The 53,958-nt window shown below is 72.0% G+C and carries 60 protein-coding genes, 5 tRNA genes, 1 other RNA gene and 2 pseudogenes (1 of these 68 only partly in view); 33 read left to right on the forward strand and 35 right to left on the reverse strand.

What is annotated here, in order from left to right:
* Window positions 1-184: 184 nt before the first annotated feature.
* The 10 genes from AB0I68_RS31695 to AB0I68_RS31740 all read right to left on the reverse strand — a co-directional run bounded on the left by AB0I68_RS31695 (window position 185) and on the right by AB0I68_RS31740 (window position 7,205).
* Window positions 185-883 carry a hypothetical protein gene (locus AB0I68_RS31695; protein WP_363180819.1) on the reverse strand — a complete coding sequence of 233 codons (699 nt, stop codon included), beginning with the start codon at window positions 881-883 and terminating at the stop codon, window positions 185-187.
* Window positions 884-932: 49 nt separating this feature from the next.
* Entirely contained in the window at window positions 933-1,781 is an 849-nt protein-coding gene (locus AB0I68_RS31700; RefSeq protein WP_363180820.1) for an RNA polymerase sigma factor SigF, read from the reverse strand.
* A 219-nt stretch (window positions 1,782-2,000) separates the two neighbouring features.
* The gene (locus AB0I68_RS31705; protein ID WP_363180821.1) at window positions 2,001-3,023 is read right to left on the reverse strand and encodes an RNA polymerase sigma factor SigF; all 1,023 of its coding nucleotides are present in this window, start codon (window positions 3,021-3,023) and stop codon (window positions 2,001-2,003) included.
* A 247-nt stretch (window positions 3,024-3,270) separates the two neighbouring features.
* The gene (locus AB0I68_RS31710; protein ID WP_159046037.1) at window positions 3,271-3,432 is read right to left on the reverse strand and encodes a hypothetical protein; all 162 of its coding nucleotides are present in this window, start codon (window positions 3,430-3,432) and stop codon (window positions 3,271-3,273) included.
* 429 nt (window positions 3,433-3,861) lie between these two features.
* Window positions 3,862-4,149: a hypothetical protein gene (locus AB0I68_RS31715; protein ID WP_363180822.1), complete on the reverse strand. Its 288-nt coding sequence runs from the start codon at window positions 4,147-4,149 to the stop codon at window positions 3,862-3,864.
* Between the two features lie 109 nt (window positions 4,150-4,258).
* Window positions 4,259-4,343: transfer RNA gene (locus tag AB0I68_RS31720), tRNA-Ser, on the reverse strand.
* Between the two features lie 56 nt (window positions 4,344-4,399).
* A complete protein-coding gene (gene tadA, locus AB0I68_RS31725; protein WP_363180823.1) occupies window positions 4,400-4,891 on the reverse strand; it encodes a tRNA adenosine(34) deaminase TadA in 492 nt (163 codons plus the stop codon).
* A complete protein-coding gene (locus tag AB0I68_RS31730; protein WP_363180824.1) occupies window positions 4,891-5,439 on the reverse strand; it encodes a hypothetical protein in 549 nt (182 codons plus the stop codon). The genes tadA and AB0I68_RS31730 overlap by 1 nt, the downstream gene beginning before the upstream one ends.
* Window positions 5,440-5,918: 479 nt before the next feature.
* The gene (locus AB0I68_RS31735; protein ID WP_363180825.1) at window positions 5,919-6,113 is read right to left on the reverse strand and encodes a hypothetical protein; all 195 of its coding nucleotides are present in this window, start codon (window positions 6,111-6,113) and stop codon (window positions 5,919-5,921) included.
* Window positions 6,114-6,239: 126 nt separating this feature from the next.
* Window positions 6,240-7,205 (reverse strand): universal stress protein, encoded by a 966-nt coding sequence (locus AB0I68_RS31740; protein ID WP_363180826.1) that lies wholly within the window; start codon window positions 7,203-7,205, stop codon window positions 6,240-6,242.
* 215 nt (window positions 7,206-7,420) lie between these two features.
* Here AB0I68_RS31740 and upp point away from each other — a divergent pair, with 215 nt between their 5' ends.
* Window positions 7,421-8,056, forward strand: a complete 636-nt coding sequence (gene upp, locus AB0I68_RS31745) for a uracil phosphoribosyltransferase (RefSeq protein ID WP_363180827.1) — start codon at window positions 7,421-7,423, stop codon at window positions 8,054-8,056.
* 112 nt (window positions 8,057-8,168) lie between these two features.
* On the opposite strand, the gene AB0I68_RS31750 is transcribed toward upp, so the two are convergent.
* From AB0I68_RS31750 to AB0I68_RS31760, 3 genes are all read right to left on the reverse strand, one after another.
* On the reverse strand, window positions 8,169-8,825 hold the full coding sequence (locus tag AB0I68_RS31750) for a LytR C-terminal domain-containing protein (protein WP_363180828.1): 657 nt from the start codon (window positions 8,823-8,825) through the stop codon (window positions 8,169-8,171).
* Between the two features lie 175 nt (window positions 8,826-9,000).
* On the reverse strand, window positions 9,001-9,300 hold the full coding sequence (locus AB0I68_RS31755; RefSeq protein WP_030160221.1) for a type II toxin-antitoxin system VapB family antitoxin: 300 nt from the start codon (window positions 9,298-9,300) through the stop codon (window positions 9,001-9,003).
* A 163-nt stretch (window positions 9,301-9,463) separates the two neighbouring features.
* Window positions 9,464-9,628 carry a hypothetical protein gene (locus tag AB0I68_RS31760; RefSeq protein ID WP_363180829.1) on the reverse strand — a complete coding sequence of 55 codons (165 nt, stop codon included), beginning with the start codon at window positions 9,626-9,628 and terminating at the stop codon, window positions 9,464-9,466.
* Between the two features lie 80 nt (window positions 9,629-9,708).
* Between AB0I68_RS31760 and opcA the strand changes: the two genes are divergently transcribed.
* Window positions 9,709-10,641 (forward strand): glucose-6-phosphate dehydrogenase assembly protein OpcA, encoded by a 933-nt coding sequence (gene opcA / locus AB0I68_RS31765; protein ID WP_363180830.1) that lies wholly within the window; start codon window positions 9,709-9,711, stop codon window positions 10,639-10,641.
* On the opposite strand, the gene AB0I68_RS31770 is transcribed toward opcA, so the two are convergent.
* Window positions 10,590-11,066 (reverse strand): cupin domain-containing protein, encoded by a 477-nt coding sequence (locus AB0I68_RS31770; RefSeq protein ID WP_363180831.1) that lies wholly within the window; start codon window positions 11,064-11,066, stop codon window positions 10,590-10,592. The genes opcA and AB0I68_RS31770 overlap by 52 nt on opposite strands.
* A 63-nt stretch (window positions 11,067-11,129) precedes the next feature.
* The gene (locus AB0I68_RS31775; protein ID WP_363180832.1) at window positions 11,130-11,720 is read right to left on the reverse strand and encodes an HhH-GPD-type base excision DNA repair protein; all 591 of its coding nucleotides are present in this window, start codon (window positions 11,718-11,720) and stop codon (window positions 11,130-11,132) included.
* A gap of 119 nt (window positions 11,721-11,839) precedes the next feature.
* Here AB0I68_RS31775 and AB0I68_RS31780 point away from each other — a divergent pair, with 119 nt between their 5' ends.
* Window positions 11,840-12,658 (forward strand): VOC family protein, encoded by an 819-nt coding sequence (locus AB0I68_RS31780; RefSeq protein WP_363180833.1) that lies wholly within the window; start codon window positions 11,840-11,842, stop codon window positions 12,656-12,658.
* Between the two features lie 66 nt (window positions 12,659-12,724).
* Here AB0I68_RS31780 and AB0I68_RS31785 read toward each other — a convergent pair whose 3' ends face one another.
* Entirely contained in the window at window positions 12,725-13,312 is a 588-nt protein-coding gene (locus tag AB0I68_RS31785) for a Uma2 family endonuclease (RefSeq protein WP_363180834.1), read from the reverse strand.
* Between the two features lie 55 nt (window positions 13,313-13,367).
* The gene (locus tag AB0I68_RS31790; RefSeq protein ID WP_363180835.1) at window positions 13,368-14,330 is read right to left on the reverse strand and encodes a helix-turn-helix domain-containing protein; all 963 of its coding nucleotides are present in this window, start codon (window positions 14,328-14,330) and stop codon (window positions 13,368-13,370) included.
* A 355-nt stretch (window positions 14,331-14,685) separates the two neighbouring features.
* On the opposite strand from AB0I68_RS31790, the gene AB0I68_RS31795 reads away from it, so the two are divergent.
* The 4 genes from AB0I68_RS31795 (at window position 14,686) to AB0I68_RS31810 (ending at window position 16,696) form a co-directional block, all read left to right on the forward strand.
* The gene (locus AB0I68_RS31795) at window positions 14,686-15,543 is read left to right on the forward strand and encodes a helix-turn-helix transcriptional regulator (RefSeq protein ID WP_363180836.1); all 858 of its coding nucleotides are present in this window, start codon (window positions 14,686-14,688) and stop codon (window positions 15,541-15,543) included.
* The gene (locus tag AB0I68_RS31800) at window positions 15,540-15,788 is read left to right on the forward strand and encodes a DUF397 domain-containing protein (protein ID WP_363180837.1); all 249 of its coding nucleotides are present in this window, start codon (window positions 15,540-15,542) and stop codon (window positions 15,786-15,788) included. The genes AB0I68_RS31795 and AB0I68_RS31800 overlap by 4 nt, the downstream gene beginning before the upstream one ends.
* A 141-nt stretch (window positions 15,789-15,929) precedes the next feature.
* Window positions 15,930-16,121, forward strand: coding sequence for a DUF1059 domain-containing protein (locus AB0I68_RS31805; protein WP_363180838.1), 192 nt, complete (start codon window positions 15,930-15,932; stop codon window positions 16,119-16,121).
* Between the two features lie 155 nt (window positions 16,122-16,276).
* Complete coding sequence (locus AB0I68_RS31810) at window positions 16,277-16,696, forward strand: TOBE domain-containing protein (RefSeq protein WP_363180839.1); 420 nt, start codon at window positions 16,277-16,279, stop codon at window positions 16,694-16,696.
* Between the two features lie 4 nt (window positions 16,697-16,700).
* Here the strand turns inward: AB0I68_RS31810 and AB0I68_RS31815 are convergent, their stop codons facing one another.
* From AB0I68_RS31815 to AB0I68_RS31830, 4 genes and pseudogenes are all read right to left on the reverse strand, one after another.
* A complete protein-coding gene (locus tag AB0I68_RS31815) occupies window positions 16,701-17,147 on the reverse strand; it encodes a molybdopterin-dependent oxidoreductase (protein WP_363180840.1) in 447 nt (148 codons plus the stop codon).
* Between the two features lie 80 nt (window positions 17,148-17,227).
* A pseudogene (locus AB0I68_RS31820) lies at window positions 17,228-17,482 on the reverse strand (hypoxanthine oxidase); the annotation flags it as partial.
* Window positions 17,483-17,509: 27 nt separating this feature from the next.
* Complete coding sequence (locus tag AB0I68_RS31825) at window positions 17,510-17,914, reverse strand: helix-turn-helix transcriptional regulator (protein ID WP_363180841.1); 405 nt, start codon at window positions 17,912-17,914, stop codon at window positions 17,510-17,512.
* A 144-nt stretch (window positions 17,915-18,058) separates the two neighbouring features.
* Entirely contained in the window at window positions 18,059-18,769 is a 711-nt protein-coding gene (locus AB0I68_RS31830; protein ID WP_363180842.1) for a TetR/AcrR family transcriptional regulator, read from the reverse strand.
* Between the two features lie 128 nt (window positions 18,770-18,897).
* Here AB0I68_RS31830 and AB0I68_RS31835 point away from each other — a divergent pair, with 128 nt between their 5' ends.
* Window positions 18,898-19,392 carry an SRPBCC family protein gene (locus AB0I68_RS31835; protein ID WP_363180843.1) on the forward strand — a complete coding sequence of 165 codons (495 nt, stop codon included), beginning with the start codon at window positions 18,898-18,900 and terminating at the stop codon, window positions 19,390-19,392.
* A gap of 80 nt (window positions 19,393-19,472) precedes the next feature.
* Here the strand turns inward: AB0I68_RS31835 and AB0I68_RS31840 are convergent, their stop codons facing one another.
* Entirely contained in the window at window positions 19,473-20,528 is a 1,056-nt protein-coding gene (locus AB0I68_RS31840) for an RNA polymerase subunit sigma-70 (protein WP_363180844.1), read from the reverse strand.
* Between the two features lie 145 nt (window positions 20,529-20,673).
* On the opposite strand from AB0I68_RS31840, the gene AB0I68_RS31845 reads away from it, so the two are divergent.
* Window positions 20,674-21,186 carry a hypothetical protein gene (locus tag AB0I68_RS31845; RefSeq protein WP_363180845.1) on the forward strand — a complete coding sequence of 171 codons (513 nt, stop codon included), beginning with the start codon at window positions 20,674-20,676 and terminating at the stop codon, window positions 21,184-21,186.
* Window positions 21,187-21,220: 34 nt separating this feature from the next.
* Here the strand turns inward: AB0I68_RS31845 and AB0I68_RS31850 are convergent, their stop codons facing one another.
* Window positions 21,221-21,808 carry a helix-turn-helix domain-containing protein gene (locus AB0I68_RS31850; protein ID WP_363180846.1) on the reverse strand — a complete coding sequence of 196 codons (588 nt, stop codon included), beginning with the start codon at window positions 21,806-21,808 and terminating at the stop codon, window positions 21,221-21,223.
* 115 nt (window positions 21,809-21,923) lie between these two features.
* Between AB0I68_RS31850 and AB0I68_RS31855 the strand changes: the two genes are divergently transcribed.
* From AB0I68_RS31855 to AB0I68_RS31875, 5 genes and pseudogenes are all read left to right on the forward strand, one after another.
* A complete protein-coding gene (locus AB0I68_RS31855; RefSeq protein WP_363180847.1) occupies window positions 21,924-22,313 on the forward strand; it encodes an NmrA family NAD(P)-binding protein in 390 nt (129 codons plus the stop codon).
* A complete protein-coding gene (locus AB0I68_RS31860; protein WP_363180848.1) occupies window positions 22,310-23,191 on the forward strand; it encodes a TIGR03620 family F420-dependent LLM class oxidoreductase in 882 nt (293 codons plus the stop codon). Before AB0I68_RS31855 ends, AB0I68_RS31860 begins: the two co-directional genes overlap by 4 nt.
* A 94-nt stretch (window positions 23,192-23,285) precedes the next feature.
* Window positions 23,286-23,870, forward strand: a complete 585-nt coding sequence (locus tag AB0I68_RS31865) for a TetR/AcrR family transcriptional regulator (protein ID WP_363180849.1) — start codon at window positions 23,286-23,288, stop codon at window positions 23,868-23,870.
* 396 nt (window positions 23,871-24,266) lie between these two features.
* A pseudogene (locus tag AB0I68_RS31870) lies at window positions 24,267-24,638 on the forward strand (alcohol dehydrogenase); the annotation flags it as partial.
* A 67-nt stretch (window positions 24,639-24,705) separates the two neighbouring features.
* On the forward strand, window positions 24,706-24,984 hold the full coding sequence (locus AB0I68_RS31875; RefSeq protein ID WP_363180891.1) for a zinc-binding dehydrogenase: 279 nt from the start codon (window positions 24,706-24,708) through the stop codon (window positions 24,982-24,984).
* A gap of 112 nt (window positions 24,985-25,096) precedes the next feature.
* On the opposite strand, the gene AB0I68_RS31880 is transcribed toward AB0I68_RS31875, so the two are convergent.
* Window positions 25,097-25,696 carry a cysteine hydrolase gene (locus AB0I68_RS31880; protein WP_363180850.1) on the reverse strand — a complete coding sequence of 200 codons (600 nt, stop codon included), beginning with the start codon at window positions 25,694-25,696 and terminating at the stop codon, window positions 25,097-25,099.
* A gap of 90 nt (window positions 25,697-25,786) precedes the next feature.
* Window positions 25,787-27,049 (reverse strand): MFS transporter, encoded by a 1,263-nt coding sequence (locus AB0I68_RS31885; protein ID WP_363180851.1) that lies wholly within the window; start codon window positions 27,047-27,049, stop codon window positions 25,787-25,789.
* 142 nt (window positions 27,050-27,191) lie between these two features.
* On the opposite strand from AB0I68_RS31885, the gene AB0I68_RS31890 reads away from it, so the two are divergent.
* The 3 genes from AB0I68_RS31890 to AB0I68_RS31900 all read left to right on the forward strand — a co-directional run bounded on the left by AB0I68_RS31890 (window position 27,192) and on the right by AB0I68_RS31900 (window position 30,152).
* Entirely contained in the window at window positions 27,192-28,127 is a 936-nt protein-coding gene (locus AB0I68_RS31890) for a LysR family transcriptional regulator (RefSeq protein ID WP_363180852.1), read from the forward strand.
* Between the two features lie 190 nt (window positions 28,128-28,317).
* Window positions 28,318-29,499 (forward strand): histidine kinase, encoded by a 1,182-nt coding sequence (locus AB0I68_RS31895; protein WP_363180854.1) that lies wholly within the window; start codon window positions 28,318-28,320, stop codon window positions 29,497-29,499.
* Window positions 29,496-30,152, forward strand: a complete 657-nt coding sequence (locus AB0I68_RS31900) for a response regulator transcription factor (RefSeq protein WP_363180855.1) — start codon at window positions 29,496-29,498, stop codon at window positions 30,150-30,152. The genes AB0I68_RS31895 and AB0I68_RS31900 overlap by 4 nt, the downstream gene beginning before the upstream one ends.
* Window positions 30,153-30,168: 16 nt before the next feature.
* Here AB0I68_RS31900 and AB0I68_RS31905 read toward each other — a convergent pair whose 3' ends face one another.
* Both AB0I68_RS31905 and AB0I68_RS31910 read right to left on the reverse strand, forming a co-directional pair.
* Window positions 30,169-31,365, reverse strand: a complete 1,197-nt coding sequence (locus tag AB0I68_RS31905; RefSeq protein WP_363180856.1) for an alpha/beta hydrolase — start codon at window positions 31,363-31,365, stop codon at window positions 30,169-30,171.
* Between the two features lie 369 nt (window positions 31,366-31,734).
* Window positions 31,735-32,361 (reverse strand): TetR/AcrR family transcriptional regulator, encoded by a 627-nt coding sequence (locus tag AB0I68_RS31910; protein ID WP_363180857.1) that lies wholly within the window; start codon window positions 32,359-32,361, stop codon window positions 31,735-31,737.
* A gap of 111 nt (window positions 32,362-32,472) precedes the next feature.
* Here AB0I68_RS31910 and AB0I68_RS31915 point away from each other — a divergent pair, with 111 nt between their 5' ends.
* Both AB0I68_RS31915 and AB0I68_RS31920 read left to right on the forward strand, forming a co-directional pair.
* Window positions 32,473-33,141, forward strand: a complete 669-nt coding sequence (locus tag AB0I68_RS31915) for a hypothetical protein (protein ID WP_363180858.1) — start codon at window positions 32,473-32,475, stop codon at window positions 33,139-33,141.
* Between the two features lie 322 nt (window positions 33,142-33,463).
* Window positions 33,464-33,604 carry a hypothetical protein gene (locus AB0I68_RS31920; RefSeq protein ID WP_363180859.1) on the forward strand — a complete coding sequence of 47 codons (141 nt, stop codon included), beginning with the start codon at window positions 33,464-33,466 and terminating at the stop codon, window positions 33,602-33,604.
* A gap of 130 nt (window positions 33,605-33,734) precedes the next feature.
* On the opposite strand, the gene AB0I68_RS31925 is transcribed toward AB0I68_RS31920, so the two are convergent.
* Window positions 33,735-33,822, reverse strand: a tRNA-Ser gene (locus tag AB0I68_RS31925).
* A 131-nt stretch (window positions 33,823-33,953) separates the two neighbouring features.
* Here AB0I68_RS31925 and ffs point away from each other — a divergent pair.
* The 6 genes from ffs (at window position 33,954) to AB0I68_RS31955 (ending at window position 42,366) form a co-directional block, all read left to right on the forward strand.
* An RNA gene (ffs, locus tag AB0I68_RS31930) (signal recognition particle sRNA small type) lies at window positions 33,954-34,052 on the forward strand.
* A gap of 78 nt (window positions 34,053-34,130) precedes the next feature.
* Entirely contained in the window at window positions 34,131-36,386 is a 2,256-nt protein-coding gene (locus tag AB0I68_RS31935; RefSeq protein ID WP_363180861.1) for a DNA polymerase III subunit gamma and tau, read from the forward strand.
* Between the two features lie 60 nt (window positions 36,387-36,446).
* A complete protein-coding gene (gene purD / locus AB0I68_RS31940; protein WP_363180862.1) occupies window positions 36,447-37,700 on the forward strand; it encodes a phosphoribosylamine--glycine ligase in 1,254 nt (417 codons plus the stop codon).
* A 287-nt stretch (window positions 37,701-37,987) separates the two neighbouring features.
* Window positions 37,988-39,607, forward strand: coding sequence for a hypothetical protein (locus tag AB0I68_RS31945; RefSeq protein ID WP_363180863.1), 1,620 nt, complete (start codon window positions 37,988-37,990; stop codon window positions 39,605-39,607).
* 291 nt (window positions 39,608-39,898) lie between these two features.
* Window positions 39,899-41,377: a N,N-dimethylformamidase beta subunit family domain-containing protein gene (locus AB0I68_RS31950; protein WP_363180864.1), complete on the forward strand. Its 1,479-nt coding sequence runs from the start codon at window positions 39,899-39,901 to the stop codon at window positions 41,375-41,377.
* Window positions 41,378-41,463: 86 nt separating this feature from the next.
* Window positions 41,464-42,366: a phosphoribosylaminoimidazolesuccinocarboxamide synthase gene (locus tag AB0I68_RS31955; RefSeq protein ID WP_363180865.1), complete on the forward strand. Its 903-nt coding sequence runs from the start codon at window positions 41,464-41,466 to the stop codon at window positions 42,364-42,366.
* Between the two features lie 43 nt (window positions 42,367-42,409).
* On the opposite strand, the gene AB0I68_RS31960 is transcribed toward AB0I68_RS31955, so the two are convergent.
* The 6 genes from AB0I68_RS31960 to AB0I68_RS31985 form a co-directional block, all read right to left on the reverse strand.
* Window positions 42,410-42,485 (reverse strand) — tRNA-Gly (locus tag AB0I68_RS31960).
* A 22-nt stretch (window positions 42,486-42,507) separates the two neighbouring features.
* Window positions 42,508-43,119 carry a response regulator transcription factor gene (locus tag AB0I68_RS31965; RefSeq protein WP_363180866.1) on the reverse strand — a complete coding sequence of 204 codons (612 nt, stop codon included), beginning with the start codon at window positions 43,117-43,119 and terminating at the stop codon, window positions 42,508-42,510.
* Complete coding sequence (locus tag AB0I68_RS31970) at window positions 43,116-44,354, reverse strand: histidine kinase (RefSeq protein WP_363180867.1); 1,239 nt, start codon at window positions 44,352-44,354, stop codon at window positions 43,116-43,118. The genes AB0I68_RS31965 and AB0I68_RS31970 overlap by 4 nt, the downstream gene beginning before the upstream one ends.
* Before the next feature lie 172 nt (window positions 44,355-44,526).
* Window positions 44,527-44,599: transfer RNA gene (locus AB0I68_RS31975), tRNA-Gly, on the reverse strand.
* 79 nt (window positions 44,600-44,678) lie between these two features.
* Window positions 44,679-44,750 (reverse strand) — tRNA-Gly (locus AB0I68_RS31980).
* A gap of 89 nt (window positions 44,751-44,839) precedes the next feature.
* Window positions 44,840-45,157, reverse strand: coding sequence for an Lsr2 family protein (locus AB0I68_RS31985; protein ID WP_363180868.1), 318 nt, complete (start codon window positions 45,155-45,157; stop codon window positions 44,840-44,842).
* A gap of 346 nt (window positions 45,158-45,503) precedes the next feature.
* Between AB0I68_RS31985 and purS the strand changes: the two genes are divergently transcribed.
* The 6 genes from purS (at window position 45,504) to AB0I68_RS32015 (ending at window position 51,123) form a co-directional block, all read left to right on the forward strand.
* A complete protein-coding gene (purS, locus tag AB0I68_RS31990) occupies window positions 45,504-45,755 on the forward strand; it encodes a phosphoribosylformylglycinamidine synthase subunit PurS (protein WP_008740952.1) in 252 nt (83 codons plus the stop codon).
* Window positions 45,756-45,757: 2 nt separating this feature from the next.
* On the forward strand, window positions 45,758-46,438 hold the full coding sequence (purQ, locus tag AB0I68_RS31995) for a phosphoribosylformylglycinamidine synthase subunit PurQ (protein WP_363180869.1): 681 nt from the start codon (window positions 45,758-45,760) through the stop codon (window positions 46,436-46,438).
* The gene (gene purL / locus AB0I68_RS32000; RefSeq protein WP_363180870.1) at window positions 46,435-48,684 is read left to right on the forward strand and encodes a phosphoribosylformylglycinamidine synthase subunit PurL; all 2,250 of its coding nucleotides are present in this window, start codon (window positions 46,435-46,437) and stop codon (window positions 48,682-48,684) included. Before purQ ends, purL begins: the two co-directional genes overlap by 4 nt.
* A 115-nt stretch (window positions 48,685-48,799) precedes the next feature.
* Window positions 48,800-49,348 carry a winged helix-turn-helix domain-containing protein gene (locus AB0I68_RS32005; RefSeq protein WP_363180871.1) on the forward strand — a complete coding sequence of 183 codons (549 nt, stop codon included), beginning with the start codon at window positions 48,800-48,802 and terminating at the stop codon, window positions 49,346-49,348.
* 127 nt (window positions 49,349-49,475) lie between these two features.
* Window positions 49,476-50,264, forward strand: a complete 789-nt coding sequence (locus AB0I68_RS32010; RefSeq protein WP_363180872.1) for a sterol carrier family protein — start codon at window positions 49,476-49,478, stop codon at window positions 50,262-50,264.
* A 13-nt stretch (window positions 50,265-50,277) separates the two neighbouring features.
* On the forward strand, window positions 50,278-51,123 hold the full coding sequence (locus tag AB0I68_RS32015; RefSeq protein WP_363180874.1) for an META domain-containing protein: 846 nt from the start codon (window positions 50,278-50,280) through the stop codon (window positions 51,121-51,123).
* A gap of 356 nt (window positions 51,124-51,479) precedes the next feature.
* On the opposite strand, the gene AB0I68_RS32020 is transcribed toward AB0I68_RS32015, so the two are convergent.
* On the reverse strand, window positions 51,480-51,575 hold the full coding sequence (locus AB0I68_RS32020; RefSeq protein WP_363180875.1) for a putative leader peptide: 96 nt from the start codon (window positions 51,573-51,575) through the stop codon (window positions 51,480-51,482).
* 147 nt (window positions 51,576-51,722) lie between these two features.
* Between AB0I68_RS32020 and purF the strand changes: the two genes are divergently transcribed.
* Together purF and purM are read left to right on the forward strand one after the other, a co-directional pair.
* A complete protein-coding gene (gene purF / locus AB0I68_RS32025; protein ID WP_363180876.1) occupies window positions 51,723-53,240 on the forward strand; it encodes an amidophosphoribosyltransferase in 1,518 nt (505 codons plus the stop codon).
* 105 nt (window positions 53,241-53,345) lie between these two features.
* Window positions 53,346-53,958, forward strand: partial view of a phosphoribosylformylglycinamidine cyclo-ligase gene (purM, locus tag AB0I68_RS32030; protein ID WP_363180877.1) — the 5' portion only. It continues 458 nt past the right edge of the window; the window shows 613 of its 1,071 coding nt (coding positions 1-613); the start codon lies at window positions 53,346-53,348; its stop codon lies beyond the right edge, outside the window.

Below are 53,958 nucleotides of genomic sequence, written 5' to 3' on the forward strand. Positions count from 1 at the left end.
TCCGATCGGCCCCGCGGCTCAAGCGGCGGCGGGGCTGGAAGGCCTGGGGCTCCGCCCCGGACCCCGGACCTGGGGCTGCGCCCCGGGCCCCGCGCCTCAAACGCCGGCGGGGCTGGGTTGGGCCGGCGGGCTGGGGGTGGTCCCGGCCGGGCGTGGCTCCGGCGGTGGCTGGGGTGTGGGGGTGTCAGGTCCAGGTGGCTGTGGTGGTCCGGGTCTCTATGCGCATGCCCAGGGGGACTCGCCAGGATTCGACGCAGACCGTGTAGGTCTGCGTCTTCGTCGCGCCCCCGGGGACGGGGGCCGGGAGGGGCTGGGCCGTCGTGATCGTCGCCCAGTCGATGCCGAGGGCGCCGATGATGTGCGTCGCGAACGTGACCGTGCCCGAACGGGCCGCCGTGATCCCCGTGTTGGTGAACCCCACCGTGACCTTCTCGCACCAGCGGTCCGCCGCCGGGGCGCGGGTCGGGGTGCTCAGCGTCAGGCTCGCCGGGGTGGCCGGGGGTGTCGTCCCCGGCTTCGGTGCGGGGGGTGCCGGGGTGGGGGCGGACGGGCCGGCCTCGGGCGGGGCCTGGGGTGACGGGCCGGTCCCGGGCGGGGTGCTGGTGGCTCCGCTTCGGGCGGAGGCGGCAGCGCTCTGCGCACCCGGGGCGCTGGGCGACGTACTCGTGGTGGCGGAAGGGGCTCCGCCCAGCCGCTGGAACTCCACCGGGCCCCGGGGCGCGACGTTGTCGCCCGCACGGCGCTCCGGGCCCGGGGCCACGGCGCCCGCGGCCGCGTAGCCGTCACGTGCCGGGCCGCCGCACCCGGTCAGGCATGCGGCGGCCATGCAGCACGACAGCGTGAGCAGGGTCGGCGGGGTGAGGGCGCTACGTTCCCTTCGCATCGCGGCAGTTTTGCTGACTTCACGTCAGATGGGAACCCGGCTCCGGCGATTACTCGCCGATCAGGCCCACCCGGAGCTGCGCCAGCGTGCGCGTGAGCAGCCGGGAGACGTGCATCTGGGAGATGCCGACCTCCTCGCCGATCTGCGACTGCGTCATGTTCGCGAAGAACCGCAGCATGATGATCTGCCGCTCCCGGGGCGGGAGTTTGGCGAGCAGCGGCTTCAGCGACTCGCGGTACTCGACGCCCTCGAGCGCGGTGTCCTCGTAGCCGAGGCGGTCCGCGAGCGAGCCCTCGCCGCCCTCGTCCTCGGGGGAGGGCGAGTCGAGTGAGGAGGCGGTGTACGCGTTGCCCACGGCGAGGCCGTCGACGACGTCCTCCTCCGACACCCCGAGCACCGCGGCCAGTTCCGGCACGGTCGGCGAGCGGTCGAGCTTCTGGGCGAGCTCGTCGCTGGCCTTGGTGAGGGCGAGGCGCAGCTCCTGGAGGCGGCGCGGGACGCGCACGGACCAGGAGGTGTCCCTAAAGAATCGTTTGATCTCGCCCACGACGGTCGGCATCGCGAACGTCGGGAACTCCACTCCGCGTTCGCAGTCGAACCGGTCGATCGCCTTGATCAGGCCGATCGTGCCGACCTGGACGATGTCCTCCATCGGCTCGTTCCGGCTGCGGAAGCGAGCGGCGGCGTACCGCACCAGGGGCAGGTTCAGCTCGATCAGGGTGTCGCGTACGTACGCCCGTTCGGGGCTGTCCGCGTCCAGGGCGGCAAGTCGCTGGAAGAGGGAGCGGGAGAGGGTGCGGGTGTCGATGGCTTCCGAGCGGTCAGACGCTGCAGGTGCTGTCGGTTCCGCGCTCTTGACGAGCGTGAGCACCTTGGAGCTGCCCTGGTCTACGGACATGCCACCCCCTTGAGGTCGCGGACGGTCGCGTACGGCGCGCCCGTCGGAGGAACGCAGCCTCCACCTGAATACCGGAGGCGGGGCTGCGGCAAACGCGGTTCCAGCAGAATGTCACATGTCGGCAACGCGCTGTAGCGCCAAGTCGACATATATCTCCAGCGACAGAGCGGAATGAGCCCATTCTGTGGGAAACGGGGGAACGATCTCCACCCGTTCCAGCTACGCCTCGATCCTGTTTGCGGACCGGAGCCGGGCGAAGCTGCGGGCGAGCAGCCGGGACACGTGCATCTGGGACACACCGAGCTCGGCACTGATCTGGGACTGCGTCAGATTGTTGTAGTACCGCAGGAGCAGGATCCTTTGTTCACGCTCGGGCAGCTGGACGAGCAGGTGCCGTACGAGGTCGCGGTGTTCGACCCCGGCCAGCTCGGGGTCCTCGTAGCCGAGGCGGTCCAGCAGCCCCGGCAGCCCGTCGCCCTCCTGGGCGGCCTCCAGCGAGGTGGCGTGGTAGCTGCGGCCCGCCTCGATGCAGGACAGCACCTCGTCCTCGGTGATCCGCAGCCGTTCGGCGATCTCGGGCGTGGTCGGCGTGCGCCCGTGCAGGGTGGTGAGGTCCTCGCTGGCGGCGTTCACCTGGACCCACAGCTCGTGGAGCCGGCGCGGCACGTGGACGGTGCGGACGTTGTCGCGGAAGTACCGCTTGATCTCGCCCACGACGGTCGGCATCGCGAAGGTCGGGAACTGCACCCCGCGGTCCGGGTCGAACCGGTCGATCGCGTTGATGAGGCCGATCGTGCCGACCTGGACCACGTCCTCCATCGGCTCGTTGCGGCTGCGGAAGCGGGCGGCCGCGTACCGGACGAGCGGAAGGTTCGCCTCGATGAGGGCCCCGCGCACCCGGTGGTGCTCGCTCGTACCCGGCTGAAGGCCCTTCAGCTGCCCGAACAGGACCTGGGTGAGGGCCCGGGTGTCCGCGCCCCGGCTCTGCGGCCTGGGGGCCGCTGGAGGCCCCTCCGGGGGGTCCTGCTGGGGCGGAACCTGGGAGTCCTGCTGGGCGTCGGGCGGGGCGTCGCGCTGAGCGCCGCTCTGGGCGTCGGTCGGGGCGTCAGGCGGGGCGTCAGGCGGGGCGTCGCGCTCGGCGTGCTGCTGCGGGCCGTGCGCGGCGGGGTGCGCGGCGGGGTGGGCGCTGCGGGGGGTCGCTTCGCGTTCCGGGCCGTGCTGGGGGTCCTGCTGGGGTGGCACCTGAGGCGCAGTACTGGCCGGCACGGTCACGCCACCCCTTCATGTATCAACTCATCCGTCAAAAGCGGTCATAGCATCACAAGACATGTGCACTGTGTGCAAGCACCGTATATCGCCGTGTTGAGGGCAAGTTGGGCATAATGGGGTGTTTTGGGATGGAGGTATTGCGGGGGCGCGGGAATGCGAAAGCCCCCCACCCGTCGGAGTAGGGGGCCGGTAAGTCCGGAAGCCGCGTCAGCGTACGGGTTCAGCGCACCAATTCGGTCATGAACGCGCCGATGCCGTGGGCCGCGTCCGATATGCCCTGGAAGCCTATTTTCACGATGTCGGCCGCCTTCACCGGCTGGGTGATGATCACGAAGAGCACGAACACGACGAGGCCCCCCATGATCATCTTCTTGGTGTCCATGAGCGGTGTCGGCCTCCCCAACCGGTCCTGCAAAGTCGGGTGAGTCTATCCGGTCGCGTGCGGCCACTCACCAGGCCTTTATGGACCAATGGCCCGGTGGTCCGGGTCTTTTGCCGCCTGGCGGGCAGGTGCGGGTGGCGCAGTATGGAAGACGAGCCCACCGGTTCTGGCAGGAAGCCGGTGGGTGAGGGACAGGACCTCACTGCGGGGTCCGAGCCGCAGGCTTCCCCCTGAATGCGGTTCGGACCGGCAGGTCCCGTCTTCGTCGGGGGAAGTGGCTTGTCCCCCCGATGCCGCTTCCCCCGTCCCGTACGTCGAAGGCCCCGACCCCGGTCGGGGCCTTCTTCGGGTTGCGGTGCGGGGCTGGTGCCACGCGGTGCCGGGCTGCTGCCGAGCTGCTGCCGAGCTGGTGTCCGGGCTGGTGCCGGGCTATTGGACGGCGCCGAGCAGGCCCAGGACGGGCTCCGCGGGGGCGATCAAGGGCGTCAGCTGGTTCGGCAGGTCCATCAGCTGGCCGAGCTGGTTAACCTCCTTGAGCTTTCCGCCGATCTCCTGGACGGAGCCGAGCGTGGCCCCCTCCGGCATGCCCGGGGCCGCCTGCGGCAGGTCCGGAAGGGTGATCGGGGCCATGGGAGCGGCGGAGGCGGCCGGTGCGGCGAGGCCCGCGGCGGCCCCCGCGAGGGCGAAGGCGGCGAGCATGCGCTGGGTCTTGGTCATGCCGTGACAACGGCAGAGCGGGCGCCCGGTCACGCGGCCGTCATCCGTAAAGACGCGTCGGGATACGCCGAGAGCCCCGTCCCTTGCGGGGCGGGGCTCTCGATCGAAGCGGTAGTGGAGGGATTTGAACCCCCGATGGGTTGCCCCATACTCGCTTTCGAGGCGAGCTCCTTCGGCCACTCGGACACACTACCGAGATGGATCCTAGCCTACGGAGTCGCATCCACTGAAATCGGTATCCCGAGCCGCCTCAGAGGTCGCGGAAGAAGTCCGTCAGCTGCCGCGCGCACTCCTCTGCGAGTACGCCGCGGATCACCTCCGGACGGTGGTTGAGCCTGCGGTCCCGCACGAGGTCCCAGAGCGACCCCGCGGCTCCCGCCTTCTCGTCCTGCGCGCCGTAGACGACCCGGGCCACCCGTGACTGCACGAGCGCGCCCGCGCACATCACGCACGGCTCCAGGGTCACCACGAGGGTGCACCCCGGAAGCCGCCATTCCCCGAGCCGGGCGGCCGCCCGGCGCAGTGCCAGTACTTCGGCGTGCGCCGTGGGGTCGCCGCTGGCCTCGCGCTCGTTGTACCCGGTGGCGAGTAGCTCCCCGCCCGGGCCCAGCACGACGGCGCCGACCGGCACATCGCCGGCCGGCACCGCCCGGGCGGCCTCCTGGAGCGCCAGGCGCATGGAGTCCCGCCACGGGTCCCGTACGGGATCGGGGCCGTGCAGGGGGTGGTGCGTGGTGATCACTAGCGGACGGCCTCCAGCACCTCGGTGGCGCCGAGGGAATCGGCGATCTCCGAGAGGGCGTCCCCGTCGAGGGTCATCAGTTGTTTGTGGCTGACCCCGAGGTCGTCGAGCAGCCGGGGGTCGCCGAGCGGGCCGGCCGGTACCGGTTCCGCGCCGGGCGAGTCCTCCTCGTCCTCGTCGTCGTCGGCGCCGGTGAACGCGGCGATCGTGTCCTCCTCGCCGTCCTCGGTGCCGTCCAGGTCCAGTTCGTCGAGTTCGTCGTCCTCCTCGTCGCTGCCGAGCAGCTCGTCGGTCAGCATCGAGCCGTAGGAGCTGCGGGAGGCCGCGGAGGCGTTCGACACGAAATACCGCGGGTCCTCCTCGCCGTCCACGCGGACGACGCCGAACCAGGCGTCCTCCTGCTCGATGAGGGCGACCACCGTGTCGTCGTCGACAGCGGCGGCACGGGCGAGATCGATCAGATCACTGAGGGACTCGACGTCGTCGAGTTCCATGTCGCTCGCTTCCCACCCGTCTTCGGTGCGCGCGAGCAGTGCGGCGAAATACACCGTGACTCTCCCACTGGTCATAGGCGTGCCGGTTGGAGGTCCCCCCGGCCGGAGGTGGGAAGGGTTGGAACGGCTGTCCTGCTCGCCGCTTCGTGCCCCGCCCAATCGGCATCGTGGCAGAAACGGCGGCTTTGCGAGAGGTCTTCCGCGCTTGCGTCGTGCCGTGCCGTGCGCTTCGCGGGTGGTACGGGGGGCCTCGGCGCTCTCGGAGCGTCCGCCGATCCGCCTTCCCCGCCTCGGCGATGCGGGCCTTCGGCAGCCCGTACGGGCGGTCCGCGCGGCGGCCCGCGACGGCCGCCGCCGATTGCCTCGACACCCCGGCCGTGTCGCCCGGCGCGCCGTTACGCCCCGCGGGGTGGCAGGGGGCGGCCGGACTGGCGCCGGGTGCGCGTGACCGGCCCTCGGCGGGTCCGTCCGCGGGGCCTGCGGTCGCGGGCGGTACGGGGTGCGCCGGACCGGGGCGGTGGCTGCGGCGGCGGTCACCAGCGGAAGGTGCGCATGCGCATCTGCTGGCGCATGCGGGCCGCGCGGGCGCGGCGGGGCTGGACGCGGTCGCGCAGGGCCCGCGCCTCCATCAGGTCGCGCAGGAACTGCGCGCGGCGTGCTCTGCGCTGCGCCGCCGTCTCCGGCGGTTCCGGCGCGTCGTTCTGCCGGCTCGGCTGCGTGTCGGGCATCGGCCACCACCCCAGGCTGGTCCGGTCGTCCTCCTCCGCCGGCGCGAAGCAGACCCCCCGCACCCCACCTTCCCTCGGACGGGCCGATTGATGCCACCCCGTCGCAGCTCAGAAGGGTGGACGGCCTTACGGGTCGTCGGACAGCGTGGGGACGACCGCCACCGGGCCGTGCGCGTGGTGGAGCACCGCATGGGCCACCGAGCCCATCATCAGGGGCCCGACGCTGCGCCGCGGGTGGTGGCGGCCCACCACCACCAGGGCCGCCGACCGGGAGGCCGTCACCAGGCGCTCCGCCGCGTCTCCCGGCACCGCCGCCTGCTCCACCGGCACCCGCGGCCACCGGGCCCGGAACGGCACCAGCCGCTCCGTCTGGGAACGCAGCATCTCCCGCTCCGCCGGCACCGCGTCCCCGTCGTCGGCCAGCCCCTCCGGCGGGATCACCTGGAAGGGGCTGTCCACCATCGTCGTCGGCGCCGGCGGGATCGCGTACGCCGAGACCACCTGGACGGTGGTCCCCCGTGCGGCCGCCTCCGCGAAGGCGAAGGCCAGTACGTCGTCCGCGGTCTCCGCGGCGTGCAGGCCGAGCACCACCCGCCCGGCGGACCCGGATGACCCGTCGGCCCCGTCGGACGGCTCCGCCGGGGCCTGCGCGAGCCGCGCCGCGTGCGGGACCACCACCACCGGGCACGCCGCCGTCGAGGCCACGGCCCTGCTGTTCGAGCCGAGCAGCAGGGCCGCGAAGCCGCCGCGGCCCCGGGAGCCCATCACCAGCATCAGGGCGTCCTCCCCGGTCACCCGCAGGCCCTCGGGCACCGAGCCCTCCAGCGAGTCGTACCGCACCGTGTCCGGCAGTTCGGGGGCCGTGGCGAGGATGCCCCGTACCCACTCGCCGACGGGGTCGGCGAACTGCTCCGGCTGCGAGGCGTCGGCGAGGGACGAGCGGCGTGCCGCGTACAACTGGGCGCTGTCGGGCAGCACGTGCGCGACCACGAGGCCGGTGCGGTGGCGGAGCGCCGCGGTCCGCGCCCATTCCAGCGCCTGGAGGCTGTGCTCGGATCCGTCGACGGCCGCGACCACCGGTGCGTTGCTCATCAGTCCAGCGTGCTGGGCGTCCGGGCGGGTCGCATCCGCAGGCGGGGCGGTGGGGGCGGCGGCGGGCGCATCCGTGGGCGCGTGCGGGCACCGCTGCCGGTTCGGACGCACAGGGGTGCGCACACCGCGTAGCCTTTTGCCCGTGGGTCGCGAAAAGTGCGGCCGTTTTTGCAGGTCGCAGGTCGAAACCCGGCAGCTGAGCCTTGGAGGATGTTGTGCGTTTGCAGGTCGTCGATCACCCCTTGGTGGCGCACAAACTGACCACCCTGCGCGACAAGCGCACCGACTCCCCCACCTTCCGTCGGCTCGCCGACGAGCTGGTGACCCTCCTCGCGTACGAGGCCACCCGCGAAGTGCGCACCGAGCAGGCCGACATCGATACGCCGGTCGGCCCGACCACCGGCGTGAAGCTCTCGCACCCGCGCCCGCTCGTCGTGCCGATCCTGCGCGCCGGCCTCGGCATGCTGGACGGCATGATGCGGCTGCTGCCGACCGCCGAGGTGGGCTTCATGGGCATGGTCCGCAACGAGGAGACCCTGGAGGCCTCCACGTACGCGACGCGCATGCCGGAGGACCTCTCCGGGCGGCAGGTCTACGTCGTCGACCCGATGCTCGCCACCGGCGGCACGCTCGTCGCGGCGATCCAGGAACTGATCAAGCGCGGCGCCGACGACGTCACGGCCGTGGTGCTGCTGGCCGCGCCCGAGGGCGTCGAGGTCATGGAGCGCGACCTCGCGGGTACGCCGGTGACGGTCGTGACGGCCGCGGTGGACGAGCGGCTCAACGAGCACGGCTACATCGTGCCGGGCCTGGGCGACGCGGGCGACCGCATGTACGGCTCGGCCGAGTAGGACCGCCTCGGGCCCGACGGCCTCCGGACAGCCGGCTGCCTCCTCGGCGGCCGGCTGTCCGCGTCCGGAGGGCCGGTCGCCAGGCCCGTTGCCAGGCCCGCCAGCAGGCCCGTCAGCAGGTCTTGGCGGGCGCGGGCTGGGGGTTGGCCAGCAGGGCCAGCTCCTTGGCCGTCGCCTCCTTCGGGCTGAGCTCCTTGAAGGCGTCGCCGAGGATCAGGTCGATGTCCGCGCCGTCGCGGGCGTCGTTCTGCTGCGTATCGCCCTCGAGCTGGGTGCCCAGTACGGAGAAGGCCGCCTTGTCGGTCTTGGGCGAGCCGACCAGTATCCCCGTCCCGGGGACCTTCTTGTCGAAGTCGGCGGGGGCGTTGCCGACCTTGCCGATGGTGAAGCCGCGGTTCTTGAGCTCGTCGGCGACCGCCTTGGCGAGGCCCGCGCGCGGGGTCGCGTTGTAGACGTTGACCGTGATCTCGCCGGGCTGGGGCAGCGCGACGGCCGGTTTGGCGGCGGCGCTGGCGGCCGCCGCGGCGCCCGCCCTGGGTTTCGGGGTCGCGCAGTCCTTGCCCGCCGCGGCGTGTTTGCCGCTGCCGCTCTCGCCGCGGAACACGTTCATGAGCTGCAAGGTTCCGTAGCCGAGCAGGGCGAGACCGAGGACTGCTCCGAGCGCGGTGAAGACGATCCGCCGACGGCGCCGGGGTCGGCTCATGCGGGGATAGGCCGCTCCCGTGACGCGGTACTTTCCGCCCATGCCGGGGGGAGTGAGCATGCTCATGGGCGCAGCGTAATACCGCCCGCTGCCGATGCCCACCAAATGATCTGTTGATAGGGCAAGGCCGACCCGAAAGGCGCAATACTCGCGAAGCGGAACCCGAAGTACGCCGGGGTGCCGCCGAAGTGCGGGAGCGGTCCTCAGGTCCTGCCCCGGCGTGTCCCGGGGGTTCCCGGGCTCAGTAGTCCATTTCGAGGACGCGGGCGTGCAGCACCTGGCGCTGCTGCAGGGCCGCGCGCACGGCGCGGTGCAGGCCGTCCTCCAGGTACAGGTCGCCCTGCCACTTCACGACGTGGGCGAACAGGTCCCCGTAGAACGTCGAGTCCTCGGCGAGCAGCGTCTCGAGGTCCAGCTGCCCCTTGGTCGTCACCAACTGGTCGAGCCGGACCGGGCGCGGGGCGACGTCCGCCCACTGCCGGGTGGTTTCCCTGCCGTGGTCGGGGTACGGCCGCCCGTTTCCGATGCGCTTGAAGATCACACGGAAAGCCTACCGGGCCGGTGCCTGCGGGCGCAGCCGCGCTATGCCGGTGCAAAAGTGACAGGCGGGGCTATTTCGGGCGGGATGTATGAGCGAGAGCACCGACCCCGCGTCCCCGGCCGACCAGATCGCCGCCGGGTACGCCTTCACCGGACCCGCGCCTCTACGCGCGGTACGCGGAGCCGGTCGACCGCGAGTCGGCGTACGAGAAGATCAGCGCCGAGCAGGCTGCGGCCGAGGCGGCGGCGGAGGCGGCCGCGTCCGAGGCGGTTCCCGGGTGACCGGGGACCTGCGCGGGTGACCGCGGAGTTCCGCGGACGACGGTCAAGCGGCGCAGGTGACGCAAAAGGCAGCCGGATCCGCGGCCGGGGTGCCGCCGGAGCCTTCGGCGCTGACAGACTTCGCCCCATGCGGACCGAACTCACCGACACCACGTCCAGCAAGATCGACCGGGCGCTGCTCGAAGCCCGCCGGGCCGTCGGCAGCCCCACGATGGGCCTGGTGCTGACGCTCGTCATAGCCACCGACGAGGAGAACGCGTACGACGCCGTCCGCGCCGCCTCGGAGGCCTCGCGCGAACACCCGTGCCGCATCATCGCGGTGATCAAGCGCACCTCGCGCGGCCCGCACAAGCTCCGCCAGACCCGGCTGGACGCAGAGCTGCGGGTCGGCTCGGACGCCGGGACCGGGGAGATCGTGCTGCTGCGCCTGCACGGGGCGCTCACCGCACAGGCGGGCTCGGTGGTCCTGCCGCTGCTGGTGCCGGACGCGCCCGTGGTGGTGTGGTGGCCTGCAGATGCCCCCGCCGACCCGGCGCGGGACCCGCTGGGCGCGCTGGCGCAGCGCCGGATCACCGACGCGGAGGCCGCCGCCGACCCGGTCGGTGTACTGGACGAGCGGGGTGCCGCCTACGCCCCCGGGGACACCGATCTCGCGTGGACCCGGCTGACGCCGTGGCGGGCGCTGCTGGCCGCCGCGATGGACCAGAAGCCGCTGCCGGTGACCGGCGGGGCGGTGGAGAGCGAGGCCGACAACCCGAGCGCCGAGCTGCTGGCCCGGTGGCTCGAGGACCGGCTGGGGGTGCCGGTGGAGCGGGTCACGACGGACGGGCCGGTGATCACACGGGTCCGGCTGGACAGCGCGGCGGGGGAGATCCGGGTGGACCGGCCCGACGGGGCGCTGGCCACGCTGGTCCTGCCGGACGGCCCCGACCGCAAGGTGGCCCTGAAGATCCGCAGCAAGGCCGAGCTGATCTCGGAGGAGCTGCGGCGCCTCGACGCGGACGAGGTCTACGCTTCGGCGCTGCGCAGGCGGCCGGCCCAGGCGTCGCTCTCCGCGTAGTGGTTGTCGTACGTGGGCTGGCTGTCGATGATGTCCCGGACGGTGGCCTCGCCCGCGCGGACCCGGCCGAGGAGCCGGTAGTAGTCGAAGCGGCCCATGCCGGGCGTGAAGCCGACGAAGACGCTCGCCGTGTGCCCCGGGGAGGGCGCGAAGGCGTGCTTCACGCCCGCCGGGACGGACAGGAAGTCCCCGGCGGTGAGGGTCCTGACCTCGTCGCCGACGAGTACGTCGAGCCGCCCCGCGGTGACGTGGAAGAACTCGGTCGCCTTGGTGTGGAAGTGGACGGGGGCGCCGGCCGCGCCCTCGTCGAACGTGGCGGTGTTGCAGGTGAGCTCGGCGGTGTCGGTCAGCAGGGTGATGACGCTGCCGGGGCCGTCGGTGATGGTCTCGGCGGTGGCTGCGCGGGTCAGGATCTCGTTCGTCATGACCATGAATCTACGCAGGCATGTGACCGGTGACAGGGGCCAATCGGCAGCCGGAAATCCCGGTCAATTCCCTGCCTTGGCGGCTTTGGCGGCGGCCTTCATCTCCTGCTTGTGCGCCCGCACCTTCGCCAGGGACTCCGGCCCGGTGATGTCGGCCGCCGAGCGGTAGACGTTCGCCTGGCCGTAGCCGCCGGCCGCCTCGCGCCAGCCCTTGGGGCGCACGCCCAGCTGCTTGCCGAGCAGGGCCAGGAAGATCTGGGCCTTCTGCTCGCCGAACCCGGGCAGTTCCTTGAGCCGCTTCAGCAGCTCGTCCCCGGTCCGTACGTCGCGCCAGATCGCCTCCGCGTCCCCGTCGTAGTGCTCCACCAGGTACGCGCACAGCTGCTGCACACGCTTCGCCATCGACCCGGGGTAGCGGTGCACGGCCGGCTTCTCGGAGAGCAGCGCGGCGAAGGCCTCGGGGTCGTGGGCGGCGATGGCGTGGGCGTCCAGGTCGTCCGCCCCCATCCGCGTGGCGATCGTGTACGGCCCCGAGAACGCCCACTCCATCGGCACCTGCTGGTCCAGCAGCATGCCGACGAGCGCGGCGAGCGGGCTGCGGCCGAGGAGCTCGTCGGCCTCCGGCTGCTGGGCCAGCCGCATCGTGATGTCCATGGATCCAGCGTCCCGCGTGGCCGCGTTCCCCGCGCGGCCGCCGCACCGCGGGCCTAGCGTGTGAAGCACGCAAAACGCGACCCACGACACACAACCGACGACACAGGAGTCGATCGATCATGGCTGAGTTCCCGGAAGGCGCTCCGTGCTGGGTGGACGCGATGTTCAAGGACGTGGAGGGGGCCAAGACCTTCTACTCCGACGTGCTGGGCTGGACCTTCGGTGAAGCCTCGAGCGAGTACGGCAACTACACGCAGGCCTACTCCGGCGGCAAGGCCGTCGCGGCCGTCGTCCCGCCGATGCCGGGCGTCGAGGCCCCGTCGCAGTGGTGTCTGTACTTCGCCTCGCCCGACGCGGCGGCCACCGCCGAGAAGATCAAGTCGGCCGGCGGCGAGCTGATGATGGAGCCGATGCAGGTCGGCACCTTCGGGACGATGCTGATCGCGAAGGAGCCGAGCGGCGCGGTCTTCGGCGTCTGGCAGCCGGGCGAGCACAAGGGCTTCGAGAAGACCGGCGAGCCGGGCGCGTACGCCTGGGCCGAGGTCTTCACCCGGGACGTGGGGAAGGTGGACGGCTTCCTCCCGAAGGTCTTCCCGTACGGGGCCCAGAAGATGGAGCCCGGCGACGACCCGGAGATGGCCGGGATGGACTACAAGATCTTCAGCGTCGGCGGCACGGAGAACCCGGTCCTCGGCCGGATGAACATGGGCGACGAGTTCCCGCCCGAGATCCCCCCGTACATCCAGGTCTTCTTCGGGGTCCCGGACTGCGACGAGGCGGTGGCCAAGGCGAAGAAGCACGGCGGCGCCCTCCACTTCGGCCCGATGGACAGCCCCTTCGGGCGCTTCGCCGCGCTGACGGACCAGCAGGGCGCGGCGTTCGCGGTCATCGACATGTCGAAGACGTCGGGCGCCATGCCGAAGATGTCGGACGCGTAGCCGTCCCCCTCCGGGGCGGGCGGGGCCACCGGCCGGGCGGCCCCGCCCCCTTCGCCGCCCGGCCTCCTATGCGTAGAGCGGCAGGCCCTCGGTGGAGATGGTCCAATCGCCGATGGTGACGTCCTCGCCGTACACGAAGTCCTTGCGCGTCGCGTACCGCGGTCCGGCGGCGGTGGGGTGGATGTCCGACAGGACGGCACCCGTGCCGGTACGGGGGTCGAAGACCGCGTAGACGGGGATGCCGAGCAGCGGGTAGTCCCGCATCTTGCCGACCCAGTCGTTGTCCGGGTTGGAGCGGGAGACGACCTCGACGGCGGCGATGAGGGTGTGGGGGTCGAACGAACCCTGACCCTCCATGTCCGCCTCGGCGATCAGCATGATGTCCGGCAGCCGCAGAATGCCCTGCGGCTCGTCCTCCACGTCCGGGGCTCCGGTGTGGGCCACGAGCTCTTCCGGCATCACCTTCTCCAGGCGCTTCCGTAGGCGCAGCGCGGTGAGCTCGTGAGGGCTGGACGGAGCCATCATGTCGTGGACGATGCCTTCCTTGGTGATCTCGAACTTGCCGGGAACCGTGTCGTCCAGCGACTGAACGGCATCCCGCATCGCCGGGTACCAGTGGACTTCCTGCTGAACGTCGTCCGGAGCGATGGTCATGGAGCTCACTCCTCGTCTGTGCCCTGTGATCCGGGTCCGAGTCATCGCTTTCATGCTAGGTCGCCTCTCCTGGGCTCGTACGGCAGCCTTTGCAGGTGCCGGGGACTGGGTTGCGGAAGGCGCGGTCGCATTTATCGCAGGCCTGGAAGGGGTCCGGCGGGACGAAGTGCTCTCTGCGGGCCGGTGGTGCCAGGCCGGGCGGGAGCTGGGTCGTCAGGCGGTGGGCGATCAGGCCCGCCGGGTTGCGGGGGTGGTCCGGGAGGTTCGCGGTGAGGGCGCTGGTCACCGCCTGATGGGTGGCGCCGCGTTCCAGCCAGGCCTCGACGCCGCCTGCGAGGCGTTGGATGTCCCGGGCGCCGAGGAGCAGGCGGGGGTCGGCCCGGCGCAGTTCCGCGAGGAGTTCCTCGGCCAGCTGCCGGCGGGCCGGGTTGTCCGGGTTGCGGGGCGCCGGGAGGGCCGCCGCCCGGGGCTTCGCGGGCGGACCGGGCTGCCCGGGCCGGCCCGCCGAACCGGGCTCCGGCTTCAGCTCCGGCTCCGGCTCCGGCTCGGGTCCGGGCTCAGGTTCCGGCGCGGGTCCGGGCTCGGGTTCCGGCGCGGGTCCGGGCTCGGGTCCGGGCTCGGGTTCCGGCTCGGGCTCGGGCTCGGGTCCAGGATCCGGCTCGGGTTCCGGCCGGGTGACGGCCTTCGGCTGGTTGCAGAAAACCGTACGGGTGACGATCCGCCCGTCCGGGAGCTGCTCCTGGAGCCGCCTCAGGTACCCGTACGCCTCCAGCTCGCCCAGCGCGTTGCCGATCGCTTTCTCCCCGAGCGGGAGCTGCCTGGCCAGGGCTTTGATGCCGACCGGGGTGCCGCGCGGCACCGACTGGATGTACGAGGCGAGGGCCCGCGCGTTCATCGACAAGTGGGGATGCCGGATCAGGTCGTTGCTGACGACCGTGAAATTGCGGGTCTGTCGGACGTTGGCGTGTTGAACGCCGTACGCGGCGCGCGAGGGCGCGTTAGAGTGCTGGAAAGCCATCGGGAAGATCGATCCTTCTCGTGGTCAGGCCCTCGTCGGGATTGCGAGTCCCGGCGGGGGCTGCCTTGTGTCTGGAGTTGTCGGGGCGAGCATATGCCAGGCAACTGCCATGAAATCCAGCTGAGTTGGGGCGATTCACCCGTGTGAGTGAGCGGCGCTCCGGGGAGGCTGGAGGGGTAGGGCCGGAGTTCTTTCTCTTGGTTCTTTAAAAGAAAGCGTCGTGACCCACCGGGTCGCGGCCGGGCGCGACCCGCCTGCGCGAGCGGCCCGCACGCATGTCCACCACTTTGTCCAAGGCTGTCGAGACTGTCTCAACGCCAGTGACGGGTAAGGCGCGTTGAGGAGGTGGGTGCGCATGGGCGTGGACAGTGACGGTACGGAAGAGCACAGCTGGTCCGTGGACCCCGATGACGAACAGGGCGCGGCGGTGGTCGCGGCGCTCGGCCGTCAGATGCGGGCGCGACGCGAGGCGATGGGACTGCGGGTCGCCGACCTGGCGGCGGCGATCCGGTACGGCGAGGCCCTGATCTACAAGGTCGAGGGCGGCAAGCGGATCGCCAAGCCGGAGTACTTGGACAAGGTGGACGACGCACTGAAGGCCGGAGGCCTGATCCGGGCCATGCGGGAGGACTTGGCGCAGGTTCGGTACCCGAAGAAGGTCCGGGAACTCGCCAAGATGGAGGCTCAGGCCGTCGAGGTCGGCGCCTTCACCATCCAGGGCCTGCATGGTCTCCTGCAGACCGAGGACTATGCGCGTGCGCTGTTCGAGATGAGGCAGCCCGCCTACTCGCGCGACGAGGTGGAGCGCGGAGTCGCCGGGCGCATGGCCCGCATGTCGATCTTTGGGCGATTGCCTGCGCCGACGCTCGGATTCATCCAAGAAGAGGCCAGCCTTCGCCGTCCGATCGGGGGCACAATGGTCATGCGTGGACAGCTCGAACGACTATTGGAACTAGTGGAGTTGCGGAACGTGACTCTTCAGGTGATGCCGATGGACCGCGAGGCCCACGCGGGAATGGAAGGTCGGATCGAGCTGCTGAAGTTCGCTGACGGTACGGCAGTGGGACGCTCCGAAGGAGCATTCAACGGGCGCCCTGTATCCGACCCGAAGCGGCCCCGGACCCTTGACTTGCGGTATGGCATGCTCCGGGCCCAGGCTCTGACGCCCTGGGAGTCGCGCGTCTTTATCGAGCAACTGCTGGGAGAAACATGATCCACAAGATCGAGCTGGACTGGTTCAAGAGCAGTTACAGCAGCAGCAGCGACATCAACGACTGCGTCGAGGTGGCGTGGGTCAAGAGCAGCTACAGCAGCGGGTCCGAAGGCGACTCCTGCGTTGAGGTGGCGGCCTGCCCCGAGGCCGTGCGCGTGCGGGATTCCAAGGTCCTCGACGGGCCCCAGCTCGCCCTCACCCCCCAGGCCTGGGCGGGCTTCGTCTCGTACGCCCGCGAGGTCTAGGCCAGGGAGCGGCCCGGCTTTCGCGAACGGGGCATCCGGAGGATCGTGGGGAGCGAACCTGTACGCACCTGCCCCCGTCCTCCCGCCCGGGCGCCGCTCGGCGGCGACGTCGGCAGCCTTCGCCACACCGGGAGGCGCGTCATGCGCAAGACCATGGATTGCAGGGAGTACCCCAGCGAGGTGGGGTGCACCCTGACCATCACGGGTGAGGAAGAGGAAGTCATGGGGGCGGCCGTCCAGCACGGCGTTTCCGTGCACGGCGAAGAGGACACCCAGGAGTTCCGCGACGCGCTGCGCGGCATGCTGAAGCCCGAGGTGCCCCAGCACGCCTGAGATCACACCCGGCAGCCGCAGGGGCGAGCCGCTCGGGTGGTTCCGGGTAGGGGATGCGATGGCTTGAAACCACGTCACGGCAGGGGTGCTTACGGTCGATCTTGTGCGGTTCTTCCGGGCCGTGCGACGTCACTACCCAAGAGGTCGATCACCCCATGAGCCTGAGCATCCGCAATCAGATCGCCGGTACCGTCACCGCCGTCACCGCTGGCGAGGCCATGGCCACGGTCAAGGTCCGGCTGGAGGGCGGCCAGGACATCATCGCCGCCATCACCACCGACGCCGTCAAGGACCTCGGCATCGCCGAGGGCTCCGCGGTCAAGGCGCTGGTCAAGGCCACCGAGGTGGCGCTGGCCACCGGTGCCGTCGACGGCATCAGCATCCGCAACCAGCTGGCCGGGACCGTCTCCGACGTCGCCGCCGGGGGTGCCATGGCGTCCGTCAAGGTGGACGTGAACGGCGGCGGGCTGACCGCCGCCATCACCAAGGACGCCGTCGAGGCGCTCGGCCTGTCCGCCGGGTCCTCCGTGGTCGCGCTGATCAAGTCGACCGAGATCTCGCTCGCGACCGCCTGAGCCCTCACAGGCCCAGGTTCGGCGGTGACAGGGCGCCGAACCACACGTGCGTGACGGCGCTGACGTAGCGCGCCCCGCACCGGTCCGACGGCACCACCAGCTGCGCGCCCGCCTCGTCGAGGTCCTCCCCGTCGAGGCTGGTCGCCAGCAGCACCCGGCTGTCGCCGAAGTCCGCGTCGAGCTCGGCCCAGGACAGGACGGTGTGGTGCCCGTCCCCGCCGCTGACCGCCAGCAGGAAGCGGCTGCGGTCCTTGCGCCGGCGCACGTCGAAGGACGGCCCGGCGTCCGCGACCACGTCGCGCAGCAGCGCGCCCTCGAACACATGGTGCTGCGGACCGTTCGTCGCGCAGTCGAACGTGACCGCGGCCCGGTGCTGTACCCAGTCCCGCAGGTCCGCCACGCTCAGGGTCGCCGGGTGGTCCAGATCTCCGTGCAGCATGAGTTTGGCCATGTGCAGATGATGCCCGGGACCGGTCATTCCGGAACCTCATCTGCAAGGTTGATGGCTTGCTACGACTCGCAGGTGTGGCCTCATCGCGTGTTCTGCCCTTGCAGGTTCTGGTCCATCCTCCGCCAGGCGATGTCGCGTGTCGCCGGCATCTCCGTGAACCGGACCCCGGTCGCGTCCCGCAGGGCGTTCGCGAACGCCGGGGCCACCGGGTTGAAGGGGCTCTCGCTCATCGACTTGGCGCCCAGCGGTCCGATCGCGTCCAGCGTCTCCATGAAGTGCACCTCCGTACGCGGGACGTCCGCGTACTGCGGGAGCCGGTAGCGGCGGAACGCCGCTGGCCCAGGGCCCGGCGGAAGGCCCGCCTACGGCACGTCGACGTGCACCTCGGTGGACTTCACCCGTGCGGTGACGCTCACCCCGACCGCGATCCCGAGCTCCTCGACCGACTCCCGCGTCACCACGGACACCACCCGGTGCGGGCCCGACTGGATCTCCACCTGGGCCGCCACGTCGTCGAGCCGCACCGCGGTGACGATCCCTGCGAAGGAGTTCCGTACGGACGTGGCCGTGCCGCTGCCCGCCGGCGGCTGCGGCTGCGGCACGCCGGCCCGCTCCTTGGCGAAGGCGGCCAGCGTCACGCCGTCGACGGAGCGCGCCCCGTCGGGCGTGCGCAGGGCGGGCAGCCGCCCGCCGTCGGCCCAGCGGCGGACGGTTTCGGCGCTCACGCCCAGCAGGCCCGCAGCCTGCCCGATCGAGTACGACGGCACGCCCGCACCCTATCCCTGCCCCACCCCCTGCCCGACCGCCCGCCCACGATCGGGCAAGGCCCCGGTCCGGACGTGGTTCCTGTGCTCCGCGGGCCCGCGGAGACGGGCCGCGGCCACCTTGAGCTGCCGGGTCCGGTCTTCGGGTCAGGCCGCTGCGGCGGGGAGGCCGAGCAGGGTGGCCTGGCAGCGCAGGTGGTGGTCGAAGGCCGCCCGCCGTTCCAGCAGGGTGCCCTCGAACTGGCCGGACAGCTCGAATCCGATCCACCCGAACAGGGCCGTCCATGCGCCGACCGCGCGGAGCGCCAGGCCGTCGGGGACGCCGGGCATGACCCGCCGTACCCGTTCCGCATCCGCAGCCAGCAGTGCGGGCGGGCCGGGGACGCCGGCCGGTGCGGTGACCGCGTCGGCCCGGTGGGCCGCGGAGATCAGACGGCCGTACACCTGGATGGTCCGCATCGCCGGTACGACGGTGTCCTGCGGAGCACGGTAGCCGGGCACGGGGGAGCCGTGCAGCAGGGCGTACTCCTGGGGGTGGGCGACGGCCCAGTCCCGTACCGCGTGCCCGAGCGCGAGCCATCGGCCGGCGTAGTCGCTCGCGTTGCTCGCGTCGGGTTCGTTCGCTTCGGCCGCCGCGCCCAGCGCGTTGTAGCCGTCGACGATCAGTGCGGTGAGCAGCTCGTCGCGCGAGGGGAAGTAGCGGTAGATCGCGGACGAGACCATCTCCAGGTCCCGGGCGACGGCACGCAGTGAGAGTCCGGCGGCTCCCTCGGTGGCCAGCCGGCGGCGTGCGGCCTCGATGATTTCCCTGGTCAGCTCGGTGCGGGCGCGCTCACGCGCGGTTCGTGGAGCAGTCATGGCAGGACCTTAACAGAGCACCCGCCCCAAACAGAGAGCACTGCTCTTGACTTGAAGCTCCGATCTGGGAGAGCATTGCTCTCGGATCGGAGCACCGATCCAAATCAAGCTCTCCCAGGGGGTTCACCATGAAGCTGCTCTACCGCGGTCCGGCCCGGCAGGAACTGCACGACGGGTACGCCAAGCGCCGCCGGATCGACCAGGACGCGCCGGTGGTCAGCGGATCGGAACTGCGGATCGAGGCACCGGTCGAGCGCGTCTGGCAGCTCATCGCCGACCCGGCCTGCTGGCCGCAGGTGCTGCCGGGGCGCCGGGTGATCGAACTCGACGCCGGCGTGACCGAGGACGCCGACTTCGTCTGGGCCATGGGCCGGACGGTCATCCATGCCCGGTTCGCGGTGGTCGACGTCAACCGTGAACTCACCTGGAGCGCCGTCGCGATGGGCGTCCGGGCGATCGACCGGCAGGTGCTGACGCCGACCCCGGACGGGGCGACCGTGCTGCGCATCGAGGAGTCGATGGCGGCACCGCTGGTCGGCCTCCTCTTCTCCGCCGACCGGCTGCGTGGGCAGCACGAGGAGTGGCTCCGGGCGGTGAAGGCGGCTGCCGAGCGACAGAATTGAACGCGAACGGCCGTTCCCGGTACGGCCTCCCGCCCGACGGCGCACGCCGGCCCGGCTGCGCGAGCACCCGGCGGGCATGCTCAGGAAGGCGCCGAGGTGCGACCGGCTCCACGCTCCCCCGGCCGCTCGTCGGGCAGGGAGCGGGGCAGTCCGAACGCCGGGAAGACGCTGGTGTCGCCGAACCAGGTGATCGAGGTGATCGCGTCCCGGTCCGCGCCGAGTACCAGCAGTCCGTACGGGCGGGCGATGGGCGCGGGCGGGGTGGGCAGGTAGCAGCCCAGCGCGGGCTGGCCGTTGGCGCGAACGGGGACCGCGCGCAGCGCTACGCCGCGGGCCTGCGCACGGTCGGCGAGGAAGGCCCCGATCGCCTCCCGGCCGTGATACTGCCGGGGCTCGGGCGGCATCGTCAGCCAGGCGTCCTCGGCCAGCAGCGCCACGACGGCGTCCGTGTCGCCGAGCTCCAGGGCGGTGCTGAACAGGCCGGCGAGCTCCACCTCGCGGACCGAGCCCGCCCCGGCCCGATGGCCCGGCTCGGCCCGGTGTTCGCGCAGTGCGGCCCGGCCCCGCTGGAGTGCCCCCTTGACCACGGTGGCGCCGGTGCCGAGGATCCCGGCGGCCTCCGCGACGGGGAACCCGAGTGCGTCGCAGAGGACGACCGCGGCCCGCTGGCGCGGCGTCAGATGCTGTAGCGCGGTGATGAAGGCCAGGCTGACCGATTCGCGCAGCTCGTAGCGGGCTTCGGGCCCCGGCAGCCGGTCCGGGAGGCCGTCGAGCAGCTCGTCCAGCAGGTGGTCGGGGTAGGGCTGCAGCCACACGGGCTCGCCGAACCGCGTCGGCTGCGGCAGCGTCGCCGCTGCGGCCGGCTGCGGGCGGCGGGAGTTCGAACGCAGGGCGTTGAGGCTGCGGTTGGTGGCGATCCGGTACAGCCAGCTGCGCACCGAGGACCGGCCCTCGAACCCGGCGAGCCCGAGCCAGGCGGCCAGGAGGGTTTCCTGTACCAGGTCCTCCGCGTCCGCGACCGAGCCGACGATCCGGTAGCAGTGCAGCTGCAGCTCCCTGCGGTAGGGCTCGGTGAGACGCCGGAACGCCTCGGCGTCGCCCGCGAGAGCCCTCTGCAGTTCGTGTTCGGTCGTCACGCTCGGCTCCTCGCCTCGGTCGGGTGCTGCACTGCCTCTCCCTGTTCCGACACCGCGCGGCACCGGATCGGAACGCGTTCCGATCCGCGCGCAGCCGGTGTCTTCACCTGATGTCAGCACTGTCCCGGCTGGAAGGACCGCTCACATGATGGACACCGCACCGCTTCGAGACGCCTACCGTGCGCTGCTGGAGGCCGCTTCCGCAGTGGCCGGCTCCGGCGCCCCGAGCCCTGCTCCGCCGCACGGCGAATGGAACGCAGAGCAGATCCTGGCGCACGTCGCCCTCGTCAACGCCGTCACCATCGCCGCCGTCTCCACCGTCGCCGCCGGGGCGCACACGACGTACGACAACCGTGTGGCACTCGACACCTGGACCATCGCGCGTACCGCCCTGCGCGCGGGCGGCAGCGCCGGGCTGCGGGACCGCATCCGCATCCAGGCGGACGCTCTGTGCGCGCTCGGCGGACCGATGCTGAGCGAGGCCGAACTCGACACGCCGGTACCCGCCCTTCTCGTGTCCAACGGCGTGCTCCTCGTCGATCAGCCCGTGCCGCTGCGGGACCTCATCTCCGGCCTCGCGGAAGTGGAGCTGCCCGGCCATACCCGGCAGCTGCTGGCCCTGCTGCCGAAACCCGCCAGGGCCGAAGCCTCGGCGTGACGGTGTAGCGGCCCTCGCCTGCGGGACGGGAGGTTCAGCGCGCGCGAACCCCGTCGATGGCGAGGGCGAGCAGCCGGTCGGCCTCGGCCGGGCCGTCGGGTTCCTGCTCGGTGGCCAGGGCGATGGCGCCGACGAGTTTCAGCAGTTGGGTGATGGTGACCTCGGGGCGTACGGCGTGCGCCTCGCGGGCGCGCGTGAGGAGCTGGTCTCCGGCGCTGACGATCATCGCGTGGCAGGTGCTGCCCAGTGTCGGCTCGCCGTCGCGGGCGCCACGCATCAGTGACGCCCCCAGGCCCCGGTTGGCCACGGCGTGTGCGCCGACGGCGCGGAGCCAGGTGACGAGCGCCGCTTCGGGGTGTGGGTCCGAGAGCAGATCGTGCGCCCTGGCGCAGAGGGCCTCCACCCGGCCTTTGAAGACGGTCTCCAGGAGCGCCTGCCGAGTGGGGAAGTGCCGGTGGAGGGTGGCCGAGCCGACTCCGGCGCGACGGGCGATCTCCTCGAGGGAGGCTTCGGCGCCGTGTTCGGCGATGACGGCCTCGGCGGCGGCCACGATCCGGTCGTGGTTTCGGCGCGCGTCGGCACGCATCGGCTGCCGGGACGGGACGGCGGCGTCCTTGGGCACGGGAGCTCCTGACGGCTTGCCAACTGGGGTGGTCCTCCATATCGTAGCGAACGGTAAACGGGGGGCCACCCCAGTTGTGGGGGCCCTGCCGTCGGGGCGAGATGGGGGACACGTCGTGGAACAGACAGGAAAGGCCGTCGTGGTGGCCGGGGCGACCGGCCTGCAGGGCCGCGCCGTGACACGGCACCTGCTGGACGGCGGTTGGCAGGTGCGTGCGCTCACCCGCGATCCGAACGGAGTGCAGGCCAGGGCCCTGGAGCGGGCCGGCGCGGAGATCGTGCGAGCGGAGATGGAAGACGTCGCTTCCCTGATCGCCGCGGCCAACGGCGCCTACGTCGCGTTCTCCTACGAGTGGCTCAACGCACGCGGCTACCGTGCGGACGTCCGGGCCACCCGACGGATCCATCCCGGGGCCATGGACTTCCACACCTGGCTGGAGCGCACCGGCGCAGCCGAGATCGCCGCGTTCCTGGCCACCTCGCGCACCGCCGGGCAGCACGCGTGAGCGCCCACCGGCCCGACCTCGCACGCGTCGGGATCTGGGCGGGCGACCTCGACAACTACCCCGCGGCCGGCGTCCGCGAGGCTGCGGGCGCGGTCGAGGACTTCGGCTACGGCACCCTGTGGTTCCCCGAGACCACCGGGCGGGAGGCCGCGGCGCAGGCCGCGATCCTGTTGTCGGCCACCCGGCGGATCACTGTGGCTGCCGGCGCGGCCGACATCTACGCGCGGGACGCGGTGACGACCGCCGCCGCCCAGCGCACCCTGGAGGAGGCGTTCCCCGGCCGGTTCCTGCTGGGGCTGTGGGAGAGTCACCCCAGCCTCGCCGAGGACGTTCGCGGTCACCGCTTCGGCTCCCCGCCGGCCACCATGCGCTCCTACCTGGACGTACTGGACGCCGCGCCGTTCGGGCCGCCCGCGACAACCGCCTCGCCGCACCGCGTGCTCGCAGCCCTGGATCCCGCCATGCTCGCGCTCGCCGCGGAACGCACCTGGGGCGCCAACGTACTGGGCATGCCCGTCGAGCACACCCGCAAGGCCAGGGCGGTGCTCGGGCCGGACGCGCTTCTGGCCGTCACCCAGCTGTGCGTCCTCAGTCCCGACCGCTCCCGCACCGCCGAACTGGCCCGCGCCACGGCAGCGGCGGCCCTGCCCAATCGCCGCACGCTCCTGGGCGACCTGGGATACGGGGACGCGGACACGCCCGGCGACCGACTCGTCGACGCGGTCGTGGCCCACGGCAACGCCGAGGACATCGCCCGCCGCGTCCACGGGCACCTCGACGCCGGAGCCGACCACGTCAGCCTCCACCTCCTCACCGCCACACCCCACACCCCACCCACCCGCCAGTGGGAGGAACTCGCCGCACACCTCCCGACCTGATCCCGCACGGCCGCTTCGCCGATGCGGCCGCCCTCTTTCGTCTCGCCGCGCATCGACCCTTGTTCTTGAATGGTTGCTCATATACGTTTTTCGCATGCCCAGACCCCGCGAGTTCGAGCCCGACGCCGTGCTGAACCAGGCCATGCTGCGGTTCTGGGAGCGCGGCTACCGGGCCACCTCGATCGAGGATCTCGTGAAGGCGACCGGAGTGAAGCCCGGCAGTCTCTACAGCGCCTTCCCCGGCGGCAAGCGCGCCCTGTTCCTGAAGTCGCTGGAGCGCTACTCCAAGCTGGTCGTGCCGCAGAAACTCGGCGAACTGGAGGCCCCGAGCGCTTCGCTGGCAGAGCTCCGCGGCTACTTCGACGGGCTGGTGCGCGATCTGCTCAGCCCCGAGGGCAGGCAGGGCTGCCTGCTGGTGAACACCGCGATCGAGAACGCCGCCGGGGACGACGAGGCCGCGGCCGTGGTGCGCGGCCACCTGGCCCGTCTGGAGCGGTGCATGACCACGGCACTGCGGAACGCGCGCAGCCGGGGCGAGGTGCGGGCCTCGGTGGATCCCGGCGGGAGCGCAAAGCTGCTGGTCGCGACCTGCCAGGGCCTGATGGTGGTGGGCAAGGCGAATCCCGACGAGGCGGTGCTGCGCGCGATCGCGGACAACGCCTTCGCCGCTCTCGCCTGACCGCCGCCCCGCCTGACCGCCGCCCCGCCGCCCCGCCGTCCGGCCTCCGGGGCGCGGCAGGGCGCACAAGAGCCACCCGAGCGGTGGCTCTTTTTCGGGCCCAATATTTGAACCATTATTCAAGAATGGAGTTCGATCATGAAGGCCATCGTCATTTCCGCCCATGGCGGTCCCGAGGTGCTCACCGTCACCGAACTGCCCGACCCCGTGCCCGCCGCCGGCGAGGTGCTGATCCGGGTCAAGGCGTTCGGCCTCAACCACGCCGAGGCGTACATGCGCGCCGGAGCCTGGGGTGCGGTGGCGGCCGTCACCGGGATCGAGTGCGCCGGGGTGGTCGAGTCCGACCCCTCCGGCCGGCTTTCGCCGGGCACCACCGTGGTGGCGATCCTCGGTGGCATGGGACGCACCCGCAACGGCAGCTACGCGGAGCTGGTGACGGTCCCCGCGACCAACGTGGTCGCGGTGCGCTCCTGCCTCGGGTGGGCCGAACTGGCGGCCGTCCCCGAGGTGTACGCGACGGCGTGGAGCGGCCTGTTCGGCAACCTGGACCTGCGCACCGGTGAGACGGTGCTCGTGCGCGGCGCGACCTCCTCGCTCGGCCAGGCCGCCGTCGGCCTCGCCGTCGACCACGGCGCCCGGGTCCTCGCCAGCACCCGCACCCCCGCCCACGCGGCCCTGCTCAGGGAACTCGGAGCCGACGACGTCCTCATCGACGACGGCCTCCTCGCCCCACAGGTGAAGGAGCGGGGCATCGCCGTGGACGCCGTCCTCGACATCGTCGGCAACAGCGTCCTGCGGGACTCCCTGGCCTCGGTCCGGCGGCCGGGTCTGCCAGATCGGCTTCCTCGCAGGCTTCGACCCCGTACCGGACTTCGACCCGATCGCCGACCTGCCCACCGGGGTCCAGCTCAGCTTCTTCGCCGGCGCCTTCGTCCTGGGCAGCCCCGCGTTCCCGCTCACCGACGTACCCCTGGACCAGATCTACGCCAAGGTCGAGGCGGGCACCCTCCGGGCCGGGCCCGTTCGGGTCTTCCGGTTCGACGAGATCGTCGACGCCCATCGGGTCATGGAGGCCGGCCGGGCGCTGGGCAAGATGACCGTCACCGTGGACTGACGCGTCTCGACCGGTCGCCGCGACCGAGACGACGAGCCGCCGACGTGCGCGCGCCGTCGGCGCTCCTCGGGCGAGCAGCTCCGGGAGAGGGCGAAGACGCGCTCGGTTCGAGTCAGCCGGCCCGGAGCAGGGCGGGCAGCTCGGCGGTGTCGACGATGTGGGCCCGTGAGGGGAGAACTCGACGGAGCAGGACGTCGTGGACTTCGGTGTCCGGGTCGGCGACGCCGTCGGACAGGACGTAGAGCCGGTAGTCGCGGTCGGCCGCGTCGACGACGGTGGACAGGACGCCGCCGCCGGTACTGACGCCGGAGATGATCAGCGAGGTGATGCCGCGCTCGCGCAACTGCCGGTCGAGGTCGGTGGTGGACATGCCGCCGTAGCGGATCTTGCGCACGACGATGTCGCCGTCCTGGGGAGCCAGGCGCTCGTGGATGGCGGCGGCAGGGTCCTCGTGGTGCATGGCACGGTGTTGGGCCAGCGGGGCGAAGGACTTGTTGGCGGCCGGGATCGCGTCCCAGTCGGCCTCGGTGAAGCCGGCGCGTACGTAGGCGATGGTGCCGCCCTGTGCACGAACGTCGGCGATGGCCCCCTCCAGGCGACCGAGCAGGGCCTCGCCGTCCTCACCCCCGGGGAGAGCGGCCAGGATCGCGGGCTGGCAGTCCATGACGAGAAGAGCGGTGTGCGCGGGGTCGAGTGCGGGCGCGGTGTTCACGCGGGTGTTCTCCTTGCTGGTGGTGTGCCTGGTCGGTGCGGACGCGCGCCGGCGGAGCAGCTGCGGCCTGCGGCCTGCGGCCTGCGAGCTTCAGCGGCGAGTCGTGGCGCGTGATGCGTCGCCGCGGGACGGTTCCGGCTCGTGCTGCGACGTCTGGTCGCGTCGGGGAAGCAGGAGCGGGGAGGCCAGGATGAGCAGTCCCGCGACCGTGAGAGCGGTGCGAGGGCCGGTGACGTCGGCGAGCAGCCCGCCGAGCGCGGTGAAGACGGCGATGGACGCCTGCTGGCCGATCGACCAGGCCGACAGGGTGCGGGCGACGAGATGCTTGGGCGTGCGTTCGAGCCGGTAGGTGGCGAGTACCGGGGCGTACAGGCTCATGTTGATGACGATCGCCAGCTCGACGGCCATCACGGTGACGAGGCCGACGACCCCGGGACGGACGAAGGCCAGGCCGATCAGCCAGACGGCACGCAGGGTGCCGACGGTCCGGAAGACCCGGTGCCGGCCGTAGCGGGCCACGACGCGGCGGGCCAGCCGGGAGCCGATGAGTCCGCCGAGGCAGGGGACGGCGAAGGCGAGGCCGTACTGCCAGGGCGGGAACCCGAGCCGGCGAAGGAGGAGCACGGCCAGCAGCGGCTCGGTGGCCATGATCAGACCGGATACGAGCATGTTGTTGAGGCAGAGCGCCCGCAGACCGGGATCGCCCGTGATGTGCCGGTAGCCGTCGAGCAGTGCGCCCGCCCGGAGCGGGCTCTTGTCGCTTGCCTGCGGCGCTTCCTCCCGGCCGCGGATCGCCGTAATGCCCAGCGCGGAGAGCAGGTGGCTGAGCGCGTCGGCCACCAGGGTGGTGAGCGGCCCGAACAGGCCGATCGCCGCCCCGCCCAGCGGTGGCCCGATCGCGAGGGAGCTCCAGTTCGTGGACTCGAACCGCGCGTTGGCCACGAGCAGGTCTTCCGGGCGGACGAGGGCCTTGAGGTAGGCGCCGCCGGCCGCGTTGAACGCGATCTTGGACGCTGCGACCACGGCCGAGATCGCGAGCAGCTGGACGAAACCGAGCCGGCCGAAGGCGTAGGCGACCGGGATCGTCGCCATGGCCGCGAACCGGGTCAGGTCCATCGCGATCATGACCGGGTGCTTGCGCCGGAACTCCACCCACGGCGCGAGTGGCACCGCGATCAGCGCGCCCACCGCAGGCCCCACCGCGGACAGTGCGGACACCTCGGCGGGGCCGGCGTGCAACAGCAGCACGGCGATCAGCGGCAATGCCCCGAACCCCAGCCCGGATCCATAGGCGCTCACCGCATATGCCGCCCACAGCCAGCCGAACTGCCGGCCCAACGGTCTCCTGCCCATGATGCTCAGTCCGCCCCCTTGAAGTTCCACCCGAACAAACCGACGTTGAGCGATGAGAGCTAAGCGGGCTGGACGACAGCGGGTCAAACAACCGCTTTGCCGACCGTCCACAACCATCCGTTGTTCACTAAGGTGGGTCGGCGTGGATCTCGAAGCCGTACGCACCTTCGTCGCCGCCGCGGAAGCGGGCCAGTTCCAGAAGGCTGCCGCCGACCTGTCGATCACCCAGCAGGCCGTCTCCAAGCGCATCGCCGCGCTGGAGCGCGGCCTCGGCGTGCGGCTGTTCACCCGCACGCCCCGCGGCGCCGAGCTCACCATCGACGGGCAGGCGTTCCTGCCCCACGCGCGCGAGCTGCTGCGCGTCGCCGAGCGTGCGGTCACGTCCGTGCGCACCGGCCGCCGTCCACTGCGCGTCGACGTGATCGCCTCGCGCGGCGCGGCGTCGGGCCTGATGCGCGGCTTCCACCGCGCGTACCCCGAAATCGACCTGGACGTGCTGATGCTGTTCGAGATCGAGACCGCCGTCGCCGCCATCCGGTCCGGTGCGATCGACGCGTCCTTCCGCGCCGTCGCCATGCCCGGCCGGCAGCTTCCCGAGGACATCGAGTCCGTCCGGGTGCTCGACGAGCCCCTCCAGCTCCTCACCGGCCCCGCCCACGCGCTGGCGGGCGCCCGGTCGGTGACCGTCGCTCAGCTCGTCGGGCACCGGATCTGGATGCCCGGCATCGTCCCCGGGACCGAGTGGGGAGCCTATTACGACGACCTCGTCGCCGAGTTCGGCCTCACCATCGAGGCGACCGGTCCCAACTTCGGCTCCGACGCGCTCCTCGACACCATCGCCGACACCCCCGCCCTGGCCACCTTCATGGGCGGGCACACCCGCCTCGTCTGGCCCGCCGACCACGGCCTGCGCCGCATCCCGGTGACCGACCCGACGCCCGTCTACCCGCACTCGCTCCTCTGGCACCGCGACAACCCCCACCCGGCGCTGGCGACCCTCCGCGCCCACCTCGCCGCCACAGCGGCCGGCCACGACTCGGCCGGGACCTGGGCGCCGAGCTGGGTGATTCCGAGCTGAACCGGTGGGCCGCCCCATGCCGTCCGGCAACGTGGCGGTCGATGGGTACATGGAGACAGCCTTGCGCGTCGGTGCAGGCCGGGCTGGTACGGCGGCCGGCGCCCCGCGGACCCCGTGACGAGCCGGTAGCCCCGTGGGCGTACGCCCGCAGGGGGACGCCCGGTGGCGGAGGGGTGGCTAGGATCGGCGAGTGGATCAAGGGACGCCGCGTCCTCCGTGGCTGAGCCGGCTGCCGTCGGGCGTGTGGACGGGGCTGACGTGGTGTGGTGCCGGGCTGTTCGCGGTGTTGCTGTTCAGTACGACCACCTGTCGACTGACGGCTGATCACCACTCCGCATTCCCGCTGCTCGTGCTCCGGGCGGCCGTGGCGGCCGTCCTGGCGCTGGCGATCGGCTGGGCCCGCCGGTGGCCGCTGGCGGTGTTCGGGGTGCTCCTGGCCGAATCGACAGCGGCCGCGGTGCTCTGGGGGAAGACCTGGCCGTTCTTCCTGGCGCTGGGCGGACTCGTCTGCTACCTCGCGATGAACCGTCCCCGCCGCACCACCGTCGCAGCCGCCGTCGTCGAGCTGGCCGCATGGGCCCTCCAGTGGGTGGCGGTGGACCACGGCCGGGAGAAGCTCAGTGACTTCGTGAGCATGCTGTCGGGACTCGCCGTGTCCGTCCTCGTCTTCTGGCTGATCGGCAACTCGATCCGCCAGCAACGCCGGTACGGCGAGGCTCTGCGCGCCCACGCGGTGACGTCCGAACGGCTGCGGATCGCCCGTGAAGTGCACGACATGATCGCCCACAGCATCGGCGTCATCGCGATCCAGGCCGGCTCGGCGAGCCTGGTCATCGATACCCAGCCCGAGAACGCGCGCAAGGCGCTGGGCGCCATCGAGAGCACCAGCCGTGAGACGCTGGCCGGGCTGCGGCGCATGCTCGTCTCGCTGCGCCAGGCCGACGAGGCTTCGCCCCACCCCGACCCCGACCGCGACCCCGACCGCGGCCGCACAGGCATGGAGGCACTCGACCGGCTGGCCGAGATGACGGCCGAGGCCGGAGTCCGGGTCGAGGTGCACTGGCGGGGGCAGCGGCGCCCGCTGCCCCCCGAGACCGACGTGGCAGCCTTCCGGATCATCCAGGAGTCGGTCGCCAACGCGGTGCGCCACTCCGGCACCGACCACTGCCGGGTGTCCGTGGAGTACCGGGACGAGGAGCTGGCCATCGAGGTCGTCGACGACGGGCGCGGCCCGGTACGCACCGGTGCGGCGGCGGGGGCCGGTTACGGGATCCCCGGGATGCGCGAACGGGTCGCCCTGCTGAACGGCCGGTTCAGTGCCGGGTCCAGGCCCGAAGGCGGCTTCCGGGTCGCGGTGAGGCTGCCGGGATGACGACGATCCGTATCGTGCTCGCCGACGACCAGGAGCTGGTGCGCGCCGGGCTGAAGATGGTCATCACGGACCTCCCCGATCTGGAGATCGTGGGCGAGGCGGGCACGGGTGCCGAGGCGGTCCGGCTGGCCGGCGAGGCCCGGCCCGATGTCGTACTGATGGACATCCGGATGCCCGGCACGGACGGCATCGAGGCCACCCGGACGATCATGGCGGGCTCCGCGCCGCCGCGAGTACTGATGCTCACCACGTTCGACGACGACGACAGCGTGTACGCCTCGCTGCGGGCCGGTGCGAGCGGGTTCCTGGTCAAGGACATGGCGCTGGTGGACATCATCGCGGCGATCCGCGTGGTGGCCGCCGGGGACGCCCTGATCGCGCCGAGCGTCACCCGCCGCCTCATCGAGGAGTTCGCCGCACGGCCCCGGCGCTCCCTGCCGAAACGGAGGATCGACGGCATCACAGGACGGGAGCGAGAGGTGCTGACGCTGGTCGGGCGCGGCATGTCCAACAGTGAGATCGCCGCTCATCTCTTCATCGGCCCCGCCACGGCCAAGACCCATGTGGCCCGCCTGCTCAACAAGTTGGGCGCCCGCGACCGCGTCCAACTGGTCATCGCCGCTTACGAAGCAGGGTTGGTGTCGCCGACCTGAAACCGCCCGGGCGGGGTCAGGGGTGCTGGAAGGTGACCTCCGGGTCGGCCGCTGACGGGCCGTCGAGCAGCGCCTGCGGGCGGCCCCTCAGCTGCTGGTCGAAGAAGGCTCCGAGGTAGCTGCGGGTGAGCTCCAGCGCGCGCAGCGGGGGGATCGCCCCGCTGGGGACGGGCCTGCCGGCCTGTGCGCCGAGGAAGTTCAGGTCGCTGAAGCTGCCGTGGTCGGACCCGGCGATCGTCAGCCAGCGCTTCCAGCCGTCCAGGTTCGCCCAGGCCTTCGTCCAGGACTCGTCCGTACCCGGACTCTCGTGCTCGGCGCCGAACAGCAGGAAGGGGCGGCCGTGGAGGCCGGTGGCCGGATCCGCCTCCGGGAAGGTGCCGTCCATGTTCACCCCGGCCCGTATCCGGTCGTCGGCGGCCATGGCCAGGGTGGTGGCGGCGCCGCTGACGGAGTGCCCGGCCATGCCGATCCGCGCCTGGTCGATCATGTGGGCGTACCGCCAGGCCGAGTGGCGCCCGGTCAACTGGTCGATCACGAACGAGAGGTCCTCGGCCCGGCTGCGGGCGACGGCCTGGCGTCCGCCCGCCGGTGGCTGGTCACAGATGGTGCAGGTGAGCGTCCGTCCGTCGGGGAAGGTCACGCCGGGGGATTCGTAGGTGTGGTCGACCAGCGCGACCACGTACCCGCGGCCGGCCAGATCCTCGGCAATGCTGGTGAACAGGGCACGCGGCAGCGCGAGGCCGGGCGAGAGCACGACCAGCGGGAACCTCCCGTGCTCCGGGCGCGCGTCCTCGTGCGCCCAGGTGCGGGTGGTGCTGAGTGCCTCGGGCGGGATGCCGGAGCCCGGGGCCTTCTCCTGCAGCAGCAGCCGGGCCTCCTCGGTGCTCATGTAGGCGGCCGGCCCGCCGGTCCCGGGGCGGGCCGGGTAGTACACGGACACCATCAGCCGGCGCGGACCCGCGGCCGGTACCCAGGGGTCCTGGCGGTGCTCGTCGACGAGTTGCAGCGTGTTGCGGCCGACCGCGTGCGGGCCGGTCGGGCGGGGGAGCTCCGCCTGGGCGAACGCGTTCGACGTCGCGGTGGCGACAGTGGGTGGAGCAGCGGGTGGAGCAGCGGGTGGAGCGGCAGCGAACGCCGTGCCCGCTGCGCCGATCGGCAGCGGCAGGACGAGTGCGAGTGCGGCGGCTACGGCAGTGCGACGGATTCTGGTCATGGCGGCGACGCTAGATCCCGAGCACGCCACCCGACGTCCCCTCGGGGGCGGACCGGGCATCACCTCGGGGCGGATCGGACATCGCCCCGGAGGGGGACGGGCATCCTCGGGGACGTGGCCGCGCACGTGGGCGAGCGCATCTGGCAGGTGGCCAAGGACGCCGCCGGGGTGAGCCGGAAGTCCCGAAGGACCGTTGAGACCACAGATGAGACCGCGAGCGCCGAAGACCCCGACCGCCGGGCGGTCGGGACCTTCGTTTGGCGGGGGTGTCGGAGACGGGCGCGAGGTGCCGGACGAGCGGGTCGGCGCGGAAGCGCAGGGTGGGCGCCGGGCCGGTGGCCAGGCGTGGCTAGGCGTGGCCAGGCGTGGCTAGGCGGGTGCTGCGAAGCCGGCGCAGAGCAGGCGGACGCTCCGCGTGAACTTCTCGTCCTGGCTCAGACGCGGGACCAGCGGGCCCATGACCAGCGGGAACTGCTCGCACAGTTCGGCGTAGAGCTCGGCGGTGACGGGCGGTGGCGTTGCCGGCTGGTTCTGCTCCTGGAGGACGAAGCCGGTGACATGGCTGAGCAGGGTGTCGGCGGCGATACCGCAGTGGCCGGCGGGCAGCCCGGCGTCGAGGAGGGTGCGCAGCAGGCGTTCCATCAGGGAGAGGGCGCCGGTGCTGAGCATGCCGGGGCTCTCGGCGAGGAGCTGGGCGCCGCCGGGGTGCTGTTTGATGCTCAGGCGCAGGGCGGTGGCCTGAGCCTGGACGCGATCCTGCCAGGTGGAGGTGGCCGGGAGGGATTCCAGGGCTTCGGTGCCCGCCTCGTACGCCCGGCGGCAGACCCGGTCGGCCATCAGGGCGAGCAGCTCGTCCTTGCTGTGTACGTGGTAGTAGAGGCTGCCCGCGTGGGTGTCGAGGCGGTTGGCGACCTGGCGCATGGACAGGTTCTGGTAGCCGACCTCGGCGAAGACGGCCATGCCCGCGTCGACGATGCGGTCCTTGGTGAGCTTCATGCCTCTCACCGTACCGCGTTTTCCAACACCGTTCGAAAATTGTGCTAGCTTGGGGCCATCAGGTTTTCGAACGGTGTTGGAAAACGCCGCAACCGGGGGGAGGGGCCAGACATGGGGGCGATCGTCTTCAACGTGACCACGGCCGCGCTGATGGTCATGATGGTCAACTGCGGGCTCGGCGTGGTCGGCCGCGACACCCTGCGCGGCCGGCCGCTCCCGTGGGCGGCGATCGCCCTGACCACGCTCGCCGTCGGCGGCGTGCTGCTCCAGCTCGTCTGGTCCGGCGCCATGGACGCGCTCGACGCGGACCCCGCCAAGTCCGGTTGGTGGCGCGAGTTCACCTCGGTGTTCATGCAGAACGGCGGCCTCTTCGGCGGCCTGTGGAACCTCGCCACCCTCGCCGCCGTCGCCGCCCTCGCCCAGTGGTACTGGGGCGGCCCGCTCACCCTCGGCTTCTTCCTCGCCGGCATCCTGCTGCCCGGCCGCCTCGACACCCTGCTCGGCTTCGGCGACGGCCCCAGCACCGACCCTCGCAACTTCGCCGGCAGCTCCGGCGCCACCTACTTCCTCGGCGCCACCCTCGCCCTCGCCTTCCTCACCCGCACCCGCCTCCCCAAGGAGCTCGCCCTGGCGGTCGGCGTCCCGGCGCTCGGCCTCGCGATGTGGCTCGCCCAGGAGAACGGCCACGGACTGGTGTCCGTCTACGGGTTCGCCCTTGCGGCGGCGGCATGGGCGGTCCGCCGCCGACTGGTCCGCCCGGCACCCGGACGAGCGGCCTGACCCGCGGCATTCCGCCGGCCTTCTCCGTTCGGTCGAGGTTCGCCACCGTGGCCACGGCGTGGAGGAGCCGATCATGAGTACTGCCCCGAATCTGCCGCTCCCGCCGCGCAGACCCGAGGAGTCCCATCCTCAGTCCCATCCGCTACGGACGATCCGGGAGATCCGGGAGTCTCTGCCCGAGCACCAGCTGGGGCACTTCGATGGCGGCGTACCGCTTTCGAGCAGGCGCTCACGGACATCCGTGATCAGTACCGCGACCGGATCGCCGCAGTCGGCGAGCGGGAGGCACTCGCCTATCTCGCTCTTCACCGGAGGCTCAAGAGTGCCGGAACCAGCATCGCCCCCAGATGCGCTGATCGCCGCCACTGCCCTGGCGAACGGCTGGGCGCTGGTGAGCCGCAACATCAAGCATCTGGCGCGATCAGGCGCACTCCTGCTGAGCCCCTGGGAGTACGAGGGGTAGGCCATCGAGGCCGGAACGCGGGGAAGCGTCCGGGTACGAGGCAAACAAGCGAGACTCGAACTGAGACCACGGAACGCAGAAGGCCCCGGCCGGTTTCCCGGTCGGGGCCTTCAAGTGCCCGGTGAGGCACTGGCGGAGGATACGAGATTCGAACTCGTGAGGGGTTGCCCCCAACACGCTTTCCAAGCGTGCGCCCTAGGCCACTAGGCGAATCCTCCGCCGCAAACAATACAAGACGTTGAGGGGTGCTCGCGAACGTGATCGCCGGCGGGGGATCCGGCGGGGGATCCGGCCGGGGGCTGGTCGGGGTGCGGGTCGATTCCGGGGGCTTTCATCCGCTAGGGTGGGGCCCAGCCCCTCACGTGGCGCTATCTCACCCAACTCCCCCAGGGCCGGAAGGCAGCAAGGGTAAGTGGGCTCTGGCGGGTGCGTGGGGGGCGCTTTGCGTTCCGGGGCCGGTGGGCCGGGCGGGTCCGGTGCGGTCGGCGGGCCGTCTTTGTCGGTGGGCCCGGATAACCTCGTAGACGTGTCGTCCCTTGCGCTGTACCGCCGCTACCGCCCCGAGTCGTTCGCCGAGGTCATCGGGCAGGAGCATGTCACTGTCCCCCTGATGCAGGCCCTGCGGAACAACCGGGTCAATCACGCGTACCTGTTCAGTGGGCCCCGAGGCTGTGGCAAGACCACCAGTGCGCGCATCCTCGCCCGGTGCCTGAACTGTGAGCAAGGCCCCACGCCCACCCCCTGCGGCGCGTGCCAGTCCTGCCGGGACCTGGCGCGCAACGGGCCGGGGTCGATCGACGTCATCGAGATCGACGCCGCCTCGCACGGTGGCGTGGACGACGCCCGTGACCTGCGGGAGAAGGCCTTCTTCGGGCCTGCCTCCAGCCGCTACAAGATCTACATCATCGATGAGGCCCACATGGTCACCTCGGCGGGCTTCAACGCCCTCCTGAAGGTGGTCGAGGAGCCTCCGGAGCACCTCAAGTTCATCTTCGCGACGACCGAGCCCGAGAAGGTCATCGGGACCATCCGGTCCAGGACGCACCACTACCCCTTCCGGCTCGTGCCGCCCGGCACCCTGCGGGACTACCTGGGCGAGGTCTGCGGGCGCGAGGGGGCCAAGGTCGAGGACGGCGTGCTGCCGCTCGTCGTGCGGGCCGGCGCCGGGTCCGTGCGTGACTCCATGTCCGTCATGGACCAGCTCCTCGCCGGCGCCGCCGAGGAGGGTGTGACGTATGCCATGGCCACCTCCCTGCTGGGGTACACCGACGGGTCGCTGCTCGACTCCGTCGTCGACGCCTTCGCCGCCGGGGACGGGGCGGCCGCCTTCGAGGTCGTCGACCGGGTGGTCGAGGGCGGCAACGACCCGCGCCGGTTCGTCGCCGACCTGCTGGAACGACTGCGGGACCTGGTGATCCTGGCCGCCGTGCCCGATGCCGGGGAGAAGGGGCTCATCGACGCCCCCGCCGATGTCGTCGAGCGGATGCAGGCCCAGGCGTCGGTGTTCGGGGCCGCCGAGCTGAGCCGCGCCGCCGACCTGGTCAACACCGGGCTCACCGAGATGCGCGGCGCGACCTCGCCGCGGCTCCAGCTCGAGCTGATCTGTGCCCGGGTGCTGCTGCCCGCCGCCTTCGACGACGAGCGGTCCTTCCAGGCCAGGCTCGACCGGCTGGAGCGGAGCGGGTTCACCCCCGGCATGGCGGCCGCCCCGGCCGGCGCGCCCGCCATGGGCTACGTGCCCGGGCCCGAGGCGCATGCCATGGCCCCCGCCGGGCCCGGCGGGGGCGTTGCCGCCGCACGCGCCGCCGCTGCCGCCGTACGGGCTCCCGAGGCGGAGGCCGCAGCCGCGCAGGCCCCGGCCCCGGCCCCGGTGCAGGCCCCCGCTCCCGCTCCCGTGCAGGCTCCGGCCCCGGCTCCCGCTCCCGTGCAGGCCCCGGCCCCGGCTCCCGCTCCCGCGCAGGCCCCGGCCGCCCCCGCCTCCGCACCCGGTGCCTGGCCCGGGGCCGCGCAGCCCGGTGGCGGTGCCCCCGGCGCCTGGCCGGGAGCCGCCGCTTCCGCCCCCGCTCCGGCCGCCCCCGCCCCCGCCGCCGGTGCCTGGCCCAGCGCCACCGCGCCCGGGTCGGGCCGGCCCGCGGCCGCCGCCCAGGCCCCGGCTCCGGCCGCACCCGCGCCCGCACCCGCTCCGGCCGCCGCCGCCCCGTCGCCCGGCATGGCCGCCGGCGCCGGGCAGGTCCAGGCGATGTGGCCCGGCGTCCTCGAGGCGGTCAAGAACCGCCGCCGCTTCACCTGGATCCTGCTCAGCCAGAACGCCCAGGTCACCGGCTTCGACGGGACGACCCTGCAACTCGGCTTCCCCAACGCCGGAGCCCGCGACAACTTCGCGAGCAGCGGCAGCGAGGACGTCCTCAAGGCCGTCCTGGCCGAGCAGTTCCAGGTCAACTGGAAGATCGACGCCGTGGTCGGAGGGGGAGGCGGCCAGCCCGCACCGGCCTCGGCCTCGTACGCCGCCCCGGCCGCGCCCGCCTACAGCCCCCCGCCGGCCGCCCCGGCGCAGCAGGCGCCCGGCCCGCAGCAGCCGTACCAGCCGCCGCAGCAGCAGCAGCCCCAGCAGGGCGCTTCCGCGCCGCAGCCCCCCGTACAGCAGGCGCCCCCGCCGGTCGCGCCCGAGGACGACGTACCGGAGGAGGACGATCCCGACCTCGTCGAGAGCGCCCTGACCGGACACGACCTCATCGTGCGCGAGCTCGGAGCCACCGTCATAGAGGAATACACAAACGAGTAAGGGGCCCTACTTGGGTGGCCGCACGAAGGGCAGGCGCGCGAGCGGGCTAGGCTGCATGGCGTGAAGGTCCTCGTCATCGGCGGCGGCGCCCGCGAACATGCCCTGTGCCGCTCTCTGTCCCTCGACCCCGACGTCAACGCGCTGTACTGCGCTCCCGGCAATGCCGGCATCGCCGAGGTGGCGGAGCTGCGCCCGGTCGACGCCCTCGACGGCGCGGCCGTGGCCCGCCTCGCCAGCGAACTCGGCGCCGACCTGGTCGTCGTCGGCCCGGAGGCGCCCCTCGTCGCCGGCATCTGCGACGCCGTCCGCGCCGCCGGCATCCCCGTTTTCGGCCCGTCCGCGGAAGCGGCGCAGCTGGAGGGCTCCAAGGCGTTCGCCAAGGACGTGATGGCCGCGGCCGGAGTCCCGACCGCGCGCAGCTACGTGTGCACCACCCCCGAAGAGGTGGACGCGGCCCTCGACGCCTTCGGCGCCCCGTACGTCGTCAAGGACGACGGCCTCGCGGCCGGCAAGGGCGTCGTGGTCACTGAGGACCGGGCCGCCGCCCGCGCGCACGCGCTCGGCTGCGACCGCGTCGTCATCGAGGAGTACCTCGACGGCCCCGAGGTCTCCCTCTTCGCCATCACCGACGGCGTCACCGTCCTCCCGCTCCAGCCCGCGCAGGACTTCAAGCGCGCGCTCGACGGCGACGAGGGCCCCAACACGGGCGGCATGGGCGCGTACTCGCCGCTGCCCTGGGCCGACCCGAAGCTGGTCGACGAGGTCATGGAGACCGTCCTCCAGCCGACCGTGGACGAGCTGCGCCACCGCGGCACCCCGTTCTCGGGGCTGCTGTACGCGGGCCTCGCGATCACCTCGCGCGGCGTCCGCGTCATCGAGTTCAACGCCCGCTTCGGCGACCCCGAGACCCAGGTGGTCCTGGCCCGGCTGCGCACTCCGCTCGCGAGCGTCCTGCTGAACTCGGCCAACGGCACGCTGGACGCCGAGCCGCCGCTGCGCTGGCGCGAGGACGCGGCCGTCACCGTGGTCATCGCCTCCCACAACTACCCCGAGACCCCGCGCACCGGGGACCCGATCGAGGGCCTGGCCGAGGTGGCCGCCGAGGACGGTCCCGACGCGTACGTCCTGCACGCCGGGACCCGGCTCGAGGGCGACGCGGTCGTCAGTGCGGGCGGCCGCGTGCTGTCGGTGACGGCGACCGGTTCCGATCTGGCACAGGCCCGCGAGAAGGCGTATAAGGCCGTCGCGCGGATCCGGCTGGACGGCTCCCAGCACCGTACGGACATTGCCGCCAAGGCGGCCGAAGGCCGCTGAGCAGCGGGGCAGTCGTGACGCGGGCCCGGGCGCACCCATGTGCGCCCGGGCCCGCGCGCGTGTTCGCGTGCGAGTGCATCCGGCCGCGTTCGAACGCAGCCACCTTTACCCAAAGCCATTCCATCGGGTGATGGTCACCCGGTCCGGCTGACTGCCGGATGCTCCCCAACTAGGGTGCGGCGCAAGCATTCCGGCACTTGGCCCACCGGCATTGCGATGTCAGTGGCGGGTGTCACAGTGGGGGAGTGAGCAAAACCACCGCAGGGCAGAGGGGGTGAGGTCCGGCCGTGTCCGGAACCGGTTCGATCGTGGAAGTGGGCGTGCCGTCCGCGCGCTCCCGGGCTCTGGCCGTGCTGCGCGTGCGCAGCCGGGCGCTAGCCCTCGGGGTGCTGCCCGCCGCCCTCGCGGTGGTGCTGCTGAGCGCCCGGATGACGGGGCGGCTGGCCGGGGGCCCCTGGCCCGCGGTGACCCTCGTCGTGTGCGTGGTCGCCGTGCTGGTGCTGCTCGTCGGCGGGGTGTTCGCCGCGGTGGTGCTGCGGGCGGGCCCGGCCGTGACGCCGACGGTGCCGCTGCCGGAGACCGCCGCGCCCGACCTCTACCGGCTGGTGCGGGATCTGGCCGACCGGATGGACGTGCCCGCGCCCTCCGCGATAGCCCTGACGCCGGACTGCGACAGCTGGCTGGAGGACCGCACGCATGCCGCGCACCGCCGGAGCGGTGTATCCGGCGGCCGCGAGTCGGAGCCGGGTGCGGCTCCCGTGCTGGTGATCGGCTCGCCGTTCCTGTGGTGGATGCGGGTCGCCGAGCTGCGGGCGGTCCTGGCGCCGGTCGTCGCCGGTACGGGTCCTTCCGCGCATCCGGACATAGCCGACGCGCGAAGCTTCGTGCGCGGGCTCGACGCCGCCGTGGACGTGGGCGGCCGGCCCGGCCTCGGCTGGATAGGCGCACCGGCCCGGCTGCTGCTGAGGCTGTGCCAGGCGGATGCCGTCGAGATGGAGCGCGGGGTCGCCGCCGCCGCCTCGGACCGTGCACAGGGTGTGGATTACGGGCTGCGCATGGTCGCCCAGGAGCAGGTCGGCCTCGCCTACGCGGGCTGGGACCGGCTGCTGACCCGGGTCGCGCTGCCCGCGTGGCGGATGGGCCGCTGGCCGGCGCACCTCGACGCCGGAGTCGTCTCCGCGCTGACCGAGCTGTCCCGGCGGGACCGGCTGGCCGAGGGCTTCGCCTCGCGGCTGGGCGAGCGGCCGGCGTGCGATCTGCTGGAGCGGCCGGGGGTGGTCGACGAGGCGGCTTCGCTGCTGGCCGCGCGGCTTTTCCACGGCGGTCCGGCCGAGGCCGGACCGGACTGGTCGCCGGTGGACTGGGCGGCGTACCCGGAGGAGGTCGTGGACCGCAAATGGCGTGCCGAGGCCGCCCGGCTGCATGCGGCGCTGGACGCCCTCGCCGTGCCGGCCGGGCCGGGGGCGACGCTGGACCGGGTGCTGGGGCACCTCGCGGACGCGGCCGGCGAGGGCGCGGCCGGGGAGGCGCTGGCCGGGCTGCTCAGCGGTGACCTGGCCAGGGAGGAACGTTCCGCAGGCGCCGCGGGACCGGGTGCCGGTGCCGGCGCAGGGGTGGCGCGCGGGGTGGACACCGTGCCGCTGTTCCCGCTCCAGCCGCCCCGCAGTGGGCGGGATCTGCTCACCGACCACGTGACGGCGATGGTGTGCGCCGCGGCCGTGGACTCCGCCGATGCCGCGCCCGGGCTGGACTGGCTGGACGGCCCCGTCCTCCTGGTCGGCGGCGAACGGCGCGCGGACCTGGCCCCCCGGGTGCTGAGCCTGGTGGAGGACGGGGATCCGGAACCGCTGCGGGACTGGCTCGCGGAAATCGGCGTACGCCCGGAGAAACCGGTCCGCCTGGTGTGACCACGCCCGCACCCCCGAAACGCCGTCCCGCAACACCCGGCCCGGGCACAGGCCCGGCCCCGGGCACAGCCCCGGCCCCGGACCCAGGCCCGGAGCCGGGCGCGCCCCGCCGTCCGTATCCGTATCCGGATCAGCGGCCGCCCCGCACTCCGCATCTCCGGATGTGGCGAACGGTGACGGAATGAGTGCGTTATGTGATGTGCTGGGACCGGTCGCAGTTCGATGTACCGAAACCGCGCCGTGTCGGCGTGATGCAGGGACCGTTCGGGGGAGCGAGGGAGGGGAGCGGGTATGGGTGCCGACCAGATCCGGCGATGGGAATCAGGGGCGCTCGCGCACGCGGTGACCGATCCCTTCGGCCAGGGGCCGCTGCCGTGGTTCCGGGGCAGCGAGCTGTACTTCGACGACACCGGGCAGGTCGTGCCCTGGTACGTGGATCCGGCGCTGGCCTCCGGCCAGAACCCCCGGGCCCGCAGCAACGGCGGCCCGCGCACCGCCGACGACGTGCACCGGCAGATCAAGGGGTTCGCCTCCACCGGGGCCGTCGCGCCCGGCGAGGCCATCGACTTCCACATCACCGTGGACCCGCCCCAGCAGTTCTCCGTCGACGTCTACCGCATCGGCCACTACGGCGGCGACGGCGCCTCCAAGATCACTACCAGTCCCCGGCTCTCGGGCATCGTCCAGCCGCCCCCCCTCACCGCCGACCGCACCGTCTCCTGCCACCACTGGTGGCTCTCCTGGCGGCTCCAGGTCCCCGGCTACTGGAGCGTCGGCGCGTACGTCGCCGTGCTCACCACCGCCGACGGGTACCGGTCCCACATCCCCTTCACCGTCCGCGACGACCACCCCGCGGACCTGCTCCTGCTGCTGCCCGACATCACCTGGCAGGCCTACAACCTCTACCCCGAGGACGGGCGGACCGGCGCGAGCCTCTACCACGCCTGGGACGACGAGGGCCGGCTGCTCGGCGAGCGGGACGCGGCCGTCACCGTCTCCTTCGACCGGCCCTACGCCGGCGCCGGCCTGCCCCTGCACGTGGGCCACGCCTACGACTTCATCCGCTGGGCCGAGCGCTACGGCTACGACCTCGCCTACGCCGACACCCGCGATCTGCACGCCGGCCGCGTCGACCCCGCCCGCTACCGCGGCCTGGTCTTCCCCGGCCACGACGAGTACTGGTCGGGCCCCATGCGCCGCACCGTCGAGCGCGCCCGCGACCACGGCACCTCGCTCGTCTTCCTCTCCGCCAACACCATGTACTGGCAGGTCGAGCTGGGCCCCTCCCCCTCCGGGGTCGAGGACCGGCTCCTCACCTGCCGAAAACGCCGCGGCCCCGGCCGCCCCGGCCTCTGGCGCGAGGTCGACCGCCCGGAGCAGCAGCTGCTCGGCATCCAGTACGCAGGGCGGGTCCCCGAGCCCGCGCCCCTGATCGTGCGCAATGCCACGCACTGGCTCTGGGACTCCACCGGCGCCGCCGAGAACGACGAGCTCCCCGGCCTGGTCGCCGGCGAGGCCGACCGGTACTTCCCGCGCACCCAGCTCCCCGAGCACCGGGACCGGATCCTGCTCGCGCACTCCCCGTACCTCGACAGCGAGGGCGCCAAGCGCCACCAGGAGACCTCCCTGTACCGGGCCCCGAGCGGCGCACTGGTCTTCGCGTCCGGCACCTTCGCCTGGTCCCCGGCCCTCGACCGCCCCGGCCATGTCGACGAACGGATCCAGCGGGCCACCTCCAACCTCCTCGACCGGATCTGCAAGCGGGACTGAAACCCGGCCGGGCACCCCCTGGGCTGCGCACGGACCCCCGTACGGGAGAATGGGGCTGCGCTCGTACAGAACCACAGGGAGACCCCGTGTCCGGATTCGTCGAAAAGCCCGAGCCGGTTCAGGTGCCCGGCCTCGTCCACCTCCACACCGGCAAGGTGCGCGACCTCTACCGGGACGGCGACGGCAACCTCGTCATGGTCGCCAGCGACCGGATGTCCGCGTACGACTGGGTGCTTCCCACCGAGATCCCGGACAAGGGCCGCGTCCTGACCCAGCTCTCCCTCTGGTGGTTCGATCAGCTCAGGGACCTCGTCCCGAACCACGTGATCGGCACCGAGCTGCCCGACGGCGCTCCCGCCGACTGGGCCGGCCGCACCCTGATCTGCAAGAGCCTCGAGATGGTCCCGGTCGAGTGCGTGGCCCGCGGCTACCTCACCGGCTCCGGCCTCGCCGAGTACGAGCAGACCCGTACGGTCTGCGGACTCGCCCTCCCCGAGGGGCTCGTGGACGGCTCCGAGCTGCCCGCCCCGATCTTCACCCCGGCCGCCAAGGCCGCGGTCGGCGAGCACGACGAGAACGTCACGTACGAGGAGGTCGCGCGCACCACCGGCGCCGAGACGGCGGCGCTGCTGCGCCAGACCACCCTCGCCGTGTACGGCCGGGCCCGGGACATCGCGCGCGAGCGCGGGATCATCCTGGCCGACACCAAGTTCGAGTTCGGCTTCGACGCGGACGGCACCCTCGTCGCCGGCGACGAGGTGCTGACCCCGGACTCCTCCCGCTTCTGGCCGGCCGACCAGTGGCAGCCGGGCCGTACGCAGCCCTCGTTCGACAAGCAGTTCGTCCGCAACTGGCTGTCCTCCCCGGCCTCCGGCTGGGACCGGAAGGGCGAACTCCCGCCGCCGGCCCTCCCGCAGGAGGTTGTCGAGCAGACCAGCGCCAAGTACACCGAGGCGTACGAGCGGCTCACCGGCCTCGCCTGGGCCTGAGACACGAAGAAGCCCCCGGTCCGAGGACCGGGGGCTTCTTCGATGGAGCGGACAACGCGACTCGAACGCGCGACATCCACCTTGGCAAGGTGGTGCTCTACCAACTGAGCTATGTCCGCATGCGCCGTAACGCGAGACCTACTATACCCAACCTCGCTCGCGTGCGAGACGCACTGCCGTGTGCCGGTTCTCCGCACCCAGCTTCGAGGCCGCCGAGGACAGGTAGTTCCGTACGGTCCCCTGCGAGAGCGAGGCCCGCTCCGCGATCTCCGCGACCGGCGCCCCGTCCCCCGCGAGCTCGAGCACCTCGGCCTCGCGCGCGGTCAGCGGCGAGTCCCCCGCGCTGATCGCGTCGGCCGCCAACTCCGGGTCCACATAACGCCCTCCGGCGTGCACGGTCCGGATCAGCTCGGCCAGCCGCTGCGCCGACACCGTCTTCGGCGCGAAGGCCCGCACCCCTGCCGCGAGGGCCCGCTTCAGGTGCCCGGGGCGCCCGTGACTCGTCACGATCATGGTCTTGCAGTCGGGGAGTTCGGCCCGCAGCGATGTGGCCACGCTCACACCGTCCGCCCCCGGCATCTGCAGGTCCAGCACCGCCACGTCCGGCCGGTGGGCGCGCGCCATCGCGAGGGCCTCCGGCCCCGAGGCCGCCTGCGCGACGACCAGCAGATCGTCCTCGAGGGCCAGCAGCGCGGCGAGCGCGCCGCGGATCAGGTGCTCGTCGTCGGCCAGCAGTACGCGTACGGGGCTCACGCCCGCACCTCCAGTCCTTGCAGTTGTCCGCCCGGGATCTGCGCCCGCAGCCGGAACCGGCCGCCGCCGACCGGGCCCGCCTCCAAGGTGCCGTCCAGCACCGCGAGCCGCTCCCGCAGCCCGGCGAGCCCGGAGCCCGGCGGTCCGGCCGGCGCCTCGGGGGCCCCGTCGTTCTCCACCACCAGCGTCAGCGCGCCCCCGTCGGGTGCCGTCAGCCGGATCACACAGCTGCGGGCGTCCCCGTGCCGCAGGACGTTCGTGGTCGCCTCCCGCACCACCCAGCCCAGCGCCGACTGCACCTCGGGGCGCAGTTCGCGGCCGGCCTCGACCTCGACGCGGCATTTCATCCCGGCCGCGCTGAGCACCCCGCGGGCGCCCTCCAACTCCACCGTGAGATCCGCCTCGCGGTAGCCGCGTACGACGTCCCGTACTTCGCGCTGCGATTCCCGGGCGATCCGCTGGACCTCGATCATCTGGTCCACGGCCTCCGGGCGTTCGCGCCGGGCCAGCTGGACCGCCAGCTCGCTCTTGAGCGCGATCACCGCCAGATTGCGGCCCATCACGTCGTGCAGGTCCCGCCCGAAGCGCAGCCGCTCCTCGGCGACGGCGAGCTGCGCCTGGAGCTCCCGGGCCCGGTCCAGCTCGTAGACGGTGTTCAGCAGCCACCCGGAGAACCCGTAGGCCAGGCTCATGAACAGGCCGCTCAGCAGCACTCCGACCGCGTAGCCGATGACCTCGCCCAGGGGCAGGCCGAGGGCGACCGTCGCGGCGGCCGAGCCGGCCGCCGCGGCCGGGGCCACCCACCACATGCGCCGGACCCTCTTCAGGCACAGCACCACCGATCCCGTGGCGAAGCAGCTCATGCCGATCACCAGGGACGGGGCCGCCGACGCGTCGATGTGCCCGGTCTTGCGCAGGACGAGGGCGGCGAGGCACGCGACGGCCGTCAGGACCGCCGTGGCCACCGCGAGCCGCACCGGACGCCCCCGGCGCCCCACCAGCCAGCCCAGCGCCCTGGAGGAGAGGAATCCGACCAGCACGGAGTGCGCGCACAGGGCCAGGAAGAACACGACGGACACGGGACGCGAGGACGACCTCACCGCCGCCGAGCCGACCAGGGGCGACCCGAACGACAGGATCTCGATCAGTACGAAGAAGTGGAACGAGCAGCGGGTGTAGAGCTCGACCTTCGCCGCACTGCTGCGGTTTCGCCACCACCCGGTCAGCTTTGACACAGTCCCAGTCCCCCGATCACCCTCCGGCGGTCGCCGCCGTGCACGACTCCAGCCTCGCGGCAGCCCGCGGGCGGCACCAGTGCGCGCCGTCATCACCCCCGATGACATTTGTCAGCACAAGCCGATGCATACGACAAAGGCCCTGATCAATGATCAGGGCCTTTGTCTTCTGAGCGGACGACGCGACTCGAACGCGCGACATCCACCTTGGCAAGGTGGTGCTCTACCAACTGAGCTACGTCCGCATGCTTGCGACGGCACGAATGCCGCGCGATGCGTGCATCACTCTACCTGATCCACAACCGTGGTCGGTAAAGCATGCAGAGCGGGTGACAGGGATTGCACACTGCGCCTCCCCCCTGGAAGGGGGGTGTTCTGCTACTGAACTACACCCGCACGACCTTCGGGGCTTTGACCTGCGGTCTGGCCCCTCGGCGTGATCCACACACTAGCGGACCAGAGGGGGTGGATGGCAAATCGGCCCCTCAGTGGGCTTCGTTGTACGCCGCGTAGACCCGCTTCGGGATGCGGCCGCGCGGCGGCACGTCGAGGGCGTTGGACCGGGCCCAGGCGCGCACGACCGCCGGGTCCGGGGCCAGCGAGGTGTGCTTGTACGCCTTCCCGGAACGGGCCTGCCGGCGGCCGGCGGCCACGAAGGGCTCGAGGCTCTTCCGCAGTTTCTTTGCGTTGGCCAGATTGAGGTCGATCTCGTACGACTTACCGTCCAGGCCGAACGTGACCGTTTCCGCTGCTTCCCCGCCGTCGATGTCGTCGGAGATCGTGACTACTACGCGCTGCGCCACGGATATCGGTCCCTTCGCGCGACGCCACCCACCCGTTGGACGTGCGGTGATGTCGCCTGTGTGGATGTTTCGGAGCAATGCAACTTTCCGCCCCGGGTCGCGAAGCGACAAATGCCACCGACCCGGTGGAATCCTTTGTACCGCGATTCCCATTGCAATGCGAAGCCCAGTTAATTGTCTCCGCGTGTCCCGCCGCAATCCCGGGCGCGTGGTTTTCCGGTGGATTTTGCGAAGCGTTGGTGAAGCCGAAACGAGCGGACGATCACGGTCCGTGGATATCTACCCGCGTAGAAATTTCGGACGGGTACGCTGAGGGAACCGCCTTCGCACCAACCACCCATCGGGAGTGCCAGTGGCACGCGTCGTAGTCGACGTCATGCTCAAGCCGGAGATCCTCGACCCCCAGGGCCAGGCGGTGCAGCGTGCACTGCCGCGCCTGGGATTCGAGGGCATCGCCGACGTCCGCCAGGGGAAGCGCTTCGAGCTCGAGGTGGAGGGACCGGTCGACCAGGCCGCCCTCGACCGCATCCACAAGATGGCCGAAACGTTCCTCGCCAACACCGTCATCGAAGACTTCACCGTGAAGGTCGAGGCCTGACGGTGACCACTCGCATCGGAGTCGTCACGTTCCCCGGAACGCTCGACGACCGTGACTCGCTGCGCGCCGTCCGCCTCGCGGGGGCCGAGCCCGTCTCGCTGTGGCACCGCGACAAGGACCTGCACCAGGTCGACGCGGTCGTCCTCGCGGGCGGCTTCTCCTACGGGGACTACCTGCGCGCCGGAGCCATCTCCCGGTTCTCGCCGGTGATGGAGACCATCATCGAGCAGGCCAAGGGCGGCATGCCCGTCCTGGGCATCTGCAACGGCTTCCAGATCCTCACCGAGGCCCACCTGCTGCCGGGGGCGATGCTCCGGAACAACCACCTGCACTTCATCTGCCGCGACCAGAAGCTGCGGGTGGAGAACGCGGAGACCGCGTGGACCGGCGACTACACCGCCGGCCAGGAGATCTCCGTACCGCTCAAGAACGTGGACGGCCGGTACGTCGCCGACGAGCGCGTGCTCGACGAACTGGAAGCCGAAGGCCGCGTGGCCTTCCGCTACGTCGACATGAACCCGAACGGGTCGCTCCGCGACATCGCCGGCATCACCAACGCCGCGGGCAACGTCGTCGGCCTCATGCCGCACCCCGAGCACGCGGTCGAGCCGCTGATCGGGACGGGCCGCACCGACGGCCTCCCGTTCTTCACGTCGGTCCTGAAGAAGCTGGTCTCCGCATGAGCCTCGACACGGTCAAGAACGCCACCGAAACACCGGACGCGGCGCAGCCCTGGAAGGAGCTCGGCCTCAAGGAGGACGAGTACGCCCGCATCCGGGAGATCCTCGGCCGCCGCCCCACGGGCGCCGAGCTCGCCATGTACTCGGTCATGTGGTCCGAGCACTGCTCGTACAAGAGCAGCAAGGTCCACCTGAAGCAGTTCGGTGAGAAGGTCCCCCAGAACGACGCCATGCTCGTCGGCATCGGCGAGAACGCCGGCGTCGTCGACGTCGGCCAGGGCTACGCGGTCACCTTCAAGGTCGAGTCGCACAACCACCCGTCGTACATCGAGCCCTACCAGGGCGCGGCCACCGGCATCGGCGGCATCGTCCGCGACATCCTCGCCATGGGCGCCCGCCCGGTCGCGGTCGTCGACCCGCTGCGCTTCGGCGCGGCCGACCACCCCGACACCAAGCGCGTCCTGCCGGGCGTGGTCGCGGGCATCGGCGGCTACGGCAACTGCCTCGGCCTGCCCAACATCGGCGGCGAGGTCGTCTTCGACGCCTGCTACCAGGGCAACCCGCTGGTCAACGCCGGCTGCATCGGCGTGATGAAGCACGAGGACATCCACCTCGCCCAGGCCTCCGGCCCCGGCAACAAGGTCATCCTCTACGGCGCCCGCACCGGCGGCGACGGCATCGGCGGCGTCTCGGTCCTCGCGTCCGAGACCTTCGACGACTCCAAGCCCACCAAGCGCCCCGCCGTCCAGGTCGGCGACCCCTTCCAGGAGAAGCTCCTCATCGAGTGCACCCTGGAGATCTTCAAGGAGAAGCTGGTCGCGGGCATCCAGGACCTCGGCGGCGCCGGGCTCTCCTGCGCCACGTCCGAGCTGGCCTCCGCCGGTTCCGGCGGCATGCGCGTCGAGCTGGACACCGTCCCGCTGCGCGACGCGACGCTCTCGCCCGAGGAAATCCTCATGAGCGAGTCGCAGGAACGCATGTGCGCGATCGTCGAGCCGCAGTACGTCGACCGCTTCATGGAGATCTGCGAGAAGTGGGACGTCATCGCCACCGTCATCGGTGAGGTGACCGACGGCGAGCGCCTGGAGATCTTCTGGCACGGCGAGCAGATCGTGGACGTGCCCCCGGGCACCGTCGCTCACGAGGGCCCGGTCTACCACCGCCCGTACGCACGCCCCGAGTGGCAGGACGCCCTCCAGGCCGACGACGCGGGCAAGCTGCCCCGCCCGCAGACCTCGCAAGAGCTCCGCGCGCAGGTCCTGGCCCTGGTCTCGTCCCCGAACCAGGCCTCGAAGTCCTGGGTCACCGACCAGTACGACCGCTTCGTTCAGGGCAACACCGTCCTGTCGCAGCCCGAGGACGCCGGCATGGTCCGCATCGACGAGGAGTCCAACCTCGGCGTGGCCATGGCGACGGACGGCAACGGCCGCTTCGCCAAGCTCGACCCGTACACGGGCGCGCAGCTGGCGCTGGCGGAGGCGTACCGCAACGTCGCCGCGACCGGCGCCAAGCCGCTCGCCATCTCCGACTGCCTGAACTTCGGCTCGCCCGAGGACCCGGGCGTCATGTGGCAGTTCGCCGAGGCCACCCGCGGTCTCGCGGACGGCTGCCTGGAGCTGGGCACCCCGGTGACCGGCGGCAACGTCTCGCTGTACAACCAGACCGGTGACGTCGCGATCCACCCGACCCCGGTCGTGGCGGTCCTCGGCGTGATCGACGACGTCAACCGCCGTACGCCGATGGCGTTCGCGGAGGCCGGCCAGTTGCTGTACCTGCTGGGCGACACGGCCGAGGAGTTCGGCGGCTCGGCCTGGTCCCAGGTCGTGCACGACCACCTCGGCGGCATGCCGCCCAAGGTCGACCTGGGCCGCGAGAAGCTGCTCGGCGAGATCCTGATCTCGGCGTCCCGCGACGGCATGGTCGACGCGGCGCACGACCTGTCCGACGGCGGCGTGATCCAGGCGCTCACCGAGTCCTGCCTGCGCGGCGGCAACGGTGCGCGGGTCGTGGTGCCCGAGGGTCTGGACGCGTTCACCTTCCTGTTCTCCGAGTCGGCGGGCCGGGCCATCGTGGCCGTCCCGCGCAGCGAGGAGCTCCGCTTCACCGACATGTGCGGTGCGCGGGGCCTGCCCGCCACCCGCATCGGCGTGGTGGACGGCGAGGAGATCGAGATCCAGGGCGAGTTCACGATTCCGCTCGAGGAGCTGCGTACCGCCCACGAGGCGACGATCCCGGCCCTGCTGGTCTGATCCCGCGCTTCCCGCCGAGCCCCCGTCCGGACCTTCCGGGCGGGGGCTCGGTCCTTTCCCGCACCTCCTGCACACACCTCTTGTATGTGATTACGTAATGTCGTAAGTTCTTCTCGTGGATCTTGAAACGCGCGTTGCGGAGCTGGAACGCCGGCTCGACGCCCTCGAAGCACAGGGCGCCCGGCCCGAACCCGAACCCGAACCTGAGCCCGAACCCGCCGAGACGGCAGGGGACTTCTGGGCGCTGGAGGGATGGAAACAGCGCCTCGCTGCACTCGACGCCCCCGACGGCGGGGTGCTCTTCACCGGCGCGGTCCGCCTCCCCGCCGGCGAGCAGTACGAATGGCAGCAGGCCTTCCCCACCGGGGGGCTCCTCGGCGACCGGGCCGAGGACCCCGCCGCCGACCGGCAGCGCACCGCCGACGCCCTCGCCGCGCTCGGCAGCCCCGTACGGATCCGGCTGCTCCGGGAGATCCTGGCCGGCCGGCGCACCGCGGCCGAGCTCACCGCGCTCGACGGCGTCGGCACCAGCGGGCAGGTCTACCACCACCTGCGCCAGCTGACCGCCGCAGGCTGGCTGCACACGACCGGCCGGGGCCGGCACGAGGTTCCCGGCGGCCGGGTCGTACCGCTGCTCGTCCTGTTCGCGGCGGCCACGCCCTGACCCGCCCCGCTGCCCCGCTTCCCGCAGCCCGGCGGGGCGTCGGCGTCCCGGCCGGCTGCGAGGTGTTCGACGCGGGACCGCGGGCCTGAGGCCGACACCGCAGGGGTCGATCGGGCAGACTCGCCGCATGGCATCGAGGACCCGTACCCGTACGTACGACGCCGCGAAGATCCGCGCAGCCGTCACCGCACAGTTCGGCCACATCACCGCAGCCGTCCGGGAGCTGACTCCCGAACAGCTCGGGCGCGGCACCGGGCTCGGCGACTGGACCGTCGCCGACCTGGCCGCGCACATCGCGTGGATCGCCGACTCGCTCGCGAGCGGACTGGCCCGGCCCCCGGCCGCCGTGCCGGAGCTGACGGCCGTCGAATGGCCCTCCGCCACCGCCTCCCTCGCCGGGAAGATCGCCGAGGCGGCCAAGGAGACCCTCGAGGGGGGCCCGCTGCCCGGGCTGTACGAGCACGCCGGCGTCCGCATGGCCGAGGCGCTGGCCGCGAACCCCGGAAGCCGGGTGCTCGACCTGTGGATCGGGGACATGACCCTGGCCGACTTCCTGGTCACCCGGACCGTGGAGCTGGTGGTGCACACCGACGACCTGGGCCGGGCCGCCGGGGTGGACATCCCGATCGAGCGGCAGGCCCTGGCCGCCTGCACCCGGCTGCTCGCCGACGCCCTCGCGCTCAAGGCCCCGGGCGGCTCGGTGGAGGTGCGGATCCCGCCCTTCGCGGTGGTCCAGTGCATCGAGGGGCCCCGCCACACCCGCGGCACCCCGCCGAACGTGGTGGAGACGGACCCGCTGACCTGGATCCGGCTGGCCACCGGGCGTACGGACTGGGCCACGGCCGTCGAGGACGCGCAGGTCAGGGCCAGCGGGGAGCGGGCCGACCTGGCGGCGCTGCTGCCGGTGATGAGCTGAGCGGAGGGCCGTCATGGTGGAACCGCTCCGGCGCCCGGTCCGTCCCAGGGGCATGCGTACCTTCCGGCCCGTCCACACCTCTGCGGGCCTGGCCCTCGTACTCGCGCTCGCCCTGGCCGGCTGCGGCCGGGACGAGGACGGCGGGAGCACCACGCTCCCCGACCCCATGGGTTCCTGGGCCGTCGAGTCCCTGACCACGGGCGGCCGCACCCTGCACGCGCCCGAGTCCGCCCGTCTCGACATCAGCCGGAACCAGGCCAAGGGCAACTACGGCTGCAACGGCTTCACCGCGGTGGTGGCCTTCGCCGGCCCCTCCGCGGTGACCGTCACGCCCGGCGCCACGACCACCATGGCCTGCGCGGACATGGACTTCGAGACCGCCTTCGCCAAACTGTTCCGCGGGAGGATGGCGATCGACCGGGGACCCGACCGGCTCACCCTGAAGACCGCCGACGGGAGCACCATCGCCATGACGTCGACGCCCGCGGCACCGGACGCCCCGCTCACCACGACCCAGTGGACCGTGGAGTCCCTGGTGAGCGGCGGGACCGCGGCCTCCCTGCCCGCCGAGGCGGCCGGGAAGGCGTGGTTCACCATCGCCCCGGACTTCGCCGTGAGCGGCAGCCTCGGCTGCAACCGGTTCAGTGCCAAGGCCACCGTCGAGGGCTCCGCGGTCACCTTCGGGCCGCTCACCTCGACCCGGATGGCCTGCGAGGGCCCGGTGGGCGAGGTCGAGCGGACGCTGACCGAGCTGTTCGGCAGCGGCCCGCTCACCGTGAAGATCCAGGACCGGGCCCTGACCCTCACCGCCCCGGACGGCAAGGGCCTGACGGCCAAGGCGGCCTCCGCCGCCGAATAGCCGGGTCCAGACGCGGGCCGGTCACGGCAAGGGTCAGCCCGGGTAGGGCAGCAGTCCCGCGTCCACCTTCTCCCAGGCCGCCGGCCGCGGGCGGCGCTGAACGGACGCTCCCCGGGCCGGCCTGAGCGGTATCGGAGGCCGCTGCCGGGCCGGCCCCGGGCCCCGCCGCGGCAGCCGCCGCGGTCACTCCGACGGCACTTCCGAGCGCACGACGGGACAGCTTGCTGTTGTACGAAGACACAGGGGCTCCAAGGCGCAGCTCGGCCACCCCGCCCCGGGCGGGCACGGGACGGCGCGCGGCACGGCAGGGCGGGGCTGGGCGGAGCGAAAGAGGAAAGGAGGGCGAAGACTTGTGGCTACGCAGAACAGCGACAGATGGCGCCCGCGACACGGACCAGGTCTACGTGGCGGCGCTCGACGAGGGTGACGGACCGGTCACCGAGAGGCTGCATGGGCGAGAGCCCGTACGCACCCCTTCGTAGATATCAACAAAGACATCCGAATACCGAGACAGGGTCGTACCGTCACCCTCTGTGCTGTGAGATTTCCCGGGCGTCCTCAATTCGGACCAGTGGTCGATCTCGCCTACACTCGGAAGCGTGCCTCGTGGTGATGGACGACTCAACCACGACCTGCTCCCCGGCGAAAAGGGCCCCCAGGACGCTTGCGGCGTCTTCGGTGTCTGGGCTCCGGGTGAAGAGGTCGCCAAGCTCACCTACTTCGGACTGTATGCGTTGCAGCACCGTGGACAAGAGTCCGCGGGAATCGCTGTGAGCAACGGTTCCCAGATCCTCGTCTTCAAGGACATGGGCCTCGTTTCCCAAGTCTTCGACGAAACCTCTCTCGGCTCGCTCCAGGGTCATATCGCGGTCGGTCACGCCCGCTACTCGACCACCGGAGCCTCCGTCTGGGAGAACGCGCAGCCCACTTTCCGCGCGACCGCCCACGGCTCCCTCGCCCTGGGTCACAACGGCAACCTGGTGAACACCGCCGAGCTTGCCGAGATGGTCGCCGACCTCCCCCGTCAGGACGGCCGTGCCACCCAGGTGGCGGCCACCAACGACACCGACCTGGTCACGGCCCTGCTGGCCGGCCAGACGGACGACGAGGGCAAGCCCCTGACCATCGAGGAGTCGGCCGCCAAGGTCCTCCCGCAGGTCAAGGGTGCGTTCTCGCTCGTGTTCATGGACGAGGGAACCCTCTACACCGCCCGTGACCCGCAGGGCATCCGCCCGCTGGTCCTCGGCCGCCTGGAACGCGGCTGGGTGGTCGCCAGTGAGACCGCCGCCCTCGACATCTGCGGCGCCAGCTTCGTCCGCGAGGTCGAGCCGGGCGAGCTCATCGCGATCGACGAGAACGGCCTGCGCACCTCCCGGTTCGCGGAAGCAAAGCCCAAGGGCTGTGTCTTCGAGTACGTCTACCTGGCGCGCCCGGACACCGACATCGCCGGCCGGAACGTCTACCTCTCGCGTGTCGAGATGGGTCGGCGCCTGGCCAAGGAAGCCCCGGTCGACGCCGACCTGGTGATAGCGACGCCGGAGTCCGGCACGCCCGCCGCCGTCGGATACGCCGAGGCCAGCGGGATCCCGTACGGCTCCGGCCTGGTCAAGAACGCCTACGTGGGCCGGACCTTCATCCAGCCCTCGCAGACGATCCGCCAGCTGGGCATCCGCCTGAAGCTCAATCCCCTCAAGGAAGTCATCCGGGGCAAGCGCCTGGTGGTCGTCGACGACTCGATCGTCCGCGGCAACACGCAGCGCGCCCTGGTCAAGATGCTCCGCGAGGCCGGCGCGGCCGAGGTCCACATCCGGATCTCCTCGCCGCCGGTGAAGTGGCCGTGCTTCTTCGGCATCGACTTCGCCACCCGGGCCGAGCTGATCGCCAACGGCATGACGGTCGACGAGATCGCCACGTCGCTGGGCGCGGACTCGCTCTCGTACATCTCGCTCGACTCGATGATCGAGGCGACGACCATCCAGAAGCCCAACCTCTGCCGTGCCTGCTTCGACGGCGAGTACCCCATGGAGCTGCCCGACCCGCAGCTCCTGGGCAAGCAGCTCCTGGAGAGCGAGCTGGCCGGCGGCACCGATGCCGCCGACGCGCTCCGGCGCCCGTAGCGCCGCGGCCCGCACCCCTCGCTGGGCCTGCGCCGGGCCCTGTCTTTGAGGCTTCTCCCAGGGCCCGGCACCACACGCAGTAACGACACGAAAGCTCTCCCTGTCATGACAGAGAAGACCACCGGTGCCAGCTACGCAGCCGCAGGCGTGGACATCGAAGCGGGAGACCGCGCCGTCGAGCTGATGAAGGAGTGGGTGAAGAAGACGCAGCGCCCCGAGGTCCTCGGCGGCCTCGGCGGATTCGCCGGCCTCTTCGACGCCTCCGCCCTCAAGCGCTACGAGCGCCCGCTGCTGGCCTCCGCGACCGACGGGGTCGGTACGAAGGTGGACATCGCCCGCCAGCTGGGCGTGTACGACACCATCGGCCACGACCTCGTCGCGATGGTCATGGACGACATCGTCGTCTGCGGTGCCGAGCCGCTCTTCATGACCGACTACATCTGCGTGGGCAAGGTCCACCCGGAGCGTGTCGCGTCGATCGTCAAGGGCATCGCCGAGGGCTGTGTCCTCGCCGGCTGCGCCCTGGTGGGCGGCGAGACCGCCGAGCACCCGGGTCTGCTGGGTCCGGACGACTTCGACGTGGCGGGCGCCGGCACCGGTGTCGTCGAGTACGACCGGCTGCTCGGCGCGGATCGCATCCGTACGGGTGACGCCGTCATCGCGATGGCGTCCTCCGGCCTTCACTCGAACGGGTACTCGCTGGTCCGGCACGTCCTGT

It is taken from the genome of Streptomyces sp. NPDC050448, assembly GCF_040655295.1.
Lineage (GTDB): Bacteria > Actinomycetota > Actinomycetes > Streptomycetales > Streptomycetaceae > Streptomyces.

What these genes read in the sequence shown, in the direction of transcription:
- AB0I68_RS31775 (WP_363180832.1), bottom strand. Translation starts at nt 11,720, where the DNA reads ATGGACATCACGATGCGGCTGGCCCAGCAGCCGGAGGCCGACGAGCTC.
- AB0I68_RS32010 (WP_363180872.1), top strand. Translation starts at nt 49,476, where the DNA reads ATGGCATCGAGGACCCGTACCCGTACGTACGACGCCGCGAAGATCCGC.
- AB0I68_RS31830 (WP_363180842.1), bottom strand. Translation starts at nt 18,769, where the DNA reads ATGACTGCTCCACGAACCGCGCGTGAGCGCGCCCGCACCGAGCTGACC.
- AB0I68_RS31800 (WP_363180837.1), top strand. Translation starts at nt 15,540, where the DNA reads ATGATCCACAAGATCGAGCTGGACTGGTTCAAGAGCAGTTACAGCAGC.
- AB0I68_RS31790 (WP_363180835.1), bottom strand. Translation starts at nt 14,330, where the DNA reads ATGGCTTTCCAGCACTCTAACGCGCCCTCGCGCGCCGCGTACGGCGTT.
- AB0I68_RS32015 (WP_363180874.1), top strand. Translation starts at nt 50,278, where the DNA reads ATGGTGGAACCGCTCCGGCGCCCGGTCCGTCCCAGGGGCATGCGTACC.
- AB0I68_RS31915 (WP_363180858.1), top strand. Translation starts at nt 32,473, where the DNA reads ATGGGGGCGATCGTCTTCAACGTGACCACGGCCGCGCTGATGGTCATG.
- AB0I68_RS31770 (WP_363180831.1), bottom strand. Translation starts at nt 11,066, where the DNA reads ATGACGAACGAGATCCTGACCCGCGCAGCCACCGCCGAGACCATCACC.
- AB0I68_RS31885 (WP_363180851.1), bottom strand. Translation starts at nt 27,049, where the DNA reads ATGGGCAGGAGACCGTTGGGCCGGCAGTTCGGCTGGCTGTGGGCGGCA.
- AB0I68_RS31740 (WP_363180826.1), bottom strand. Translation starts at nt 7,205, where the DNA reads ATGAGCAACGCACCGGTGGTCGCGGCCGTCGACGGATCCGAGCACAGC.
- AB0I68_RS31700 (WP_363180820.1), bottom strand. Translation starts at nt 1,781, where the DNA reads ATGTCCGTAGACCAGGGCAGCTCCAAGGTGCTCACGCTCGTCAAGAGC.
- AB0I68_RS31735 (WP_363180825.1), bottom strand. Translation starts at nt 6,113, where the DNA reads ATGCCCGACACGCAGCCGAGCCGGCAGAACGACGCGCCGGAACCGCCG.
- AB0I68_RS31750 (WP_363180828.1), bottom strand. Translation starts at nt 8,825, where the DNA reads ATGAGCATGCTCACTCCCCCCGGCATGGGCGGAAAGTACCGCGTCACG.
- AB0I68_RS31780 (WP_363180833.1), top strand. Translation starts at nt 11,840, where the DNA reads ATGGCTGAGTTCCCGGAAGGCGCTCCGTGCTGGGTGGACGCGATGTTC.
- AB0I68_RS32020 (WP_363180875.1), bottom strand. Translation starts at nt 51,575, where the DNA reads ATGCAGCCTCTCGGTGACCGGTCCGTCACCCTCGTCGAGCGCCGCCAC.
- opcA (WP_363180830.1), top strand. Translation starts at nt 9,709, where the DNA reads ATGCGGACCGAACTCACCGACACCACGTCCAGCAAGATCGACCGGGCG.
- AB0I68_RS31950 (WP_363180864.1), top strand. Translation starts at nt 39,899, where the DNA reads ATGGGTGCCGACCAGATCCGGCGATGGGAATCAGGGGCGCTCGCGCAC.
- AB0I68_RS31865 (WP_363180849.1), top strand. Translation starts at nt 23,286, where the DNA reads ATGCCCAGACCCCGCGAGTTCGAGCCCGACGCCGTGCTGAACCAGGCC.
- purL (WP_363180870.1), top strand. Translation starts at nt 46,435, where the DNA reads ATGAGCCTCGACACGGTCAAGAACGCCACCGAAACACCGGACGCGGCG.
- AB0I68_RS31810 (WP_363180839.1), top strand. Translation starts at nt 16,277, where the DNA reads ATGAGCCTGAGCATCCGCAATCAGATCGCCGGTACCGTCACCGCCGTC.
- AB0I68_RS31845 (WP_363180845.1), top strand. Translation starts at nt 20,674, where the DNA reads ATGATGGACACCGCACCGCTTCGAGACGCCTACCGTGCGCTGCTGGAG.
- AB0I68_RS31715 (WP_363180822.1), bottom strand. Translation starts at nt 4,149, where the DNA reads ATGACCAAGACCCAGCGCATGCTCGCCGCCTTCGCCCTCGCGGGGGCC.
- AB0I68_RS31815 (WP_363180840.1), bottom strand. Translation starts at nt 17,147, where the DNA reads ATGGCCAAACTCATGCTGCACGGAGATCTGGACCACCCGGCGACCCTG.
- AB0I68_RS31795 (WP_363180836.1), top strand. Translation starts at nt 14,686, where the DNA reads ATGGGCGTGGACAGTGACGGTACGGAAGAGCACAGCTGGTCCGTGGAC.
- AB0I68_RS31785 (WP_363180834.1), bottom strand. Translation starts at nt 13,312, where the DNA reads ATGACCATCGCTCCGGACGACGTTCAGCAGGAAGTCCACTGGTACCCG.
- AB0I68_RS31695 (WP_363180819.1), bottom strand. Translation starts at nt 883, where the DNA reads ATGCGAAGGGAACGTAGCGCCCTCACCCCGCCGACCCTGCTCACGCTG.
- AB0I68_RS31710 (WP_159046037.1), bottom strand. Translation starts at nt 3,432, where the DNA reads ATGGACACCAAGAAGATGATCATGGGGGGCCTCGTCGTGTTCGTGCTC.
- AB0I68_RS31910 (WP_363180857.1), bottom strand. Translation starts at nt 32,361, where the DNA reads ATGAAGCTCACCAAGGACCGCATCGTCGACGCGGGCATGGCCGTCTTC.
- AB0I68_RS31805 (WP_363180838.1), top strand. Translation starts at nt 15,930, where the DNA reads ATGCGCAAGACCATGGATTGCAGGGAGTACCCCAGCGAGGTGGGGTGC.
- AB0I68_RS31900 (WP_363180855.1), top strand. Translation starts at nt 29,496, where the DNA reads ATGACGACGATCCGTATCGTGCTCGCCGACGACCAGGAGCTGGTGCGC.
- AB0I68_RS31905 (WP_363180856.1), bottom strand. Translation starts at nt 31,365, where the DNA reads ATGACCAGAATCCGTCGCACTGCCGTAGCCGCCGCACTCGCACTCGTC.
- AB0I68_RS31835 (WP_363180843.1), top strand. Translation starts at nt 18,898, where the DNA reads ATGAAGCTGCTCTACCGCGGTCCGGCCCGGCAGGAACTGCACGACGGG.